Raw genomic sequence first — 57,671 nt, forward strand, 5'->3', positions numbered from 1 at the left:
AATAAATCTAATAAAATAATCGCTAAATCATTCTCTAAAGAAGGCCCGCTACCGCACAAATCCTTTCGTGTGGAATTCGTAAGTAGATTCTTAACGAAGAGATTCTTATAAAGTACACATGCAAATACCCGCCTGAACATCTATAGCTATGATTAATAAATAAGAAAAACCACATTGCTATAAATTTTCAAAGCAGTTTTTAAAAACTATAGCATTCATCAAGAATTTTCTTTTACGCAATATGGAACTAAAAGGAATATTTTAGCGTGTCAAAATGATGTTGAATATGATTTTTAATTATTTTGCAACAAAGGTGGCTGCTATTATTATGAGTTATTTTTACAATGCACGCATTGACTTCATCAATGGTCATGAAGCTTTTATGAATAGCTATGGCAAAAATATCCAAAGTGGTTATATAGGAAATAGCATGTGTTGCGCAATACGGTATAATGTCTTTGGTATTGCTACTGGCAATGATATGGCTGTTATATTTGCAATAGAGTAAAGTAGCGCATTCTCCACTACCTCCAATTTTTTTTTTTAATTGTATAAATTCCACCAGCAAATTTTTATTACTTGAAGTAGGGAAAACAATTTCCTCAATTCCTGAAAAAATAAAAATACTGTCAAGACTTTTATTGATATGGGTGTTGCTGCGCAATTCATTAAGCACAATATCCAACATTACCAATCGCTTCGGAAATAATTCTTGAAGTAACGAAATTTTATCTGCCTTAAAAAGGTGAATCAGTACGTCGGCATCTAATAAAATTTTAACCTTATTCATCTTCTGCTCCATCATCAGTTAGAAAATCGATATTAACAGCACTTACCAATTCATAGTAGTAAGATTCTGAAATCTTTTGTGATTCATATAACGCTTTAGCCAAACGACCATAATCCCCAATTACTTTGCCTGTATTGCCACTTTCATATAACTTAATATCATACCCTAAAATCCTGGCATATCTTTTTTTAGATAATTGTTTACAGGTATAAAATAAAGACTTATCTGCCCATCCAAGATTCCACAAACGAAATGTCACAGCATCAACTGAAACACTAAAATACTGCTGGATCTTAAACACCGTTTCAAGAGATATTCCATTCTTCGTTTTTAGTTCGATTTCCGGTATAAGCTCATAAACACCTAACTCCGGGAGCAAAAGATTGGCAGCAAAGAAATCCGCTTTCCATTCTTCTATATCCTTTTGCCCTTCAAAAAGACCCGTCACGCATCTTTGAGAGGAGAAATTTTCCTGTATAAATAAATGATAAAGCTCATGAGCGATAGTAAAATGTTGCTTTCCAATGCTGTGATTATGATTCACCATAATAAACATATTATCATCACTGGCCTTGATAGCCATACCTGCCAAATTACCAGAAAGCGATTTGTATAACGTAAGGATATTATTCTTTAAAAGAAAACTATCCAATCGAATAGGATCGGTCTCGCCGTAACCAAAGTCTTTTCGGAATTGCGTTGCCTTATTCTTAATGACATTTTGAAAATCACTATACTTAGCCATTTGCTATATCTTTCATTCTTAAATAATTTTTTACCACTTTTTGAAATGCAGCTATGCTAACCATATCATCCTGATCTATCCCATCACTTCGGAAGGCAAAAGCCAAACCCGCAGATTGATGTGTAGGATTCTCCTCGAGTAAATCTTCCAGCTCAATTCCAAATAAATTAGCCAATTTTTCCATGTTTATCATCGAGATTTCCCGCTCATTACTCTCATATTTACTTATTGTACTCCTATCAGTTCCAATAAAATTAGCAATATGATCCTGCGTATATCCCGATTTTTTACGGTAAGCACCTATATTTCTACCTATTACTTCTCCGATTTCCATAATGCTATAGTTTAATTTGTTGTCACAAATGTAACTATATAATTCAAATAAATTAAATACGTGACATTTTTTAACATTTAAAAACAAATTTTATTTTTAAAATTTTAATTACTAATCGCTTAAATTTAACACCGATCGCTCGGATATGTTAGTTAACGTTCGGTTCGTTAGCACCCGATCGCTCGGATATGTTAGTTACCCCGACCGCTCGGATATGTTAGTAATCGCTCGGTTCGTTATCGCATAATTGCATTCTGTGCCCACAAAGATTGTCTCGTCACAAAATGAATTAAAAAAAAGAATTGCAAAATCAATCTCTAAAGAAGCCCCGCTACCGCACAAATCCTTTCGAATGGAATTCGTACGAAGAGGTTCTTATAAAGTATGGATGTTAGTCGCCTTTTTAGACTCAAACTATAGTATTCAATTCGCGAATCACACACTATACTATTTGTATCTAACTCCATAAAAATATAGGTTTGACACTTAATCAAATTTATAGTAACTATGGAATAGTATGAAATAATAGGACTCGTTATTATATCGATTGGGGGGGGCTTTATTTGAGAAGGAGATTTTATTAGCACATGAGAAACAGGTATCTTAATGAAAGTTGGAGGAGTAAGTATATGAAATAAATCCAATGGTCTAGATTCATAATCTATCTGTTTTGAATGTAAAAGAACCTTCTAAATGTATTTGCGATATAATTTTTTGCACGACAAATCAACTACATTTGCTCCAAATTAAGTTCTACAGAACTTTTTAGACGCGCTGACGTTAGACATGCAATTGAAAAACCAAATTAATGGACAAATCGGTACTAAACAATTATTTCCATTCTTTATTTCCAATCCAAAAAGAAATCGTGGAAAAAATTACGGAAACATTCTGTGATTTTGCATTAGATAAAAATACTACGCTGCTGGATAAAGACACTATCAGCAGAAAAACATATTTTCTGGAGAAAGGATATATGCGCTCCTATATTCTAGATGAAGATAATAATGAAGTTACAACCAACATTTATTCAGCGCCTTGTTTTGTAAATGACTTTTTATCCTTCTTTAAAAAACAACCTACAAAAGAAATCTATCAAACCCTGACTGACTGTATATTATGGGAAACTGCCTTAGAGAATGTACAAACAAACTTTCATAACATTGCCCAATTCAGGGAGTTTAGCCGGCTTTTATTTGTTATCAATTATTATAAACTAAACGACAGAGTAATTGAAATGGCAAGTCAAAAAGCAGAAACAAGGTATTTAAACCTTTTAAAACAACAGCCACTTATTTTTCAACATGTTCCTCTTAAAATTATAGCTTCTTATTTAGGAATTACAGACAGTACATTAAGTAGAATTAGAAAAGAAATAAGTAAAATTTAATTTCTTGACATTTATCAAGTGCTTATTTATTCATGAATTTTCATCTTTGTAAAAAAATAAAAAAATGAATAAAAAACACATTGTTATTATAGGTCTTGGAGGTGTTGGTGGTTATTTTGGCTTCAAGATAAATCAATCTAACGAAAAAAATAAGCAAAATAAAATATCTTTCATAGCAAGAGATAAGACCTACGAAACTGTAAAAGAAAATGGACTAACCTTACTTTCTACTGAACATCCAATAAGTAAAACAAAACCTGATGCGATTCATAAAACAGTTTTTGACATTTCTAAACCTGATTTGGTATTTATTTGTGTAAAAGAATATGATTTAAAGAATGTTTGTATTCAACTATCCAAAGTAATTACAAAAAATACCATTCTAATACCAATGATGAATGGTGCTGATATTTATGATCGAATTCGTGAAATCATACCCAATAATACTATTTTACCTTCTTGTCTTTATGTTGCTTCCCACATAAGAGAAAAGGGCATTATTGAACATAAAGGAAAAGCAGGAAAATTAATTTTAGGCAAAGACCCAGAACATGCTTTTGAAGATATAGATTGGATTATCAATTTAATAGAAAGCAGTAAAATAGATTTTGAGTTTAAAGACAATTCTTTAGTTGATATTTGGACGAAATTTATTTTCATAGCAAGTTTTGGTTTAATAACTGCAAAATACAATTCATCAATAGGAGCCGTTTGCAGCATTCAATTACAAAAAGAAGCAGCAACGAAAATAATGGACGAAATAAAATCAATTGCAGATCGAAAGGGAATTTATCTACTAGACAGCATTATTCAAAAGACATTTGAAAAAGCAGCTACGTTTCCTCCAAAAACACCTACTTCTTTACAACTTGATTTAAATTCCGGAAAAGATAATAATGAATTAGAATTGTTCGCCGCTACTATTATCAACTACGGTAAAGAATTAAATATAAACACGCCTTTTACTGAAAATATCTATCATGAAATAAAAGCCATTCACAACAGCTAAGATGCTTGGTTGAGCTTTTAAAGCCCGCTCCTCGAAGTCTTAAAAAAATTAATGTTGAAAGACCTACTCCTACATACGAAGTATTCTGCCTTCATATCGTCTAGTGCTCGTTTGCAACAAGAGTCTCCTTCCTTTTTAAACGATTTAAAGCGTTTGTAAAGCTTCTTATTTACGTCAATATCTATATAGCAGCAGATTGAGTATTGCAATCAAAGACTACTATACTTTTCATTAGGCTGTTGCTTGCTTATTAGGTCGTTGTTGTCCAATATTTCACTCGAATTTTTACTATGTAATTCGGGAATTTCAATATTCAATTCGGGAATCAAACCCAGGCTGGCGCAAGCGTCACGCTTGTGTCCCAGAGATTCATAAACCACAATGGGATTTTATTATATCATGACCAAAAAAAACATAAAACATGCCTCAGCGGATGTAGGACTTATTTTTACAGCTTTCAACCTGCTCTGGATTTTTAACCTGATTGTCCAAAACTACTAAAAGAATATCTAAAAATACTGGCTTTATATTTTAGTGTTCTAAGAGCACTTTTTAATACTTTTTACTACCTCCAGCTCTGAGAAGTCATCCTAAGTGGTATAATAAAAACTAATCCTCTTTTTTAAACAATACAAACAGATTTGAATAGCTTTTTTAGGGCTACCTTATACAAAATTCAAACTCTTTCAACATTGAACTTTCAACAACGGCTTATCAAACCAATCATCCTTTATCCTAGATGGCATTGGAGGTTGTTTATCACCGTCAATGACAAGAGGTTTTACTGAAGAATTAATGCATGGACAGCAACTTTTAATTAGAATTTTACCCGAGTTTGAAACCAAAAAAGGAACTGATCATACTTTTCAGCTAGTCGAAGAATATTTTATATCAGATCCTGCATACACTCATTTGTTAGACGATTTTATTGAAATGCTTGTTTTTGACAGTATCATTGGAAATCGAGACCGCCACCAACAAAATTGGGCATTGATTAGAGAAATTAATTTTAAAAAACAAAAGCAAAAATATCTTTCTTTTGGAAAAAAAGATTCTTTATCAATAGAGGTTACTGGTCGTTTTTCGCCGCTATTCGACAATGGTAATTGTTTAGCTTATAATGTAATCGAAGATAAAATAGATGATTTCTTAGAAACTGATAAAATACTCGAAAAGTATTTATTTGGAGAGAAAGCAACATCTCATGTTAAATGGTTTGGTGAATCTATGACACATATTAAATTACTTAAACAAATAAATCAAAACTACCCAAAACCAATTGAGAGAGCTATTTTAAGAATAAGAGCAAAATATAATGAAAACATAATTATAGACATTGTTAATAACATTGATAATGGTGTTATATTTGCAAATGAAAAATATGAATTAACCCCAAAGAGAAAAGAGTTAATCATTAGATTAATAAAATTAAGAATAGAGAAGCTTTTAAATGACTTCTGAAATATGATATGATACTAAAAAAAAATTATTTAAGCTGGCGACAAGGAAAAGGTAAGCGCCGTTATTTAATTGGAGTTTTAACACGTGAAACTCCAACTAGTGATATTATTGTTTTCAAATACCAACCCGAAGAAGTAAAAAAGGCAACAAAAGAAGGCTTTTTGAACTACCCCGAATTCCCTGATTTAGATAAAGAATACAGTATAAATTTAAAAACAGCACTTACTCTAAGATTAATGCCTAAAAGCAGAGCTGATAGACATGATTATCTATCATTTTGGAACGCCAATGTAGAAGGACTAGACTGGTTTGATGAATTAGAATTTACACAAGGTGAACTGGCTACAGATACTTTTGAATTTCTTGGAGAATTTCCAAAAAAATATAATGGTATAGGAATCAATTTTGTTTCAAATATTGCTGCTCTTAGTCATCTGAATTTAGCGAATGATTGTGTAGAAATAGGTGATAAATTAAGATTTGAACTTGATAAAGAAAATAAATTCGACAAATTTGCTGTTAAAATTTTTAAAGGAAATAACGAAATTGGTTTTGTGAAAAGAGGACATAATCTTTTTTTTCATAAAGTACAGAATGAAGAAGTTGACATCAGAGTTACAAACCTTGATAAAAATGGTAAAATGAATCAAATATATTTTTCAGTCAAGGTTTATAACTAAATTAATTATAATGAAAAGATACCAATTAGGGTATCTTTTTTTTTACACTTAAATTCATAGTATTCAATTCGCAAATCACACACTATACTATTTGTATCTAACTCCATAAAAATATAGGTTTGACACTTAATCAAATTTATAGTAACGATGGAATGGTATGAAATAATTAGGGCTAATTGTAATATGGATTGTAGGCCTTTTCCTGAGAGTGAAAGTTTATGAGCGTATGAGAAACAGGCATTTTAATGATAGCTGAAGGAATAAGAAATAAGGCAAAAAAAACCTCAAATTGTACTTCATACTTCAATTCCTAACATTTACGCTATTCAAAACTGTAAATAGGATGGTAGCGTCAGAAATAGCATCTGCTATTTATTACTAATAATTCAGTATATTTGTATACCAAAAATAGTACTTCAATTGAATAGATTATGAAAGCAAAAATCATTTTTAGAAAAGATACTCCACAAACAAAAGCATTAGTTAAAGCTAGTAGAGTGGCGTCTAAAACAGCTAATAGAGCATCTAGAGCATTAGGTCTATCTGTTACTTATATTAAAGATGGTATTATTTATGAAGAGAGCTCAGATGGCAAAGTCTCTGTTAAACATTCCATCGAAGAAAAAGTAACAGCTCCATTTGAAATTAAAAAAGGTCTAGTGCTACATGCCAAGTAAAAAGAAAATAAGAATTTTTGCAGGCCCTAATGGTTCAGGTAAGAGCACCTTATTTAGTGAGTTTTCCAAAAATTACAATACAGGGTTTTTTATTAATGCCGATGATCTGGAACAAAAGTTATCACAGTCAGGGCTAATTGATTTAGCAGCGCTTGGCCTTGTTGCTACTCAAAAAGATTTAGATAATTTTAAAGTATTAGCATCTTCTCAATCTCTTTTCAAAAAAGCAATTGAAGAAGGGCACCTAATTGACATTGAGATTAAAGAAAATTTCATTGTTGATGCTTCAAAAGAAACTCACAGCTATGAAGGAGCCTTTATAGCTGCATTCATAAGACATTTGTTTATTGCACAAAACAAATCTTTTAGTTTTGAAACGGTAATGAGCCATAGCTCTAAAATTGATGAAATTTCCACAGTTGTAGATTTAGGATACACTGCTTATTTATATTTTGTTTGTATAGATAGTCCTGAGGTAAATGTCTCTAGGGTAAACAATCGTGTTGAAAAAGGAGGCCATAAAGTGCCCGAAGATAAAATTGTAAACCGCTATTACAGAACATTAGAAAATTTACATTTAGCATTACCTCATTGTTATCGTGCTTATTTATTTGATAATTCAGATAAAGAACAAGTTTTGATAGCTGAAGTTTACAAAGGAAATATGGAACTTAAAACAAGTAAATTGCCAAATTGGTTTATCAAGTTTGTTTTACCTTACTATACGAATTAAATTACATCAAAAGACCCGACCGCTCGGATTTACGCACAATCGTTAGCCCAATGAATGAAGTGCTGTTAAAAGATTTAAAGAATAATAATCGAGAAACGTATTGCATAAAAGAAAGGGCTGAAAAGCCCTTTTTAAAATTCTAAAGTCATAAGAAATTCAGAGAATTTAATATTGTTGGAGTTGCTAATTATTTCTGTTTCTTTTTCTAATTTATCTGGTGTAATAAAATCAAAATCGTCTTTGTAATTTTGAAAACTAAGATCAAACAATTCGTGTTGCAAGGTACCTTGGCTGGGTTCTTCAAATGCAATTTTAATTTTTTTGACTGTAGTTTTGGCTTTTATAGCAAAGACATTCAAAGCCTGTTGCAAAATTTTTGTTTCATACAAATGATGAACTACCGTTTGTTCTCCTAAACTAAAATCAACGATTTGAATGGCACTAATTGCTCCATTCTTGGTAATCAGCGGTATGTGTGTTTCTTTTAGGATACCATTGAAAGTAAAAGGGTCAAAAGTAAATTTTAAATCCGCTTTTTCGTCGAGACCTTCTTTTTCAAAAGCAGGTTTTATCTTTTTGGCAAAAGTCACCATTTCTTTTTTAGTTTCGATAGCTACCATTTCACCTACAAAGTTGTAATAGTACTGCATGAATTTCTCGGCAGTAAAATCAAAAGATAAAGAAGCAGGTTCCGAAAAAAACAAAATTCCATTATTGTATTTATTCAAATAGGAAATATAATCTTTAGAGAAAATCGATTTTTCAAACACTAATTGCTGTTGGTCCTGGGTCAGTGCTTTGTTAGCCTCAGTAACTTTTTGCTTTATTTGCTGCAAGGCATTTTTAGCCATGCTTCCAATCCCTATTTTGGTAGGAGCCAATTTATCTAGTAATCCCAATTTGTTTTTAGAATAATCAAAATAAATCTCATTTTCGGTAATAGCCAATACGCCCATAACCACTTTTTCCGAGGAAATAGGATTGGTTTGAATACTGACTATGCTAAAAAATGTTTTCATTTTAATAAATAGATTTACTGTTCAATATAACCGCTTTTACTTTTTCAATTCGTTCTTCACAAAACAAATATTCTTGTATTCGGTTCGCTAAATTAGGCGTTAATTTCCATAAATCAGCTAATTGATAAATAACAGCATCAATAACCTCTTTATGGGAAATTTTCAACAAAGGTATGAAATTATCAACAATTTTAATTATTTCTTCTTCGTCCATATAGCTAATAAAGCTCTTATAAAAATCCGATTGATGAAATTTATCTTGATTTTCGATAGGCATTTTTGAATTAAAAACGCCTATTTGTGCTACGCCACCAAAAACAAAAGCATGATCAAATGCCATTATTTTACGTTTATTACCAAATCTAACAGCCAAAAGATTATAATTAAATCCTGGATTGATAAACCGTCCTCTATCTACATTATTAATCCATAAATCAAAAAGGGCTATTTTAACGACGTCTTCTGGATTTACAATTCGACTGTAATCTCTTTTATTACTACAAGTTTCAAATTCGTTAATTTCTTCTGAAGGATCTATTCCTTTAGAACCAAAGCAAATATGGTTTACACGAAGTCGCCTGTTTTTTACGATTTTACTTTTATCCAGAGTTCCTTCGGAAATCTGAACCAAAGCAATATCTGGAGTAGGGATGTTTAAAACTTTCAATAGATAATGGGAAACTATTTCGTAAGCAAGGCAGTTGATTTCATTTGGATCAAAATCGACTAAGTATTTGCAGTAATAGAGATTACCATCGTTGCAAATAAACTTCAAAGGTGCATGACCATTTGTTTTTGTCTCTTCTAATAAAAGTTCTGTTTTAACTTTGGTAATGTCAACCATGCTATTTATTAAAAATTTGTAGTAAATATAGCGGTATTTCTTTAAAACAATCTGTTTTAATTGCGATTAATTAAAACAACATGATTATAGAAATAGTATTAGAACAAGCTACCATATCACAGGGTGCTAATTTGGGTGATACACACCCCGAACTTCCTTGATATATAACTAAAATCTCGGTTGGGATAGCACAGAATTGCATTCTGTGCCCACTAACAAAGGTGACTTTTGTGCAATTACAAAAAATTTAAAGTTCTAAATAAATCGTAAAACAACCCCGTTTAAGTTATTTTTAAATGAAGTTTTATTTTGTTACAAAATAGCTATCATTAAAAATCAGTAGTCATAAAATTGTTCTTTTTAGGTTATAAAAAGAGGTTTAAGGAGGATTGCATTATTCTAACTTCTTGAGATACAATTTCTGGTTTTGATTTTGGTTTTTTGGCAATTAACTTCAGGTATATCTTTAAGCTATAAGTCAGTAGTTCCAATAAAATGTGTTTGTTGGCTTTACTATTGAAAACCTTTATATCAAAACACAAAAACCTTTCAAATTAATGATAGGTTTTTGCAAGTGAAATTAAAACCAATCTCAGTCTTTGGGCTGATGTTTATGAGGTTTTAATGTAGGATGCTTTGGTTGTGTTTCAGGGTTAGCCCGCCTTCTTTTATCATCTGACCCACTTTCAGTCTTTGGTTTAGGACCAGGTTTAATAGCTTGAATTTTTTCCATAGTAATTGATTTTAAATTTATAAATAAGATATTGATTTTTTGGATTCTAGATAGGGGAACACCTATTTATGAATTCTCTTTATGCTTTAGCGTCCCTATGATATATTTTTCTGCTGTTCCAGTCCATTTAAGTCCTGCCCCTTCTGAGCAAAGTATTCCCCATTTCAAAAGAAGCTTTGCAAACCCCAATTGCCACAGATAAAAACCTTTGTTTCTTCGACCTGAAAAGAAGTCAGTAAAACCCACAATAGTAAAACAGTGATTCTCATATATTTGATTTTTTAATATAGTGCTGCTTAATTTACTTCCAGTTCATACTCATTTTCTTTTTCATCCGTGGCTTTCAATTTGTCCTAATCCAGATCGATACCGTCAGGTACTACCATTTATTAGGGATTTAACACAAAGCCCTTTATTACCTTTTCCATATTCGAAGGCAAATCTGCATTCTTAATCTCGAAACGCTTCACTTTCATTTGAGTAAACCAATTACTCCAATATTCCTTGATAACTTTTCCTTCATAAGGATTTTTTTTATCCGGATTTACACCTAAAACTAAAATCTCTAGGTTTGATAAATTATCATTTGCTTTAATGAACCCGTATTTTTTATCACTCATTTTCTTTTCCCAGTCTTTCGTATTTAAACCATTATTTTTAATTAATCCTGGCGTAATATAAGAAGTTAAATTATCCTCTTTTAGTTTTGTGTCTTCATGAAATAGGTACCCGTCCGTTACTATAATTAGTATATTTCTGGACATTTTGTCGATGCACTGGTCTTTTACCTTATTCTCAAAAAAACGCCATATATCCGAACCGATGTAGTTTTTGTCTTTCAGCGCTAAATCGTATATTTTTGCAGTTTGAGCAGCATAGTTACTGTTTATAGAATTTAAAAATTCTTTTTTTGCATTATTTTTATCAATTGAAATCCGCAAATTTTTAGATATTGAATTGATTCCCGAGTTTAAAGGTTCTGGATTAAAAAATAATTGCATTTTATCATTAATCTGATGTACTCTTTTTGTTCTGACATGTTGCGTAAAAGCTTCGGAAATAGATTTAATATACGCCAAATCCCTTATATAATATTCCATCGTGGGATTCGGATTTTTTTGAATACTTATTCGATCAGACAAGTCCAGCAATATGCTGATATTGTAATTCTCGACAAGCGGTTTCTTAGTTTTTTTTACGACCTTTTCATGTGCATCATCTTTACAGGAAACAGCCAAATTAACTACAGTAGCCAATACAATGATTTTAAATATATTTTTCATAGTAATCAGTTTTTAGAATAAACAAGATGTTGGAAATCTGGATCAACGAGGTTTAGCTTGTTTAAATGGTCATCCGAAAGAACGTCGCACATTTCCAACAATTCTAATTTTTCTTTATGCGGTAGAGCAATTTCTGTACCTATAGCTTGGAACCATCCTTCCTTATACTGATGATGGTAATGAAGGTATTCTTTAACCGGAAATACAAATCCATCAATTTTAGACTGTAGTTCCGCTATTTTTCCGTTAATAGTTACTACTTGTTGCTTGAAATCATCGATTTTAATCTTGGTTTCTTCTTTCAATTTATCCAGGTCGATAAGCTTCTCTTTTTTCCCTCTAATAAAAGCCCTGATTTTATCAATGTTTTCGAATTCCTTCATGACAAAATCAAATACTAAACCCCAGATAATGTATACCACAAATCCGGCGAATATTATCATCCAAAATTCCGCTTCCCTTACACCAATACTTAAATTATAGGGCAATGAATCAGGCGTCTTATTGAAATCGTATATTTTTTTTTCGATAATGAAGGCCAACAGTCCGTCAAACAGAAAAGTAATAGCAAACAGCGCTATCATTCTAAAAATAGTATTTGTTCCTTTTGTTTTTTGTACCATGTGAATCACATAGCCCAATCCCATAAATACAAAAGGAATTGTAATAACTAAAATACCTTCGAGCCAACTGTCGGTAAAAGAATTGGTCAATGCATCGGCATCAAAGATTGCAGCTGTTATACTGTCATCGGAGAATTCTTTAAAAAAAGCGCTATAAGATGCCGAAATATAAAAAACCAGCAAATAGAGCGTTATGGGCAATAATAAAATTAATCCAATATAAAATTGAGCTTTTAATCCTTTACCATCTTCAATTCCATATTTATCGGGATTACGCTTGACTTCAACTATTTCATGTTTAATATCATCAATAGAATCAATAACGTCTTGTTCCTTTTTTTCATAAATACCAATAGCAGCATCACATTTTTTGAGCTCACTCCTATTCTTTTCCTGCTCCTCTCTATAAGGTTGCTTTAATTGATCCTGCTCCAGTTTTTGTTTCCTACACTGATCTTCAAAACTCATATAAAGATTTTGAAGGCATGCTTTTAAGACAATAGGTCTTCCTGTTGCTTTTACTGAGGCGGCAAAACCACTTTGATAGTAAGTTATTCTAATCTGCTCCCTGTCTTCTTCTTTTTCTTCAAAAGCATTTACGGGGACTTCTTCTATCTTTTTTAAGCTAAACAATTGTGTAAGTGATTTCATAACTTAGGAATTTAACTGACTAATAATTTCTTCTTTTTGGATATTCTTTTTTACGCAATCAATGAGATAATCCGCGAGTTCATCAATATTTTCATCTAAAAAATTGAATTTCTTGCAGTACTTTTTTAGCATATTAAGTTCGTCAATAGTAATTTTACCGTCAGCCCAAATCATTCTCGTAAAATCATACAAATACTCAATTCTAGTATTCAATTCTTCGGGAATACTCAATTCACTGTTAATTGGATTGAGGAAAAGTTTATCTAGTTCTTCTCTGGGAATTCCACGTTCATCGGCGAAATGATATAACATCTGAAGTTCCAGTACATCAAATTGATCATCCGACAATGCCATTTGGTACAATCGTAAAAAATGGCTTTTCAATTGAATAGTCATAGTAGTATGTAAATCCATATCTTTTAAAAAATTAAATTAGTCATATGTTATTGTTATTTAGTGTTTTCTCACTTTAGTACTATTCTTAGCACTTTTAGTTTTTGTGGAAACAGTCTTCTTTTTACTTGCTGGTGCGCATACACCACATGAACCACCTTCCTTTGCACAATGTTTGCAGCCAGAACAGTTTTTACAGGCAGTACAATATTCCGTACCAGAGCAACCCCTACCTTCAATTGTTGCTGCTACTAATTTTTTGGATTGAGCTGATGTGATGCTTATTGTGAAAAATAAAAGGAATAGTGGAAATATTTTTTTCATAATTTTAATTTATGATTTGATATAGTGTAAAACCTATTGTAAGGTATAGTAGTAGTGCCACAACACATCCTTTTGAATTTATTGCCTTTCTATAACTAACTCCTTGCAAGCCTGTTTTAACAGAAACTCCTTTACTACTTACAGTTCCTATTTTAGTTCTTAAGCTTGGAGAAATCCCTGACTTACTTACATTTAAACCAAGTCCTCCTCCAAGGTTAATTCTTTTTTGAAATCGAAAATCCATTCGCTAAATTTTAGGTAGTATGACAATCATTAGAACATGTTTTACATCCATTGGATTTAGAATACGTTTTCTTTGCTTCTATAACTGGTCCTTTACAGTTTGAATGCTCTCCTAAATATTTTCTATTATCAGAGTTTGGAAGATAATTACAATCTTCAGTATGCACTTCATGGTCTCCGTTTGACTGTGCATTTTTGTTTACATAATACTTTTTCATGGTTCTTACTTTTTAGTTGTTTTTATTTTTTTTACTTTCTTTTCTTGTAGTGATTATTTGTTTTTACGTTTTTGTAGGTCCCTCCTTTGTGAGAACTTCCTTTGCCACTTTTATAATGCCCACTTTGAGCATCAACACTACTTCCAAAAAGGAAGAAAAAAAGAATAAATAAAACAGCTGCTTTTTTCATATTTTTATATTTAATAATTTATTCAAATATAAAACCATTAAAATTCAACCCCTTACGGTAAACCGTAATAGGAATAGTTATTTTATTTATCGCATAAAAAAAGCTCCAAAAAGAAGCTTCATAAATCATTATATAATATAAAAGTGTCATTAAATTATGCCTAAATCCTTGGCTATGGCTACTAGATGTACTGTATTATTTGCTTTAAAATAAATTTTGAGTTTATTGATGTGCTTTTCAATCGAACTTTTACTATTAGGTGTAATACCATCTTGTTTGAATACTGTTTCCATATTTTCCTGCGTTATGCCGATGGAAAGATTTTTAATCAAAATAATGTCATATTTATCTATTTCACTTGTAGTTCTCTCTTGCAACAGATACAGTAATTCAGGAGATATATTTTCTGGTTCATTCTTGTAGGCTTTTTGAATGGCTATTTTTAGGTCATATATCGTGTTTCTTCCTTTTACGACATAACCATCTATATCCAAATCATCAAATAGAAATTTAATGCGATGTGCTCTGTCTTCAATCGAAAAAACAATTATTTTAATGCTAGGATACAACTCTTTAACTGCCGCTACTAATTCTTCACCTGAATTGAGTTTGTTCACGCGGTGATCTTCTTTAAAGGATAAATCAGAAATAAGCAATTGAAAAGGGCTATTGTCTAAATCCGCTTTTTTAATTTTCAACAACGCTTCATCACAATATTTTGCATATTGAATTTCGGGAACATCCAGTTCCTTGAGTATTTGAGCCGCACCCACATCATTAAAATCAATATCATCTGCAATTAAAACTTTTGTAAACATATTTTGCTGTATTATTTAGGAAGTAAAATTTTAGCTTTGAAACCTTTATTGGTTTGAGAATCAAAAGTAAGTATTCCGTTTACAGCCTGAATACGGTTTTCCGCATTTTGGAGTCCATTTTTTAAAATTAGTTTTTCCGAGAAACCTATTCCGTTATCTGAATAGTTAATGATGATATCATTTTGTTCATTGTCAAAACCAATGACCACAAAACTAGCTTGGCTGTATTTTTTCATATTAACCATCAGCTCTTGCAAGACTCTTTGCAACGCTATCTTTTTTTCGTTTTGAACTTTTGACCAATCTATTATATTTCCATTTTTTATAATAACTTCAACACTGTCACTTTTATAACTACTGAGCATTTGTTTGAGATTGTGTTCAAAACTTTCTCCTGTCTCTATCGTACTATTCTCCTTAGAGAAATCTCGTGTTCTAATGTATATTTTATCAAGGTTGTCTAACAGCGTTTCCTTTTTTATAGGGTTTTGTAAATCTTGGGTTTCTGCAAAAGTCATCGTATAAAAAACATCATTAGCGAGTTCATCATGAAGTTTTTTAGAAATTCGAGTTTCGGTATTGTAACTTGCTACTAATAGCTCTCGTTTACTTTTATTTCTAAAATAGTGGATAAGGAAACCGATTCCTCCAAGTAAAAAAAGGAATCCAAATACTAAGAGATACTTCTGGCTTTTTTGTGTTTCCAGTTGGAGTAAGGTTTCCGCTCTTTGCCCCTTGTACTTTAAATTTTCCAAAGTCGCTTCTCTGGAATCATACTTAATTTTAGCAAACTGATTTTTAGCATTGTTTCGTACTGTTTTAATACTATCATTAAGATTTACAAACAATGCGGCATAACTATTAACCCCTTTTTCTAGATTGTAAGACATTAAGAGTTCCAATGCCTCCAATCGTTCATCTATACTTTTATACTTTGTGGCTACTTTATAAGCCTGCAATGCATTCTCCTTCGATTTTTGATGATCTCTATTTTGATAAAAATCCGCTAAATGCAAATAGCTTTCAATACTTCCATAGGAATCATTAATACTAGTTCTAATTGTTAAAGCCTGTTCCATTAATGTTAGTCCCTTCTGAATTTGATTGTCTTTGTAATATGCAAATCCCAGATTGTCAATAATTCTAGCTTTCTTATTCTGTAATGTATCTAAAACATCCGATTGTAAAATGGGCTCTAAAAGAGCAATAGCCTTTCCATACTTTTTTTTCTCCATATAAACAGTAGCGATGTTATTGAACGCTGTCAATCTGGATACGGAATCGTTTGCTGCCTTTAAAACTTTAGTAAAGTAAATAACGGCGTCATCGTAATTCATCAGTTCTTCTGCTGCAATCCCAAATAAATTATTTGCGGCCATTCGATATTGCAAATCATTATTTATATAGGGTAAAGCTTCGGTCATGGTTTCTTCACTGCTATAATAATCTCCAGAAGTCTGTTGGATTTGAGCCATTCCAATATAATTATAGGCAATGTAAGTACTATTGCCTTCCTCTTTAAATAATACTGTAGATTTTAAATAATAATAGAAAGCACTATCTAATTTATTAGCCCTAAACAAGGAATCAGCAAGTGTCGAGAATTTTTGGGCTTGTATTTTTTTTGGACTAACTCGTTTTGTAGAAGTAATAGAAACTGTATTTGCACTCTTTTGACAAGATGCAATTGAAAAAAAAAGCAATAAAATAAAAATCGGGGAACGCACCATATAAAGTAACTTTCCCCGAAAATAGTATTTAATTGTAAATTAAAGCTTATAATTATGGATTTTTTGGAGGTGTTACGATAATTACTTCATTACCCGGCCCACCCTCACTAGCATTGGCTGTACTGGAACTAACGAAAGGAATTGTATTATTTTCTTTTGATTGTGGCGTTGAACCCTCAATTACTTCAGCGTCACATGACACCATTGTTAAACTCGATACTACAAAAGCAGCTATAAAAAATATTTTTTTCATGATTGTAATTGTTAAAAATTGGACATAGGTTTGGCCGTTCGATATCTTTAATCGAATAGTTAATATTGGCTAAACCATTAAAATGAGAACAGTTTGTTTTGGTTTCGGGAAGTAAAGTGAGCTAGTACAGAACCGTTTAATTATACTTCCCGGAATAAAAATTCTGTTCTGTATAGCGTCACTTTTATAGAAGTAGTTTTGTACATTTGTCCGTATCGCGAAATAGAACAAGAACTAATCCTGAGGCAAAGTAATGATGCTTCTGAAGTAAAATTGATACGGAATTCCTATGATTCCCAGTATGACGAAGGATTCCTGAAAATTCCTAAAAATTCTTTTAAGCTTATGGTGAAAAATACTTTAGAAGATTATAAAGCAGCTATTAAATTGAAGTATGAAATGGAGAAAAGTGGAAGTCATTCCGGTTTTTTACTAAATCCTTCCCGTGCTAAATTGAGAAAATTGTGTGGCGAGTTATTTAAAAATAATGCTAGCACTGATGATCTTAAAAGCTTTTCCGCTTTTTTTCAATTTGATTTTCTTCCAAATTGTTCCAATAAATTAAAAGAGCAAACAGATAAATTCAGGCCTATTGAAACATTTTTTAAAGGAGAGACCGATTTAACTGATATTGAAGCAGTGAATATTGCAGCAATATTGGTCGATTTTAATCCGCGGCCGTATCTTAAATTTTCAAAATGGGAAACTTTTAAAAAAGAGGATATCCCCATTACTAGCGTTGAAAGTACAGATACCTACGATGTTTCCGGAGCGTATGAGATTGTTAAAAAAAATAGCCTTAATGCTAATCAATCAATTGAGCCCTCACACTTTAAAAAGCAAAAGAGTGTCATTTTTCAAAAACGACATATTATTCCTGCAGTGTTATTAACTATAATACTAAGTGGTTTTGGATACCGCCTTTTACCCAAAAAGGAGTGTATGCAATGGCAAAAAGACCATTACGAGGTGGTTGTTTGTGAAAGTAAAGGAGTCGCTATTGTAAACTTGTATTCAAAGCTACCTTTAAATGAAAACATGCTGAATTTCAAAAAAATTGAAGTTTGCGACACAACAACCTTTTTTAGGCATAATAAACCTGTATTATGGTATTGTAAAAATGGTAATCATCTTGATTTTTTTAATGCACCCGGGTTCCACCCAGAAAATGAAAAAGCTTTAAGACCCATTACCCAGTATATGATTGATAAATATGTGAAGTAAGAGTAGGATCTACAAAATAATAAAGCGGTACTTCATAACTACAATTGTAAATCATTCAAATTCCTTCCTCGGTATTTCAAATCATATAAAAGCTTTTAACTACAGTAGTTTAGCGCCTTTTATGATTCTAATCTTGTCGCATATTTAGTAAATACTTGCGACTTTTTTTAATTAAGCTTTAGCAAATAAAATTCCTATTTACCAAAACTATAATTCCCCAAAATAACTTGTGAATACAATTCCCTTGGCACAAAATAGAGTATGCAATTCAGGAATTTCAATATTCAATTCGGGAATCAAACACTAGATAATTTGCACCGAATATAATCACCATATAGATTTGTTTCTGATTAAATCAAGATCACAAAATCTAAAAGTCCTGCAATGAAATTATTTTCTCAATCCCTCCAGTCGGAATTAGACCGACAATTAGAATTGATGCATGTAGAAAGTACAAATACAGTTCATTATTACGAACAGGCCATAAAAATCCTGATTGCGGGTTTAGAAAAATTAAAAATCTTCTTTATAAAATACAAATTCCAAGATAAAAATGAGGAGATTGAATTTTTCAGAGACATCAAACCTATGTTTGCGGGAAGACTCATTTATTACAATGAAATTTACAATATTGAAACCAATAAACCATACGGTTCAAAAAAAACACTTCGTAAATACTACAATACTGAATTATTAAAATTAAAAACATTCTTCGACGAAAATCAGGAATTTTACCGCTACTACCGCACAAATAATCGATGCCTTGACAAAAAATATTTTATAAGAGGAAAATACGATATAAAACTGACACTCGATAGCTTTTACTTTCAGGCAGATCAACGTTTTTCAACTTCACATGACTATAAATTGGCAAAAATTCTGGCCAATGATTTAATTAAAAACTACTTAGAATCAGAAATTGCAAAAATAGAGCATAACAGCGACCAGCTACAGCCAACTATTCTACCTTCCAAAAAACAGAAATGGACAGGCTCAAAAGTTGAATTAATTGAAATAATATACGCATTACATACAGAAGGTGTTTTTAATAATGGAAAATCCAGTCTAAAAGAAGTAGTAAGTTATTTTGAATCCGCTTTTGATATAGACTTGGGGCAATTCCACCGTGTTTTTATCGAAATCCGCAACAGAAAAACGGAAAAAACCAAATTCATAAATACCCTCAAAAACAAACTCATCAACCGCATGGACGAAGCAGATGAAAATTAAAATCAAAAAACACTTCTAAGTTTTTCCACCCGCCCTACTATTTTTATCACTAAAATCACCAGTTTAGATTCGCCCTTAAATTAAAAACGTAAAAAAAACAATGAAAAAACGGAGTGGCAGCAGTCCGCGAGTTGAGCCTCAAAGGCGAACGGCTCGGGCTGCGGAACAGAGTTTTGAAGTAGTTTTTGAGTTATTAATTTTCAGGCTTGATTTTTTGTTGTGCCATCGGGTTGCACATCGTATTAACAAACCTTCCGGTACAATGCCGTTGTAATATGAAAACAGTATTCCGAATTCCTTCGGAATACTGAATTGAATACACAAACGGTATTTCTTTTGCACCAAGTCAAAAGAAAAGAACATCTTCATGAAAATTACTCTCATTAAATATCCACTATTCGCAAACTCGCCCGTAAATTAAAAACGTTAAAAACAATGAAAAAACGAAGTGGCAGCAGTCCGCAAGTTGAGCCTAAAAGGCGAACGGCTCGGGCTGCGGAACAGAGTTTTGAAGTAGTTTTTGAGTTTTTAATTTTCAGGCTTGATCTTTTGTTTCTTTTGCATCAAGGCAAAAGAAAAGAATAACTTCAAGAAAACCACTAGCCATTCAGTACCCTTAAACCCGCGCTTAAATTAATAACGTCAAAAACAACATTTGAAATTAAAAGGAGGACAGCCAGTGGCTGTCAGGTAAACTACAAAAGACAGTTTTTTAAGTTTTGAATTTTCAGGCAGTGAAATCGAAGATTCATGAATACAAAAAAACAATATTAATGCACGAATATTTTTTTGTTATCAACACCCTGAGCGGAGCCGAAGGCCTCATCAAGACAAATCGAAGATTCAGACACTCGAGTGAAGCGAACACCAATAAAAGTCAAGTGAGCTAAAAAAGTAAAATCTAGAATCAGAGACTATTCGTTATTGAAGATACAAATCAAATATTCAGCGAATACCACTTAAAATAAAAATCTGATAAACTAAAAAAAAGGCTGCCTAATTTTAGAGCAGCCTTATAACTTTGATTGCAATAAATGCCAATCTTAAAAACGGAAGTTAACTACTTATTAATAACAGCATTCCCTATAAAATGGGTGATAAGTTTTTTCCAGTCTGGATCAACGGCCTCATCTGTCTCTGTTGTACTTGCATAAGTCAATAAGTTTTCCGTGAGCGGCACTGCATCCCCTATTCTGGGAGTATAATATTGAATTTCGTTCTTCGCATCTTCCTTACCTATCGTATCGCCTGATACAAGAGGACTATCGATAGTACAAGAAGCAAGTGTGAATAGAACGGATAAACAAATTAATGTACTTAAACCTAAATAGAATTTTTTCATCTTTAATAATGTTTTAAATGTTACTGATTACTTTTTAATCAGTTCATTTCTCCCGGGATAATCTGAACAATTTTGATGGTGGTTTTGCTCATAACAAAACCGTTTGAATTCAGGGCAAAACTAATGGGCTATTTCCCCTCATGCAAGCCAACAACTGTTCAATTCGGGAATTTACAATATGAAATTCCTGAATTGAACACAGTACATTTATCTATAAAAGACAACTATGCAGCAAGTTAAACTCAAGAAAACGAAAGAATCCTTAATAAGGGTAATTCTTGTAATCAATTACATTATTTTAGCTACATTTATTTTACAAAACATAATCCCAAAGACATTAATCTTAAGTTTTCTAATCAGTAAGCCCCCCAATCTTTTAGAAATATGCCGAAAAAACACTTACTTATAATATGGTTATGTCTGTATTATAATGCTTATGCACAACAAAACAATTTTGTTATTCCAGACAGCCTCTCAACCAAAGACTATGAATATTTTAGCAGCAACATCCTGTATGAGGAAAAAGATAGTATCAAAGAAATGCTGTATGCACAGTCATGGTTAGCCAAAGCAAAACGGGAGAAAAACTACGGCCAAAAAGCGCAGTCCTATAAAGCCTTAATTTATACTAGCGATAAAAAGCTACAACTTATCTATGCCGATAGTATGTTGATAGCGGCAAAAAAAACAGCTGATTTTGCATTAATCGGTTCGGGTTATATGACGAAAGGGGTTATCCAATACGATCGTAAAGAGCACATGAAAGCACTGGACAGCTACCTAATAGCGGACGAATACATTTCGAAGACACACAACCAATATCAAATTCACAAAGTAAAATATGGCATTGCTCAGATCAAATATTACCTTGGATTTTACGATGAAGCAATAGCACTATTTAAAGAATGTTTAGGTTATTTCAAGGATGAAAATAAACGTGCCTATCTGAATACACTTCATTCTTTAGGGCTTTCTTACAACCGCATAGGTAAATATAAGTTATGCAGCCAGATGAATCAGCTGGGACTGATCGAGGGCAAGCATTTAAAAAACCTAGAAATGCATTCGTACTTCATCCATTCCGAAGGCGTAAATCAGTATTTTAAACACAATTATCCTGACGCAATAAAGAAGTTGACAAAGGTACTGCCTGCTTTGAAAGAAACTAAAGATCTTACAAACGAAACGACGGCCTATTTTTACATCGGTAAAAGCTACTGGGCTCTAAAATTGCAGGAAAAGGCATTACCATACTTAAAAAAAATAGATGAAGCATTCCAAAAACAAAAGTACATACGCCCTGATTTACGGGAAGCTTATGAACTATTAATTCATTATTATCAGGAACAAAACGACAAAGAATTAGAGTTATATTATGTCAAAGCCCTTTCAGAAGTAGACCAAGTGCTGATTAAGGATTTCAAATACCTTTCAGGGAAAATACACAAAGAATACGACACAAAAAAATTACTGCAAACTCAAAGAAACATTGAACAATATTGGACAATTGTAGTCTGCACTATAATTTCCATAATGACAGTAATTATAGCAGTATTGGCGCACAGACACTATAAAAATAAAAGATTATTTGAAGAGTTGATGAATCGCCAACCGGAAAAATCCAAATTATTTGTAGCAAACGGAAGTAAAGAACTCGATGTAAATCCTGAAGTAGTTGCTGCAATTCTAAAAAAATTAGAAAAATTCGAATTCAGTAAAAAATATCTCGAAAAAGAGATGAATTTATTGAAATTGGCTTCTTTATTGAATACAAATACCAAATATGCTTCAAAAATAATTGCAAAATACCGTAACAAAGGAATCATAGAATATATCACTGATCTTAAAATTGATCATATCATAGAATTGCTTAAAAGCGACAATAAATACCGTATTTACAAAAACAAATCTCTTGCAGACGAAGCTGGCTTTGGTTCTACTCAAAACTTCACAAGAGCATTTAAAACCCGTACAGGCATATCCCCTAGCTATTTCTGTACGGAATTAAACAAATCATTAGCAGTAAACACTTTACAGTAATTATAAATGAATTCAGATACTTCTTTTGCCTCATCAACATTTATTATCTCTAAAAATACCGTCTTAGATTCGCCCTACTATTTTTATACCTGAAAATCACGGAGCGGATTTTTTGCGTTGGCCGGCGCGAGTGGGCCCGGAGACGAGGAGGAACGACGAGCAGCTGGGGTCACGATATAGAAAATTTGTCCGATGATTTTTGGGATAAAAATCGTGAGGCAGTGAAATCGCAGATTCATGAATACCAAAAAGACAATAAATAACCATGAATAATTTTTTGTTACTTTTTTCATCAAGGAAAAAAGTAAACCCTTCAATAATTCCACTTTTTTCTATCACAACTTGTGAACCACTTGTGATATAAAAATATCCAAAACCTACACTTTTGTACCATAACAACTTAAAACACAAGTTATGGCAATCGAAATCCTTACAAAAGAAGACCTAAATCAATTTCACAAATCTCTTTTAGAAGATATTAAAGAAATACTTAAAGGCAAAAATGCCCAGTCTAAAAAATGGTTAAAATCCACTGAAGTTAGAAAGCTTCTTAACATCTCCCCTGGTACGCTCCAAAACCTTCGAATAAACGGAACACTTACCTATACAAAAGTGGGTGGTATACTATATTATTCTGATTTAGATATAGAAAAATTACTCGAGATCAACACAGTACAAGCTGCACCTGATCTATTTAAACAGCAATAATTAATCTCATCTGACATTGATTTTAATCGCATCAAAAAAGGGATCTCATCATCATTATTATTGTAATCCCGTAAAAAAGATGTCCTCCTAGGAAAGGATCTCATAACCATTAACAAAAACCGTATAAAAGTCCCTCTCCTTTGGAGAGGGGTTTAGGGAGAGGATAAACCACTAACTTCGAATGAACTACATAAAACACTTAACCGGATTTTTTGATAAAGTATCAAAAGACATAATTCTCAATCCAACACACGTTAGTTTATACATTGTATTAGTCCAATTCTGGAATTGCAATCGATTCAAAAAAAACCCAATCAGTATTTCTCGTGATGAGGTGATGCGAATCAGCAAAATTAGTTCCAAAGCAACCTATCACAAATGCTTAAAAAACTTGCATTCTTTGGGGTACATCAATTACGAGCCATCGTATAATCCGTTCAAAGAAAGTCAAGTATACCTATTTAAGTAAGCTGACGAACTAAAACCAATGCCCAAAAGTGAAAGAAACACCAGTTCAAATATATTGAACCAGTTTTTAAACTAGTTGATGAACAACTAGTGAACAAGTCTTATACTTGTAGTGGTACAGGCACTAAACAAGCGCTAGTACCTCATATAAATAATACAAACAATCAAAACATTATAAAGATTGTAAACGGGAATAAGCAAGCGCAAAATTTTCAAGATGACGGTTCATTTTTTAAAAAAGTAGATACTGAAATGCCTTTGGCATTCGCTGACACCAATAAAAATCAAACTGAAAGCAGTCAGCAAAACAAAGAAAAAAAGTTGCGCGAAAAAAAGAAATCCTTTTCGGATTCAACGACACAGAAAATAAGCAAAAAAAATAGTCGATAAAGAACCACCACCTTTCGAAGAAGTCAAAACATATTTCCTAGAACAAATCTTCCCAGAAATCGAAGCACAAAAATTCTTCAATTACTTCTCCAGCAATGGATGACTGGTAGGTGGCAAAATCCCAATGGTCGAGTGGAAAGCCGCAGCACAAAACTGGATTATAAACGCAAACAAATTCAACACCAATGAACAAAATCGACCTACCAGAGCAAAACACCTCACCACTATCACCAACAAAGACTATTCCGAGCCTTTGTAAGCGTTTCGTCAGTTCGAGTGTTTTTTGTGTAATGCAACGAAACAAAAAAGATATCGAGAATATCTCCAAAACCTAAAAAAAATCAAATGGATCTAGAAATAAAATCCCAGTACAACTACGATCAAGTAATCCTTTGACTCGAAAAAAAGGTGTAGAATTATACGGAAATTATTTCAAAATCTTAGAAACTGACCATCCAAAAATTTTCAAACTCATTGCCTATTTCCTAAAAGTTGAACAAACTTGTTTTCACTTCAATATAAATCTTAATAAAGGCATTATGCTTTTGGGTCCAGTGGGTTGTGGTAAAACATCCCTGATGAATATCATGAAACACCTCACTCCTATCGAACATAAATTATATGTAAAGCCCTGCCGTGACATTAGTTTCGAATTCATCCAGGACGATTAGTAAATTATCCATAAATACAGCAAGTCCCGACAATATCAATCCGAAGCCAAAACAATTTGATTTGACGATTTAGGTATAGAGAACAATCTAAAATACTTTGGAAACGAATGCAACGTAATGGCAGAAATACTATTATCCCGCTACGATTTATTTACATCTAAAAAACTATAAACTCACATCACCATCAACCTGTCTGCATCAGAAATCGAAACCTATTACGGAAATCGGGTCCGCAGTAGATTAAGGGAAATGGTGAATTTAATCGCTTGCGACAAAACCGCTAAAGATAAACACTAAAAAATAGCTATTGCTGAGTAAAGTCGAAGCACAAGCCTAGGAACGCATCTTAATTCTTGATACTCAATTCTTAATACTTCTAAAAATGAAATCCATCAACACCTTCTGGAACTGGTTCCAAGACAACCACTACACGATAAAAAATATCGGTAATGAAACACCTAAAAACCAAAAACAAATAACTTTTTGGATAAACAAAAACCTGAACTATTATTGCAAGGATATTAACTTTATGATTGTATTTCCAAAAAACTTAACATCTAAATCCGAATTCATTATCACGGCTAATGGCAACCACAACTATTTCAATCAGGTAATTACTTTAGTGGATAACGCTGCTCAATTAAAAACATGGAAATTCACCGCCTTTATTCATCCTACAGCTGAAATTGATAAAACTATTGATGGTCTGGACGAGCCCTATATTTTTGAATACCTTACGCTAAAAATCAGTGAACTCAAATTTTTGATATTGAATTATGATGAAAACACGGCTAAAACAGACATAATATTTTTTTTAAAAACTATTATATTTATTGCGATAGTAAAGCACTTCCCCAAGCTATTTTCATAATAATGCAAAATCTTGTGGGAGAAAAATCATTGTTTCAAAACATTAATTTTGTTCAACTGGCACAAATGCCTGAAAATGATGAAAATTTAGTTTATATGTATGATTTACAATATTTTATTGACGAAAATATCAATTGAAAAGGTAGCACTATCGTAGGAAGTATTCAAAAATTATAGGCTACCAACTCCTAATTATTGTTAAATAGAAATGATGGGTAACGCCATTAGCATTTAAAAAAGAGAACACTTTACTTTAGAACGAACAATGTGCTTCACAATATTGAAAAAGAGCGATTGGTCTTCATTTTCATTCCATTTTAATTTCCAAAAAGATACATTTTTTAAATAAAATTTCAACGCCATACTTACATTTCAACACACTTATTCCTAAAAACGGGATAGTTATTACTTTTAACGTTCTCTTACGAAAAGAGTAAGAGAATTTTGTGTTATTTAGGATAATTATTTAAATTGCATAGTATTTTATTCGTTAAGAAAAAAATACTACTCTTGATATAAATAAACAGCTTTATCTATATTTGAAGTTTTAATTGATAGCAAAATTTTAGCTTTAATTTCGTCAAAATTGTTAAGAATTTTAAACTCAATTACATCACTGATAAACTTACATTATGGTAACTAAAATAGCAATTTTAAAAAGTGATTCAATTGAAATTAGTTTGATTAATAAGGAATTAGATCGTACTGGTTTCAGCTACACTTCTGAAATTATAGAAATGACCGCTGATTTCGAGAGTGAATTGAAAAATTGCTCCCACGATATAATAATCGTTAATTATGCTTTATGCGATATTAACTGGAAAAAAGCTTTGAAAATTAGAAATAGACACTACCCATCGATCCCGTTAATTTTTCTTTCGGATAACATAGAGCCAGAAAATGGTATCGAAATGATCAAAAAAGGCGTGTCGGATATTGTATTTAAACAAAATATCTCTGCTTTAGGTCCTAAAATAACTAGAGCCTTAAAAAATAGTCCAGAATTAAAAAAAAAGGAGATAGGAAATAAAACAAGAAAAAAGGACTCTATTAAAACTAAATTATCACTTAAGCGAGTAACACTCCAAGGTGTATTTAATAATTCAATGGAAGCTATTATGCTAACTGAGTTGGATGGTCTTGTCCTTTCAGCAAATCCTGCTGCCTGCACAATGTTCCAAATGACAGTAGAGGAACTGATTCAAAAGAGTAGATTTGGTCTAGTAGATTTGACAGATGAAAATTTAGAAAAACTAACTAAAGAACGGCAGGAAACAGGAAAATGTGAAGGAGAATTAAGATTCTTACGCAAAGACGGCACTGTATTTCCTGCAATGATGAGTTCGGGGGTTTTTAAAGACAAGTACGGTAATCAAATAACTTCAGTTACAATTCGTGATCTGTCTGATTATAAAGAGAGGCAACAGCAACTGGCAAAAACAACAGTAGAGTTACAAGAAGCAGTAAATGACCTCAACAAAATATTAGAATCATCTTTAGATATAATATGTTCTATTGATGAGCACTATAGATTTATGACTATAAACGCGGCCTGCACAAACGTTTGGGGATACGAACCAAATCAATTAATTGGCGTTGACTATCGTAAACTTGTCTATCCGGAAGATCTGGAAAATACGCTTATCACTGAAGCCGCAATTAAGGAAGGCAATCCGGTGACGACATTTGAAAACCGAGTTATCCATAAAAACGGAAAAATTGTGTCAATGTTGTGGAGTGCTAAATGGGATGACGATGAAAAATTATTTTATTGTATAGCCAAGGATATCTCAGAAAAAAAGAAATTAGAAAAAGCCTACCAAATAGAGAGACAGCGCTTTACAGACATTTATGATCAAGCACCTTCTTGTATGGGGATTTTAAAAGGTCCTGATTATATATATGAATTGGCCAATCCGCTCTATTTAAAATTAATAGAAAAGGAAAACGTGATTGGTAAAACGGTAATGGAAGTACTGCCTGAACTAAAGAGTCAGGGGGTTTTTGACCTTTTGGATGCAGTTTATACTACAGGAGAACCATTCATTGCGAACGAAATGCAGATGAAATTCGATTTTCATGGTAATGGAATACTCGTTGATACCTATCTCAGTTTTAGCTATCAGGCGCACAGAGACCCTGACGGTATAATTGATGGTATATTATTTTTTGGCATCGACGTAACTGAACAGGTGTTGTCACGAAAGAAGATTGAAGAAAGTGAAAAATTATATAAGGAATTGATTAGAGAATTGCCAGTAGCCACTTATTCTTGCGATGCTAACGGAAAAATAACAATTTTCAATAAGGCAGCTAGTGCAATGTGGGGCAGAGAACCCGAAATTGGAAAAGACTTGTGGTGCGGTTCGTGGAATATGCTAAACAATGATGGTACACAAATTCCATTAGATTTGTGTCCTATGGCAATCGCTTTAAAAGAAGGAAAAACCGTTTCTGGTATGGAAATAATATTTGAACATGAGACGGGTGAAAAACGCCATGTGCTTCCACATGCCGTTCCTTATATCGATCCAACTGGTAAAATCACGGGAGCTGTAAATATGCTAACGGATATTACCGAAAGCAAAGCAGCACAAAAGGCATTAGAACTTCGTAACAATGAACTGGCCAATTATCGATATGCACTGGACGAATCAAGTATTGTTAGTATTACCGATCAAAAAGGGAAAATTGTATATGCAAATGACAACTTCTGTAAAATATCTAAATTTAGTATAGATGAATTAATAGGAAAAGATCATAAATTAATCAGCTCCGGCTATCACTCTGTAGAATTTATACAAAATATTTGGAATACTATTGCTAAAGGTAACACCTGGAAAGGGGAATTAAAAAATAAAGCAAAAGATGGAACCTTTTACTGGGTCGACACTACGATTACCCCTTTTATCGATGAACAGGGGAAACCGTATCAATATGTAGCCACCAGATTTGATATCACAGAACGCAAAAAAGCAGAACTGAATCTCGAAACCTAAAACAAGGAACTTCTAAAAATTAACAAAGAATTAGATCGATTTGTATATAGCGTTTCTCACGATTTGCGTTCTCCCTTAACGTCAATTCAGGGATTAGTTTCAATTATTGAGGACGAAAGCGAAGAACCGGAAACTCTGGAACATGCCCAGATGATAAAGAGTAGTGTAAATCGTCTCGATGAATTTATCAGAAAAATTTTAAGTTATTCACAAAATAACCGTACTGGATTAGAGCTAGAAATAATCTCTCTCAATAGCAATATTTTGAATATTGTTAAATCCCTTAAAAACATGGCCCAAGCAAAAGGCATTGAATTTGAAGTTGAAATTGAGGAGCAATATCCATTCTGCACGGATAAACTCCGTTTCAATAATATAGTGGAAAATCTTATTTCAAATGCAATTAAATACCATAAACCTATTGACACCGAAAGATTTATTAAAGTGATAGGAAAGGTAGATGAAGAAATTCTTCAACTACAAATATCTGATAACGGAATTGGTACTGCAGCAAAATACCAAGATAAAATATTTGATATGTTTTTTCGAATATCTAGTAAATCAGAAGGATCTGGCATTGGTTTATATATTGTAAAAGACACTGTCGAAAAATTAGAAGGATCAATTCAGGTCCATTCTCAAATTAATGGTGGTACCACTTTTGACATCATTTTAAAAAATTTTATTTTATGATAGATATTAAATCAAAATTTCAAAGAGTGATGCTTATTGATGACAATACTATTGATCTCTATGTTGCTTGTAGGGTAATGAAAAAGAATAATTTTGCAGAGAAAATTGATCAATATACCTCTGCTATTAAAGCACTGGTTTTTTTACAAGAAAATCAGGGTAATTATACTGACTTACCTCAAGTACTATTTGTCGACATCTATATGCCTAAAATGTCTGGGTTTGAGTTTATGGAAGAATATGATAAACTATCTTCCGATTTTAAAAATCAATGCAAGGTTTATATTATTTCGTCTTCTATAGATGAAAATGATATTAAGCGCGCAAATGAAGATAAAAATGTTATTGCTTTCCAAGTAAAAACAATGACTAAAGAATTCCTCAACAGTATTTCATTAATCTAAATAAGAAAAAACATCCTAATATATTTAGTCCCGGAATCGCCGTTGTTTCGTTGCAATATATTCAAAATAACAAAGTAGAACCAAGCATCATTAGGATACTCTTGAGATAAAATAAAACCAAAACATGATTCAAATCAATGCCATAATTATTAACGAAATTAAAGATACCTTAACACTTTTAGAAAAATTTGTTGAAGAAAACTTTATGATCATGAAAATAATTGGGGATGCGTCTTCGGCAAATGAGGGAATAAACTTGATTAAATTGAAAAAACCAGAAGTTGTATTCCTAGACCTATCCTTCAACGATGATTCTTTTTTTGAAATGCTAAATCAGTTAGAATTCAATAGTCCCAAATTAGTATTTATATCTGAACAGGAACACCTTGCAGTAAAAGCATTCAAATACAATGCTATAGATTTTATATTAAAACCAATAGAATTCAATAACGTTATATTGGCGATTTATAAAGTGATTAAAATAATTCAAATGGAGCGTAGTTTTCAGGATCAAAAAATCAACAATATCAATATTCTAAATGAGCAAAACCAGAGTAATGAATATATAGCCGTTTCATCATTAGATAAAATTGAATTGATTCGAATGTCCGAAATCATTTTTTGCAAAGCAGATGGAAAATATACTTGTTTTCATCTAATAGATGGAAAAACAATAATGTCAAGTAGAAATTTAGGAGAATACAGCGTTATTTTGGACAATAACTATTTTTTTAGAATTCATCATTCGTACATTATTAATCTTCGTCAGATTGCGAAAATCTCCAAAAAAGATGGGTACTCTTGTGAATTTTCAAACGGAATTATTTTGCCAGTGGCCAAAAGACGACAGGAAGAATTTAACAAATTTATAAAGCTGAAAGATTAGAAAATAAAATAATAAAAAGTTTAAAAATTACAAGGTCTAATTAAGTTTCTTTCTAAAAAAAGGAATTTTATTTACCATTATTAGTAAAAAAAATAAAAATTATGACAGCTGAATTACAATCAAAATTTGAAAATGTGATGATTATTGATGACAACCTCACAGATCTCTATATTTCATCACGCATCATTATTAAAAATAATTTTGGAAAAAAAGTCTTAGAATATTCCTCCGGAAAAGAAGCATTAAAATACCTGCAGGAAAATCAGGAAAAGGTTCAATTACTACCAAAAGTGATTTTTATAGATATATACATGCCAGCAATGTCAGGATTTGAATTTTTGGAAGAATACGATAAACTTTCCCCCACTTTAAAAAAATACTGCAAGACTTTCATCATATCTTCAACGATCGATGATTATGATATCATACGCGCACGGACCGATCAAAACGTAGTTTTCTTTCAGGTAAAACCAATTACTAAAGAATTCCTTAATCGTATTAATGCCGATTAGAACTCAGTTCGTACATTATTTTTAAAAATAGGATTTTAAAACACACGGTTTTAGACTTAATTTCCTATACCTATTGGTAAAGTCATTTTTCCTAAAAAAGTGAATAATTTACTCATTGCAATAGTATACACATTTGACCGTGTATAATTGACTTTCCGTTTCCCTTAAAACCGCAATTACGAGCCGCCTATTCCCATAAAGCTTCAGTTATTACTTCTCGTTTTGCAATTCAAAAAACATCCTCGTAATTTGTTTTTAGTTACTATTAGTTTAGCAACCCCACACATAATTTACTTGCTCACTAAGAACTTAAAAACAATTCTTAATATTGATTTCGGCAATAAACTTAATAAAATAACAGATGCTAATTTGCGATCCAACTTTAACCTATGGTATGAATAAATTAAATAGTTCTAGAATTCACAACCGAGTAACATTACTCATAACTGGTCTTTTTTCTTCTACAAAAACTTTCACAGCTCCATTACTTTTTGCCTCCCCACCGCCTCCTGGTTTTGCAGATACTTCAGATGTACCTACTGATTCTAATCTGTTTCCAATGATAGCTTTAGGGGTTCTATTTGCCGTGTGTATATTTAAAAAAAATCCTGATAAATAAATTTTAGATTTTATCAAATAAATGATTCTGTTTATTAAAAATTTAAAGTAGATAAGCGAGTTAGTTTAATAAATTAAACTAGTAAAAGAAGAGAAGAATTATAAAAAATAGCTAACTAACTTTTAAAAGGAACTTTTCCGTACTAAAATATATAATTTATGAAAATATATAAAATTGACCCAGATTCTAATAATATGCTGATCCCAAAAAACCGTACAATTTTTTGTTGAAATTTAAGATAGGATTAAAAACCCCACGGTCGCGAGCAGAAATAAGTTCAAAGGCTAGCACGACGCCTCTGGCTCGTACCCACAATCATAAGTAGGCAAAACAAAAAACCAAACTACCCCCGCACGAATCCTTTCGTGTAGTTCGTGATTAAAGAACAAAATTTGAGTGTAAAAAAATATAATTACGAATAGAAATTATAAGTTTACTTCGTCTGTTCGACTATCGTCTCGGGTCATAATCCAAAGGGGGTGTATTTTATCAGTTTTGCTGTAGTAGGATGGTTAGATGTTTTTACGCGAAATGAGTACAAAGATTTACTTATTGAAAATATTGAATTTTGTCAAAAAAAATAAAGGTTTAGAAGTTCATGCTTGATGCATAATGAGTAATCATGTTCATTTGGTTTTTAGGAGTGTCAATGGTCAAAAACCAGAGTTATTGATTGCAGATTAAAAAAGATTTACCAGTCAATCTATAGTAAAAAGTATACAAGAAAATCCTAGAGAGAGCAGAAAGGAATTTTTGTTAGATTTTTTTTAAAAAGAAGCAGAAAAGAATTCAAATGTAAAGCATTATCAGTTTTGGCGACATGACAACAAACCAATTGAACTATGGAGCAACGAAGTTATTCAACAAAAGATTGATTATGTCCATAATAATCCTGTAGAAGAAAGTTTAATTTTTAATCCGAAGATTAAGTATATAGTAGTGCTATTGATTATGCAGGGCAAAAAGGATTAATTGATGATATAGTAGTTTTTAGAATGTTTGGTATGTAGTGATAACGAACCACACGAAAGGATTCGTGCGGTAGCGGCGTGCTTCAAGTCCGATTACAAATTGTATTTTGAATTACTTTTTTACTTTTTAGCTAATTAATCTTTTATTTTTAGCGGTATTCGCTGAATCTTCGATTTATCTTAATGAACCCTTCGTCTTCGCTTCAGGTGATGGTATTTCAGTCCCTATTAAAAATGAAAAAGACTGTGAAACCAACGCACAGTCTTTTTCGAATTAAAAAACCTAAACCTAACTATTTTGTCGCGAATATTCTTGGACTAAATGAAACCATAACCCAAACCCAATTGTTTGTATTGCTTGCATTTCCGCCTTTTAGTCGCTCTAATATTGTTGAACCAAACATTTGAGAATATCCTGCCGAAGCTGTAATGTCTTTTTGTAATGCGTAACTTGTTGTAAAGTCAACTTCTGTGCCTAAATAGCTGTCCATTTTTGCATTAGAAGCATCCAAAACCGTATTTGGAGCCGAGAATACATGAGGAATTAAATTAAACTGCCATTTGTTTTGGGTGTAATTTAGTTTTAAATAAGTATCTTGTAATCCGACACTATTTATGTGGTTACCTACGTAGAAATAATCCATCAAACCATTGAAACCGTGATTAGTTCCAAAAAGAGGTGTGAATGATTTAAAATCAGTGCTGCTGTCATTTTGGTCCTTTCCAGAAAGAAACTCATACCCCAATCCGGCTTTAAACTTAGCTGTAACAGCATATCCTAAATAAGCACCCGCATTAAAAGCGGTTACCTCTTGACCACTGCTTTTCCCTGTTTGCGCATATAAACCTAAGTTTGTGTCCCATTTATTTTCTTTGTAAGAAAGATAAGTCCCAAAGGTTTGTTTGTAATCTACTTTTAAATCTGTTAGCGTTTTTGCATATTCGTAACCGGTATTCAACAACAACAAACTCATGTCTAATTTGCTAAACGCAGTATGATACCAAGCGTATTGCATGGATTTGTAATTGGTTGTGTACGGCGTGGTTGGCGCTACTAGATTTTCTTTATCGGCATTTAATGCAAACCCTAAGTCTAACTGATTATTTTTTGGATGGAAAGAGATTACTGCGGCATCATGACTTTGTCCTTGTTGCGCCCAATCAATTTCTCCTAAAATACGCTGGTTGTCGTACGAAATTACCTGACGCCCTAAACGTGCGCTCCAGTTGGTGTCAAAATCGTATTGTGCCCAAGCTTCGAAAACCGCAATTGCATTTTTATCAGCGGTGGTAGTCGTAGCAACATCACCCCAAGTACGTATGTTTTGCAGGCTTAATTTAGTTTTTAATTTGTCTTGTTTGAAATTCAAAATTAAACGAGAACGTTGAGACACAAATGAGGTCGCGTCTTCTGAATCTTTAATTAAGCTCTTAAATCCGTTTCGATATTCAAAACGAGGTCTAAGTTGTAGACTTGCATCAAATTCTTGAGCGAAAGAACCTATGCTTATCAATCCAAAGAATAATAAACCAATTATTTTTAATGATTTCATGAGTTGTTTAATTTAGCTTATTCGCTTCTTCAGTAATTTTTTTAATAGTTTCATCAGAGTTAACCCCAATGCCTTCTTGCTGAAAGGCTAGTTCTCCTTCGGCATTAAAAACACTAATAATGTTTGAATGTGAAAAATCCATCGGTGATATTTTTTTGTAATTAACCGCTAATACTGCTGCAAATTCACGAGTGTTTTCTTCCGTTGAGCGCAAGAATAACCATTGATCTCCTTCCATTTTATTTTCAATAGAGAACGCTTTCAGTTTTTTAGGAGTGTCAACCTCTGGGTCGATACTTACTAAGACAAGCTTGACATTTTTCTTAATATTATCTGATAAATGAGCTTCTATATTTCGCATATCAGCCACTAATCTTGGGCAAGCCGACTTACAAGAAGTGTAAATCATTACCATTACAAGAACTTTTCCTTTTAAATCTACCATCTCGATATTCTTGTTATCTTGAGTAGTCCATTTTGACGGTAAATTATAGATTGATAAATCCGACATAGGTTTAGCAGCTGGTTTTTCAGTTGCATGCTCTCCCGATTTATTTTCTTCCTTTCTCTTGTTGCACGATTGAAGTGACAACAGCATTATAGCTAATCCTAAAACGAGCTTTAAACTACTAGTTAATGTATTATTTGATTTCATTTCTTTAAATTTTGAATTGTTCTCGGAACGGCTATTTATCCTTAGCGCAACGGAAACCTAGATTTTTAGTGGTGTAACTTGCTTTTAAACTTCCTCGAAAAGCATACCGCATAAAAGCAGCATAATTCATTAAATCAGTGGCATTGATAGAGGCGCTTCCGCAAAATAGATTCTTGTCTGTATCCTTATCTTTTCTAGATTCACCAGAAAGAAAAATACTATTGAAGTCGCCAGTCCATTCCCAAACTAATCCATGCATATCATAAACACCCCAATAATTTTTGAATGTTTCCCCTACAGGATTAGCATAAGTATTTGGCTTTTCATACCAAGACATAATGTATTTATTGAAGCTTTCTTTAGTACGCGCATCGATTCTTTTTTCATCGGCCATAGCCACATATTCCCACTCGTCCATAGTAGGCAATCTTTCTCCTTGACATTCGCAATATTTCTTTGCAGTAAACCAAGAAATATTTGTTACTGGTGCGTTGCTTAAATTTGCTTTTCCGTAATTATAATCACTTGCCCAATGCGATAGATAGCTTTTATCAGCAAATAGTCCTTTTATTCTAGAACGTGTATTTTCTGGATATTTTTTTAAAAATGCTAAGTATTGCGCATTTGTAACAGGATGAACATCAAGATAAAACGCTTTTACTTCTAACGGTTTTTTATTTGCGGCACCATAAAGGGGAACAAATGTTCCCCTTTCTATAGCAACCATTTTAGTTTGTTGAGCCCATAGCGATGTTGCTATCAGTAATAGAAATAATGACAAAACTATTTTTCGTTTTAACATGGCTATTGTTTTTTTATGCTTTTATAACTATTATTTTCTTTGGGCTTTTACCATTGCTGTTGTAACCACTGTTTTATTATTACCCCAGTTTGCATAAACATAAGTAAATACATCTGCTATTTGTTGGTCGCTTAATGCTTGAGCAGGCATGGCACTGTTAAACTTTTTACCATTTACAGTAATTGCACCCGTAAGTCCTTTTACTACACCTTTTATCGCTCGATTTGTATCTTTATTCAAGTAATCTGATTTAGCCAATGGAGGGAATGCACCAGGGATTCCTAACGCGGTCACTTGATGGCAAGCCACGCAAACCTTATCATAAACTACTTTTCCTTTAGCTGAATTTTGGCTGAATCCTTGTAAAGCCAATGTCAACATTGCGATTGTAAAAACATACTTTTTCATCTTGTTATTAATTTATTGTTGTAACTATTTTGTTTATTCTTAATGGCTTTCTTTCGCTTTTGGAGCTGGTGTTGCTCTAATTGCTTTTACTCTTCCTGGAGTTATCACCGTTTTATTATTTCCCCAACTGCTGTACACATAGGTTAAAACATCGGCAACTTCTTCATCAGTCAAGTTTTGACTCGTCATTACATTATTGAATTTTTTTCCGTTTACCGTAACTTCTCCACTCAAGCCGCGTAATACAGCACCAATTGCTCTATCCGGATTGGCATTCAAGAAATCTGATTTAGCTAACGGTGGGAAAGCATTTGGAACTCCTTGTCCTTCTTGTTGGTGACAAGCAAAACAAGTTCTTCCATACAATTCTCTACCAGAGCTAACTTGTTGCGCAACCGTTTTAGCAACCGTAGGTTTTTCTTTACCAGCTACTTTTGGCATATTTTGTACCGTTCCACCTTCAGGTAAATAAATTCCTTCTTGTATTGTTCCAGAATATACTTTTTTATTGTCTTCGCCTTCTACTTTCAACATACCTAAAGCTCCTTTATTAAAGGCTCTAAAAATAGAGTGGTCTACTAAAATGAATGTTCCAGGAACCTCTACTTTAAGTTCAACTATAACGGCACCACCGGCAGGAATTAAAGTGGTTTGTACGTTTTTATTAATTAGTTCACCCCCTTCAATATGCACTTTGTCAAAGATTTCACCAATGGCGTGAAAAGAAGACACTAAGTTAGGCCCACCATTACCCATAAAAATACGTACTGTTTCTCCTTTTTTGGCTGTTAATGCTTTTTCGCCAGTCAAGGCTCCTACTTTACCATTAAACACTACATAATCTGGAGTTTCTTTAATCGCTTTATCCATATCAAAAGCTTGATGCCCTTGTTCTCCATAAGCTCCTTTAGTATAAAAATCCCCTTGCATGATGTAGTACTCTTTGTCTACCGGAGGTAAACCACCTTCTGGTTCCACCAAAATCAAACCATACATTCCGTTTGCGATGTGCATTCCTACAGGCGCTGTTGCACAATGATACACATACAAACCAGGAAGTAATGTTTTGAAATTAAATACTTTTTCGTGTCCTGGTGCTACAAGTGACGAAGTTGCTCCTCCACCTGGACCTGTTACCGCATGTAAATCGATATTGTGCGGCATTTTGTTGTCTGGATGATTTTTCAAATGAAATTCTACCTCATCTCCTACTCTAGTTCTAATAAAACTACCCGGAACTGATCCTCCAAATGTCCAATACGTATATTTCACCCCATCAACCATTTCTCCTTCTTGTTCCTTAATTTCCATGTTCACGATCAGCTTTTTTGCCGCTCGATCTCCTACTGGTTTTGGAACAAATGGTGGCGCAGTAAGCTCAGCAACTTCCTGCCCTTCTACTTTTATACTTTCATAATATTTAGCATCTTTCTCTTCTGTTTTACCACAAGAAAAAAGACCTAAAGCAAGAGCTACTACTACAATAGCATTCTTTGTTTGTTGTTTAATGTTACTCATAACATGAATTTTTTTCGTTTATTTTCGCTTTGTATTATTATTCAAAATTAAAAGATAAAAAGGTCTTTTATTATGATAAAAGTCATGTTTTTAACTTTATTTTAAGGATTTTAAAAAACTAATAATACCAACGAAATTAGCAGTGTTAAAACTATAATTAAAGTGTATTTCCAAGCCGAATTTGCCTTTCTTAATTCCATAAATTGAAAAGCAACCAACAAGAATTTAATACCTGAAAGTCCCATTATCAAAGCGACTGCTACATTCGAAAATGAAGTTGAATTTGAAATTAAAGCAGTAGTTATCGTCAATACAATCAACAATCCATAAGTAACTAATAGTGATTTTTTCATTTCTTAAAAGATTAAATAAAGAGTTGGAAAAAGTAGCAGCCAAATCAAGTCGCACATATGCCAGAAAGCGGCACAGGCCTCAACGTCCTCAACAGCTGTATCCGAATTTTTCCTGGTCATTCCGTAGTTTGTCCAAATCAAAATTACCAATCCCATAATAACATGAATCAAGTGAAAAGCGGTAAGCAACCAATAAAAACTAAAGAAAACATTTGTTTCTAATGTAATTTCAGACTCAATTTTATGATAATATTCTACACTTTTTAAGATCAAAAATAACAAACCACCAAGCATAGTTAGCTTGAAATAAAAAGATGATTTTGCTATATTTTTTCCCTTGAATTGGTGTACGGCGGTAGCCATAAAAAAACCACTAGTCAATAAGAAAATAGTATTAATAGCACCAAAAGTAGTGTTGAGTTGCAAACGGGATTGATGAAATACTTCTGGTTCTTGGTGACCATAATAAACAAAGGCAATCAATGCCATTCCGAAAGTTATTAATTCCAGATAAATGATGATCCACATCAAAATCCCTCCCGGAGGATAAAAGATGTTTTTGTAATCGATTTTTAATGTGTTCATAATTTTCAATAGTATAGATTTTTGATTATATAAGTTAAAAAACTTAACAGGAAAGGATACTAATTTGATAAGGCTTGAAAAAATATTGCAACAATTCAGTGTGTTGATTTTTCAAAAGTTGAATTGCCTCCAACTTTAGCTTGAGGTTTAAAATCAGGATTATCTCATATGGCTTTAGTCTAAAAGCGTATAATTTTGGCTAAAGCCCTATCTAAATAATTTCAAATACCCCAGCTAAAGCTGCTGCCAATTGAAACTATTTTTGAACTAAATCGCTACAAAATCTTAAATCCTTATTCTTAAATCAATATTATTCCCAGTCTAGTAGTCGTTTTTCACCCTCAATTTTCTTGATATCGGTGATATCCTGCGACATTTCTATGACTCCTTTGTAATTTTTATCGGCGTCCCTAACTGCAAAATAACGTATGTAGATTAAGCGATCTTTGAAGTTAATCCAAAACGAGGATTCGCTTTTGGTGCCTTTTCTAAATTCTTCCAAAATTTTGAGAACGGTTCCTACGCTTTTGGGCGGATGACAAAATTTTACTTCTCGACCGATAATTCCAGCACTTCGAGGAAAAACACGTTCTTCACCTCTATTATAGAAAATAACTTTATCATTTTCATCTACATAAGTAAGATCTAGAGGCAGGGTTCTAAAAAGCAAGTTCACCTGTTCTACCGTCATGTGTCCTTCGTCATAATGAGAAGTATTTTCTAAAGAGAATGGCATTTCCCTTACCGTAAAATCTTCACTTGGGTGAACATAAGCAACCGCTGGATATAGAGAAGGTGGTTGTGAAAGCATCCATCCAATTTCTTCTTCGCCTTCACGCATGGTAATCCAATCTTTTTCGGTCAATATGTCTAAGGCATTTGGAAACAAAACAGTTTCTTCGACATCCAATAATCGGTAAATTCCATTAATTAAATACGGTGCATTCTCCTTTATTTTTTCGAAATCCCTTGCGTCGATATGCTTACGCAAAATTTTAAATTGTTCTCTCAAATTATCATGAAACGACCACATTCCTTGAGACGGCCCTACCCAACCTTTTAGCTCCAAAAACGGAAAAAGTTGATTTTCTTTGCGTGCAAATCGTTTCTCAATTGTGTGTAATTGATTGAAAATATTAGTGTATTTCTGTAATTCGTCCTCTGGATTTACTGCAGCTAATTCTGTTAACAATGTATTTATAATTTTCTTTTCCTGAAAGTAAACCGAAACTGGGTGTCCTTCTGGAAGTGCTGTGGTATTTGATACTTCATTCATATCATTACTTATTTTTGATGTTTAATTTTCTCGTACAATTTCACTAAGGATTGCAACAGCTCAACGGGAGTCGTCAAAATCTGGTAGTGATTTTGTCCGAACATTTGTGGTAGATAATATTTGGCCTGAGCTTCAATGGCTAACGCATAGGAATTAATATTCCTACGGTTGAGCTCTCGAAGTGCTTGCTTAACATCATTAATACCGTATTTACCTTCGTATTTATCGTAATCATTGGGTTTCCCGTCAGAAATTAGAATAACCCATTTGTTTTTGGTGCTTCTGCTGTCTAATCGTGCGCCTGCATGTCGCAAAGCAGCACCAATTCGAGTATAACCGTTAGGTTCTATGGCTCCAATTTTATGCTTGGCTACGTCCCATTTTTCGTCAAAATCCTTAACCGTTAAGTAGGTCGAATAGTTGCGCGTTTTAGAATAAAAACTATCAATCGAAAAATCAATATTGAATTCATTCAACATTTCTCCAAAGAGAATAGAAACTTCTTTTTCGACATCAATCACCCGGTTTCCTGCCGCATAGCTGTCGCTGGAAAGACTGATATCCAAAAGCAGAAGAATCGATAAATCTTTGTCTTTTTTTCTGTTCGAAATATAAACATTCTCAGACGGCGTGCGTTTTGAATGAACATCTACATATAAATCTGTTAAGGCATCGAGGTCAAACTCTTCGCCTTGATTTTGACGTTTTTGTTGTTGCATTTTATTGTTAACGCTCGTCAACATTTTGCGTAAACCCATTAAGGTTGCCGCGTTCTTTGTAATTGTATTTTTATAATAATTGGCATCTGTTTTAAGCTGTGATTTGGGATAGACTTTACAGAAATTGTCTTTGTAATTGCGTTTGTCAAAATCCCATTCGTCATACTTAATATGAAAACCTTTGGCATCCACTTCGGCACTTTCGGAGATCGTAGCATTTTCTACAAAGTCTGCCTGATAAACCGAATGTGCAGTATCATCTACTCGTACGGTATATTTCATGCTCAACTCTTCTAATGCGTCTTGATGTTCCTCTAATTGATCTGAACCATCAAAATCACGCCAAACACCGTTGAATTCTTCGGCCGTTTCGACTTTTTCAAAATTATGGAGCATCACATAATCTTCTTGTTGTTTTTTATCTAATTCAACCGTAATTACTTCTTCTACAGCCGTTGCTTTCAAAGTAGTTGTAGGTTGCTGCTCCTTGGCTTTTTTTATTTTATCTGAAAAATTATCCAGTTTTTTATTGCTGTTTAACTCGATTTCATTTTGCATCCATTTTCCATACAACCAAGAATAATCGGCGGTGATCTTATCGGTTGCTTTTTGAGTGAAATGCTTTTTTATTTTCGAATGGAAATCGGCATCGATAGAAAATTCGGCAAATAAAATTGATAGAATTTCTTCGGATGTCTCCAATGCTTTTTGCTGTGAGAGTTCTAATGATTGCTTTCTTTCAGAAGGTGGTTTCCAGTTGAATTCCAAACGTTTTTGAATACTAAGATATACCACCCGAAAGAGATAGAAAGTAAGATTCTCATTCGTATTCTCTAAGTCCGAAAAAGATATTGGAAGGAAAAAATTATTGTTTTTATAACCGCCTTCTCTTTCCGCAGGATAAATATCGATAGGATCACCCGTCAATGCGCGCGCCAAAATCGTTAAACGTGGTTTGACATCATTCAACAGTACTGTTCTAGCTACAATTTCGGGATCAATTTTTCTGCTTTTTTTCAATTGCTTGAAAAATTTCCCTACTAAATATTCGTCTAATTCGAAACCCATAGTTTTAGTATTCAGTGTTCATTTTTTTAGTGATCAGTTCGTCTCTATGAATTCAATAAAGAGTTAAACAGTATTCAACTGGATACTAAAAACTGACTACTGAACACTTTTTTTATATCATCAAATCACACAAATCTTTTAATGCAACTAATGTTTGTAAATCGTCTGTTAACGGTTCCACAACTGCGACATGTACCGACGCTCTTTTTGGGTGCCCGCTATGAATAATCTTGGCGGCATTCACTAGTAAACGAGTGGAAACGGTTTCAGTTAAACCTAGTTCGGTTAGGTTTCTGATTTTGTTTCCAATGGCTACTAGCTTTTTAGCTGTATCGTGATCTATTTTTGTTTCCTTGACCAAAATTTCAATTTCAATTTGTGACTCTGGATATTCGAACGATACGGCTATAAATCGCTGGCGCGTAGAAGGTTTTAGTTCTTTAAATCCGCGTTGATAACCTGGATTAAAAGAAGCTACTAACATGAAATCGTCATGCGCTTTTACAGTTTCACCTAATTTGTCTATGAATAGTTCCCGTCTATGGTCTGTGAGTGAGTGAATTGCTACGATGACGTCTGGTCTTGCTTCGGCAACCTCATCAAGATAAATGATAGCTCCGTCCTTTACAGCAGTAGTTAACGGACCATCAAGCCAAACTGTTTCCGCTCCTTTTATGATAAATCGACCAATCAAATCGGTCGAAGAGGTTTCTTCGTGGCAACTTATGGTGATTAGTTTTTTGTCTAACTGATGTGCCATGAATTCTACAAAACGAGATTTTCCTGTTCCTGTAGGCCCTTTTAATAAAAAGGGAATTTTGTTTTTATAAGCGTGGTTAAAGACGTCAATTTCTTTTCCAACGGCATGATAATAGGGTGCGTTTTCTAACATCTTGTTTTAATTTTTATATAAAAAACCAGAATACCATAACAATTGCTTGTGGGACATCGCAATTCTAGAGATAGACAGTTAAAGTATTCTGGATATTTCAATTACAATATTGAGTTATTCGAAATAGGTTTGTAGTTTTAAATTACTTTTTTTCCTTTTTTCTGAGTAACGGTTGCTAGATTTTCAATTGTATGACCATCGATTTTGTAACCATCTACTCGCGGACTATCGTGCTCAGCTATTAAAGCTTCATCTGTAGGTGTACCATATTTTATGAAATCATAAATAAATAGTGCAATTCCAGTAGTAAACATCGTAGCACAGATCAGTAAAACAACAAAGTGAATTGCAATTTCGTCTTGTACGACCATGAAATCCATTTTCATTTTACGTTCCATATACACTTGTGCAACACCTGCTACACCAAAAGCGACGGTCATTCCTAAAATTCCAATATTTGATAACCAGAATGCCATCATTCCATGTGTGCTTTGATATCGTTTACGACCTGTTAAATTAGGAAGTGCATAACTAATAATTGCCAAAACAATCATCGCATAAGCACCCCAGAACGCATAATGCGCATGCATTGCTGTAACTAATGTACCGTGAGTGTAAAGATTGGTTTGCGGCAATGTATGTGCAAAACCAAGTAATCCAGCACCAACGAAGGAAACGATTGAGGCTCCAATTGTCCAAAATAAAGCAATTTTATTAGGATGGCTTTTTTCTCCTTTTCTATACATATTCACAGCGAATAACGCCATGGCTAAGAAAGCTAAAGGCTCTAAGGCTGAGAAAATTCCACCTACTACTAACCAAATTTTATTTACTCCGATGTAGTAATAATGGTGACCTGTTCCTAAAACTCCTGAAAGGAAAGTAAGACCTACGATTACGTATAACCATTTTTCGATTACTTCTCTGTCAACTCCCGTTAATTTGATTAATAAGAAAGATAAAATACCTCCCATGATTAATTCCCAAACCCCTTCAACCCATAGGTGTACTACCCACCAACGGAAAAATGAATCCATTACTTGGCTATCAAACCAAATCATCCCAGGGATATAAAGTAAGGCTGCGAATAGCAAACCCATTACAAGTACAATAGCTGTTGTTGTTTTCTGTTTTCCTTTGTATAAAGTTCCTATAATTAAGAACAAGAAAAGCAACACATTTACAACTACTAAATAGTCTAATTCTCTAGGGATTTCTAAAAATTTTCGTCCTTCCCAGTGATTAAAGTGAAAACCAACAATAGCGACAACACCAACAATGGCTAAGGATATCAGCTGGACATAAGCCCATTTGACGCTTATTAATTCATGCTGTGCTTCTTCAGGAATAATGTAATAGGCCGCCCCCATAAAACCTGTTAACAACCAGACTACCAGTAAATTAGTATGTACGGCGCGAGCTACGTTAAAAGGAATTATTTCGTGTAATCCTTGTATTCCTATTCGGTCAAATCCCATGATAAAACCGTAGACGATTTGAAGGGAAAAGAGTAGCATGCATAGGGCAAAAAACCAATAGGCTACTTTTTGTGATTTATATTTCATATTTGTATATTTTATTTGTTATCGGTCAACAATGGTATCGTCTTCTATTTAATGGCGTTTGTTTAAAACAAACATCTTGTTAATGGCGAGTTCATACCCTTTATTATTTAATTATTCTTGCTTCGCTAAAGGTGAAATTACATGCTCAAACCCATTCAAATCAAGTTTTCCAATCCATTTAAAATAAGCTACCATTGCATTTGCATCGGCTTCACTCATTTTATATGCCACCATTTTTCGTCCTCTTGGTGCCCATGGAACTGGAGACATTAATACGGCCTTAATGTAACCTTCGCCGCGGCGCTCTAGGACTTTTGTCAATTCAGGGGCGTAATAGCCACCTTCTCCCATAATACTATGGCATCCCATACAATTATTGGCTTCCCAAATTTCTTTTCCCCTCACTACCTCTTTGGTAATCTCGCTGTAATGCGTTTGATCATTTCTGGGCATAAACGAATAAATAGTCAATCCTATAAAGATTAAAAAGGTGACTAATGTTCCTCCCAGAAAAAATGCTCGTGCTTGTGATTTTGAAAGCATAATAATCTGTTTTTAGTTATTAAATAAAGTAATTTTAAATAAAGGATGATTTTGTCTTTTATTATATTGCAAAGATATAAAAGATAAATATATCTTTTTATTATTTTTTTGATTTTTTTTAGCATTCTTTTATAAATAGAATTTTATTCGAACGATATAATCGTTATGAGACTACTACTATTGCTACTTCAATTAAAAACAATTACAAAAACACATATACTTACTAAATAGATAATTATAAAAATTACTATAATTACGGATAAAATTGTCTTTTATTAAAATAATTACTAAATTTGCTTTATCAAATAAATATAAAAAACAACAATATGGAAACTTTAGAAAAAATAACAATTGGAGAATATGTAGCAAAAGATTTTAGAACAGCCGCTTTATTCTCAAAATATGGCATTGATTTTTGCTGCAAAGGAAATAGAACAGTAGATGAAGTTTGTGAAAAAAAAGCAGTAAAACCAGAAGATTTACAAATCGAAATTGCTGCTATTTTGAATACTAAAAATGATTCTAGAATCGATTTTAATGCGTGGCCATTAGATCTTTTAGCTGATTATATCGAAAAAACACACCATCGTTATGTTGAAGAAAAAACACCTACCCTACTTCAATTTTTGGATAAATTATGTAAAGTTCACGGCGAGAGTCATCCTGAATTGTTTGAAATCAACGAACTCTTTAAAGGTTGCGCAGGAGAACTAGCACAACACATGAAAAAAGAAGAATTGATGTTATTCCCTTTTATCAAAAAAATGGTTACCGCATCAATTTCTGATGAAATAATTGCACAACCACATTTTGGAACCGTTAAAAATCCGATTGCGATGATGATGGCAGAGCACGAAGCAGAAGGAGATCGATTTGCTAAAATTGTGGAACTAACCAACAATTACACGCCACCAGCAGATGCTTGTAATACGTATAAAGTAACTTTTGCAATGCTTAATGAATTTGAACAAGATTTACACAAACACATCCATTTAGAAAACAACATTTTGTTTCCAAAAGCAGTGGCTTTAGAAAAAGAATTTGCTGCACAATCTTAAAAAAACACTAAACGAAACAACTATGGAGAATTACGTTATCAAAAGAAATGGAAAATACAAACCCTTTGAATCTTTTAAAATCAAAGATGCTATTGAAAAGAGTTTCAAAAGTGTCTCTGTAGTTGTTGACGAAAGTGTTTTTGGGAGTCTAAGTGAAATACTTGAAACCAAAGAAGTTTGGGCTGTTGAGGAAATCCAGGATTTAATCGAAAAAGCTTTCTTTGAGAATAATTATTTTGAAGTTATGCGTTCATTTATGTTGTTTCGCCATACTCGAAAACTACAAAGAGAACATGTAAATGGTTTGAACGACGACACTACTTATGTAGATAGTACACAAACCATTGAAGAATATATCGAACAAACCGATTGGCGCATCAATGCCAATGCTAACACCTCCTATTCCAACGCAGGGTTGATCAATAATGTTGCTGGGAAAGTGATAGCTAATTATTGGTTAGACAAGGTATATACCAAAGAAGAAGGGTACGCACACCGAAATGGAGACATTCATATTCACGATTTGGATTGCCTAACGGGTTATTGCGCTGGGTGGAGTTTGCGTGTTTTGCTGAACGACGGTTTCAACGGAGTTCGGGGACGTGTGGAGAGCAAAGCTCCTTCTCATTTTAGAGAAGCTTTGGGACAGATGGCTAATTTTCTTGGGATTTTGCAAAGCGAATGGGCAGGAGCGCAAGCCTTTAGTTCGTTTGATACCTATTTAGCTCCTTACGTTTTTGCAGATGATTTGTCCTTTGGTGATGTACTGAAAGCGGTTCGTAGTTTTGTGTATAATTTGAATGTTCCTGCTCGTTGGGGACAATCACCTTTTACTAATATTACTCTGGACTGGGTCGTTCCCGAAGATTTGAAAACCCAGATTCCGACCAAAAATGATTTGCATTTTTTCGAAAATAATAATCACGAAACTGTTTTGGCTAGAGCCAAAAAAAGAGGAGTTAACAAACTAACAGACTTGCGATACGAACATTTCCAAAAAGAAATGAATCTTATCAATAAAGCCTACTATATCGTAATGACCGAAGGTGATGCCAACGGACAACCCTTTACCTTCCCTATTCCGACAGTGAATATTACCGAAGAATTTGATTGGGAAGGTGAAAACACCGAATTGCTTTTTGAAAATACTGCCAAAATTGGTTCGTCTTATTTTCAAAATTTTATCGGAAGTCAATATGTTTTGGATGAAAATGGGAACCAAATTGAAAACGAAAACGCCTATAAACCCAATGCGGTTCGTAGTATGTGTTGCCGTTTGCAATTGGATTTACGGGAACTATTGAAACGTGGAAACGGATTGTTTGGTAGTGCCGAAATGACCGGAAGTATTGGTGTTGTGACTGTTAACATGGCGCGTTTGGGTTATTTATACAAAGGTGACAAAGCAGCATTATACCAACAACTAGATCGCCTTTTATATATTGCTAAAGCGACTTTGGAAAAAAAAAGAGTGTTCGTTCAAGAAATGTATGACCGTGGATTGTATCCGTACACCAAGCGGTATTTGCAACATTTCAGAAATCACTTTTCTACGATTGGTGTAAACGGAATGAACGAAATGATTCAGAACTTTACTAACAATGAGGATACTATTGCTTCTAACACTGGGATAGAATTTGCTGCTGGAATTTTGGACCACATTCGCAACCGAATGAAAGAGTTCCAAGAAGAAACAGGAAATCTCTATAATCTAGAAGCAACTCCTGCCGAAGGGACAACCTACCGTTTTGCCAAGGAAGACAAAAAGCGCTATGCCGACATTATTCAGGCGGGTCAGGAGGAGAATATTTATTACACCAACAGCTCTCAAATTCCAGTAGATTTCACACAAGATCCTTTTGAAGCTTTGCTGTTGCAAGATCAACTGCAATGCAAATACACTGGTGGAACCGTGCTTCATCTATATATGAGTGAGAAAATCAGTTCTCCTGAAGCGTGTAAGCAGTTTGTCAAAAAAGTAATCTCTAATTTCAAATTGCCTTATATCACGGTAACTCCTGTATTTAGCGTGTGTCCTGTACATGGATATTTGAATGGCGAACATGAATATTGCCCAAAATGTGATGAAATATTGATTGAAGAAAAGAAGCAAGGTCATAAGGTTAACTAACTAATTTAAAAGTTAAACCATTAAGAAATTAATGGTTCATTAAGACTTAGCTTTTCTTCATTTCTTAATGATAAAAAAAACAAAAAACATGAAAACAAAAGCAAATCAGATTTTAGAAGAGAATCAAAAATTGAGAACAAAATGCCTGGTATATACTCGCGTAATGGGGTATCACAGACCTGTAGAAAGTTTTAACATAGGAAAAAAAGGTGAACACAAACAACGAACTCATTTTACAGAAGGAAAATGTTGCTAAACCAATTTATAGCATCACTCCATTTACCTTATTAGATTACCCACATAAATCAGCTTGCATACTTTGGTTTGCAGGCTGTAATATGCGGTGTTTGTATTGTTACAATCCCGAAATTGTTTTTGGTAAAGGCAGTATTTCTTTCGAAAAAACATTAGCATTCTTAAACAGCAGGAAACAATTACTAGATGCTGTAGTCTTTAGCGGAGGCGAATGTTTACTTCACAAAAAGAGTATTGTGTTTATTGAAAAAGTCAAAAAAATGGGCTTTCTGGTCAAAATAGACACCAATGGTTCGCAACCCCAAGTACTTGAGGAATTAATCGAAAAAGAGCTGATTGACTATGTTGCTCTTGATTTTAAGGCGATGCCCGATAATTTTGAAAAAATAACACAATCAAATCTTTTTGTCCCTTTCGAAAAGTCACTACATTTATTGCTTGAAAGTCGATTGCCGTTTGAAGTTCGTACTACGGTGCATTCCGATTTATTAAAGAAAGAAGATATTCATCAAACGATTCTTTATTTGGAAAAAGCAGGATATAATGGAAATTATTACATTCAGCATTTTGTAAACGGAACGACTACTATTGAAAAATTAGGTTATTCGTTCAAGGAATTAGAAAAAGAAAAACTTTCGACAGAAAAAATAAAAGTACATTTTAGAGGGTGATTATTCCATTGTCTTTAAAAACCATTAATTTAAAAATAGCTCATGAGCGATACTAAACCATTAAAAAGAGCCCCTGAATTACAACCTTTAAGCCACGATCATCATCACGGATTATTGCTATGCTGGAAAATACGCACTGGAATAAAAAAGGAAGTGTCACTAGAACGCATTAAAGAATACACCGATTGGTTTTTTGAAAAGCATTTAAAACCCCATTTTGAATTAGAAGAAAAATATATTTTTACGATTTTAGGTGATGATAATCCATTGATTGAACAAGCGTTGTCAGAACATAGTCGTCTCAAAGATTTATTCAACGCCACTACAGATTTAAAAGAAAATCTTAGTCTAATAGACATAGAATTGGAAGCACACATTCGTTATGAAGAGCGCGTATTGTTTGCTGAAATTCAAAAAGTAGCCACCGCGGATCAATTAGCAAAAATTAAAGAAATTCATACCGAAGAAGCTTTTGTTGAAAAAGATGATAATGCATTTTGGCTTTAAAAATTATATTTTGAACCATCAATAAATTAAGAAAAGTTAAGGCTTTATATCCTTAATTTCTTAATGGTTATATTTCTAAAATTCAGCAGAAAGTTACGTTTCGTATTAGAGACTGATTATGAAAAAACATTGGATAGTAATTTGTTTTGCAAATTTTTTTATTGCCTCGTTAATGGGACTGCTACTTCGTTGGATGTATGTTGCGCCTATCGAAGGCGTGAATTTTCAGTTTTTAATGCATGGTCATTCTCACGTAGCCATGTTGGGCTGGGTTTATATGATGCTGTATTGTTTAATCATTTATAATTTTGTTCCAAAAGAAGCACAACAAAAACGAATTTACAATCGCTTATTTTGGATTACTGAAGTCGCCGTCATTGGCATGATGCTGGATTTCCCTGCTCAAGGTTATGCTTTTGTCTCTATCCTTTTTTCTACTCTTCATATTTTTTGCAGTTATTATTTCGCTCGACTCATTTGGAAAGAGGCAAAACCCCCTACTTTCCCCGAAAAAAGAATGTTGCGTACCGCTTTACTTTTTATGGTTTTCTCTACTTTCGGAGTTTGGTGTCTGGGACCAGCGGTTGGATTACTGGGAAAATCAAGTGCTTTTTACCAAATATGCATTCAGTATTTTCTACATTTTCAATTTAATGGTTGGTTTTTATTCGCTGTATTAGCTTTGTTTTTTAAACAAATAAAATTAAAAATTGACGAGAAAAAATTCCGTTTGTTCTACACCTTATTCGTTATTGCAACAATCATGACTTTGGCTTTGCCGGTAAGTTGGTTTCTTACCAATCCTGTTTTTTATTGGATAAATGTTGTTGGTGTGGTGCTACAATTAGTTACTGCTGTACTTTTTATTCAAAATACCAGATCACAATTACGCGGTTTTATCGGTACTTTATCGTCTTTAGAAAAAACAGTTTATGGCTTTGCTCTATTTTCGTTGGTATTAAAAATCGGAATTCAATTGGTTGTTTTAGTACCTGAACTGGCTCAGATGTCACACCAAATTAGGAATTTTGTTATTGGATATATTCATCTGACCATGCTTGGCATTATAACTGGATTTCTGTTCGGTTTTGCATTGCAACATCAATTTTTAAATACTAAAAACGCATTTCATAAAGGGGGTATCCAAGTTTTTTTGATAGGTTTCGTAACTACCGAGATCTTGTTGTTTCTGCAAGGATTGTATTTATATTTTGATACAGGAGCGCTTCCTTACTATTATCTTAGTTTATTCATTGGTAGTGTACCATTGGCCGTTGGACTATTAATCATAACTGTGAATTTACTAATTCAATTAAAAAGAAAGCAAGTTGTTACCCAAAACTATCCTATTTAATACCTAGAACAAAACTTATTTCGTAATTTTGAAAAAAACAAATTATGTTTTCAAAAACCTGTGAATACGGCATTCGTGCTACTATTTTTATTGCTTCTGAATCTTATCAAGACAACCGAGTGGGACTGAAAGATATTGCGCGAAAAATAGATTCTCCTGAGGCTTTTACAGCCAAAATTTTACAGATACTTTCCAAAAATAATATTATCCATTCTATAAAAGGAGTTGGTGGCGGTTTTGAAATTCCTAAAAAAAGTATGAGCCAAATAAAGCTAATACAAATCGTATCAGCAATTGATGGTGATCGTGTTTTTACAGGTTGTGGATTAGGCCTAATTCACTGTTCTGAGGAACATCCTTGCCCGGTTCATGAAAAATTTAAAACCATTAGAAATGAATTGACTTTCATGCTTGAAAATACCAATCTAGAGGAACTTGCACTGGGAATTAAATCGGGTGATACCTTCTTGAGGTATTAATCTTTCTTGTAAGACTCAATCCATTGCTACTTTCATAAAATTTTATTTGTTTTGTTTATAGTTAAAACCTAATATTTATCATGTTTTCTGTTTTTTTTAAGAAGTATTTTTGATTAAAATTATCATCATGCATTTCTGGAAAAAAAGGACACAAATTGAAAGACAGTTAAGAATTCAACAAGCATTAAGTGAAAATGTTAATTTTTCACATGACACTTCTTTAGGTTACCCCGCATCTAAATTAGATGGAAAAGTGTTTAATGAAGATGCTTCTTTTTTAAAAAATGCTCCTATTTTACAAACATATGTTGCAAATCCCAACCATATTGGCTGTCACACTTTTGGTCATTCAGAAAAAGCATTTAAAGGAACACAGGAAATTGAGCGAGAAGTATTAAACGTACTTGCTGTTGATGTTTTTAAAGCTGAACTTAACTCTTTTGACGGATATATTGCTACAGGTGGTACCGAAGCAAATATTCAGGCAATCTGGATGTACCGTAATTATTTTATAAATAAGCTCGCTGCAAATCCAACTGAAATAATCATTATTGCATCAGAAGATACTCATTATTCGATTCCTAAAGCAGCTAATTTATTGATGTTAGATTGGTTAAAAATCCCTGTTGATTTTAAGACTCGTCTTATTGACTCCAATATTTTAGAAAACAAGATAATTAAAGGGAAAATTGAAGGGAAAAAATATTTTATTGTGGTCTCAAATCTGGGCACCACCATGTTTGGCGCAGTTGATGATCCCAATGATTATATTCAAATTCTTGATAAACATCATTTAAATTATAAAATCCATATAGACGCTGCTTATGGTGGTTTTGATTATCCATTTAGTAATAAAGCAAGTAGCATTAACTTCGAAAATCCAAAAATTAGCTCCATAACTATCGACGCTCATAAAATGCTTCAAGCTCCTTATGGAACTGGAGTTTTTATTTGTAGAAAAGGATTAATAGAAAATGTCCTTACTAAGGAAGCTGAATATGTTAAAGGCATGGACTTAACCTTGTGCGGGAGTCGTTCTGGTGCTAATGCAGTAGCTGTTTGGATGATATTATTTACTTACGGCACTTATGGTTGGTGTGAAAAAATTCGTGTTTTACAAATGAGAACAGAATGGCTATGCGAACAATTACAAATTTTAAATGTAAATTATTTTAGAGAAAGCTATATGAATATTGTCACTATTGACGCTAGCTCTATTAGTCCCGAACTAGTTGAAAAATATGATTTAGTTCCCCAAAAACATGATAAAAATAATCAATGGTATAAAATTGTAATAATGGACCATGTTGAAATCGATCATTTATTCGCTTTTATAAGCGATTTAAAAATAACAATTCATAAAAACATCGAAATAGCTCTTTTGTAAAACTAATCAAGATCGCCAAAAAAAATCACAACAGCTATTACAATAACAAAGATTTTTTGCCAATTTTGACGAATTTAAAATATGTAAAACTACTAAAAATGAACAGTTTAAAAGAAAAAATATTAGCATTAAAAAAAGAAAAAAACGCAGTAATTCTAGCCCATTATTATCAAGAAGCTGCTATTCAGGATGTAGCGGATTATGTGGGCGATAGTTTAGGATTATCGCAGGAAGCAATGAAAGTGGATGCTGACATTATACTTTTTGCAGGAGTTCATTTTATGGCTGAAACCGCCAAAATATTAAACCCGACTAAGAAAGTAATTTTACCAGATATAAAAGCAGGTTGTTCGTTAGCAGAATCCTGTCCACCAGATTTGTTCCAACAATTCATAGACCAGCATCCAGACCATATTGTCATCAGCTATGTGAACTGCTCTGCCGAAATTAAAGCATTAAGCGACATTGTTTGTACCTCATCAAATGCGGTAAAAATAGTAGAATCAATACCAAAAGATAGACCGATTATTTTTGCGCCAGACAAGAACTTAGGGAAATATATTATTGAAAAAACAGGGCGTAACATGCTGGTATGGCGTGGCTCTTGTGTTGTACACGAAGCCTTTTCACTAGACAAATTAATCGAAGTCTACAAGTTACATCCAGATGCTACAATCATTGCCCATCCTGAGTCAGAAACACATATTTTAAAAACCGCGAGTTATATAGGTTCAACAGCAGGAATGATTGAATATGTAAAAACAAGTTCTAACAACAAATTCATTGTCGCTACCGAAGCAGGAATTCTTCATAAAATGCAACAAGAAGTACCGGAAAAAATATTGATACCGGCGCCAGCTAAAGACGATAACACTTGCGCTTGTAGTGAATGCGCCTATATGAAAATGAATACTTTAAAAAAAGTATACAATTGTTTGCTAAATGAAACTCCAGAGATTAATGTTCCCGAAAATATTCGTAAAAAAGCATTACTTCCTATTGAGCGTATGCTAGAATTATCCAAATAATGATACATACAAATTACTTAATCATTGGTTCTGGAATAGCGGGATTGACCTTTGCTATAAAAATTGCAGATCTATTCCCTGATAAAAAAGTTACGATAATTACAAAAGCATCGGCAGACGAATCGAATACAAAATATGCACAAGGAGGAATTGCCATTGTGACCAATGAAACTGAAGATTCCTATCAAAAACACATCGAAGATACCTTGATTTGTGGTGATGGACTCTGTAATATAGATGCAGTAAAAATGGTAGTTACCGAAGGCCCTGAACGTTTGAAAGAACTGATAGCTTGGGGAGCTAAATTTGATACCAATTCCAAAGGAACTTTTGACCTAGGTAAAGAAGGAGGCCATTCTCAAAACAGAGTCGTACATCATAAAGATCAAACTGGTTTCGAAATTGAACGCGCTATACTTGAACAAGTATATCAAAAAGAAAATATTACAGTTCTAGATCATCATTTTACCCTTGATTTAATTACTGAAAACAATCGTTGCCTGGGTGCCTATGCTTTAAATCAAAAAATAAACAAAATCGTTACATTTCAATCTGAATATACTTTACTAGCCACTGGTGGTATTGGACATCTTTATGGACATACCACGAATCCAGTGATTGCAACAGGAGATGGTATTGCTATGGCTAGTCGTATCAATGCAGTCATCAAGGATATGGAATTTATACAATTTCACCCCACTGCATTATATGAGGCTACTGCTGGTTCTGCATTTTTGATTTCGGAAGCAGTTCGCGGATTTGGTGCTTATTTACGAACTAAAAACGGATACCGATTCATGCTTGATTACGACCAAAGAGAAGAATTGGCTTCCCGAGATGTCGTTTCGCAAAGTATTGATATGGAACTAAAAAAATCAGGTGACAAATGTGTTTATTTAGATTGCACCCATTTAGACATAGAAGCTTTTACAAAACATTTCCCTATGATTTATGAACGTTGTAAAAGCATCGGCATAGACATTGCCAAAGATTGGATTCCAGTAGTTCCTGCCCAGCATTATCTTTGTGGCGGTATTGTGGTGGATAAACACGGAAAAACATCTATCGAAAATTTATTCGCCTGCGGCGAATGTTCCCAAACGGGATTGCACGGCGCCAACCGACTGGCCTCCAACTCCCTACTGGAAGCCTTAGTATATTCAGATAAAATCTATAATTATTTGTCGAAAGCCTCCTTAAAAAACCAAGATGCAATCAATTTAATTTCGAATTGGATTGTATTAGACAAACCTGAAGTAAATTTAAATTTTATTAATACTAAGAAAGCAGCATTACAGCTTTTAATGCGACAAAACGCAGGAATCGTTCGCAATAACATCGATTTACTTAATGCAAAAGAACAATTGCTACAGTGGCAAAACGAACTAGACCATTTGTCTAAAACCCATCAAATCAATATTGCTTTATGGGAGCTACAAAATATGATTATCGTAGGTTATTTAATCGCACAAGATTCTATTAGGAGAAATGATAATCGAGGTGGTTTTATGAAAGTGTAACGAATTTTGTGTGAAATTCAAAAAAAACTCCATTTTAACTATTTAAAAACAGGAAGGGTTTATCCTCAATATATACTAATCAATCACAATTTCTTTTCCATAATATAATCTTCCATAAGGTAACCCTCGCCAAAAGTGATGTCGACCTCTTCGGTTATTTCAAAACTAATTTTTTTGTAGAAGTTAAGCGCCGTATTGTATCTGTCTACATTCAAAGAAATTATTTCAGATTCTTCTTTTAAAGCAGATTGCTCCACAGCATCGAGTAACGTTTTACCAATACCTTTTCCTTGGGTTTCTGGTAGAATATAAATTTTATGAATGTGGGTTTTATTTTTATTTTGATAATTATGCGGATGCTACGACGCTAAACAGTCCTATAAAAGTACAGCTCGTACTGAATGATTTGAGCATCTTAAATCGTCAAGTGCGACTGAAAGCCTATTTTAAAGGCAACGGCATCCAGTTTAACACCAATGATTATGTGGTGGGAGAAAAAGCTTTGTATCTGGAGGGAGGAGTTCCATTACAATTGACAAATGTGGAGTTAGCCCCTTATTTTAAGTTCCAAAACCTACAGGGCTTGAACCCCAACGTCTATGCAAATGCATTACCCGAAGGTATTTATGAGTTTTGCCTTGAAGTATATGATGTACTGACTAATAAAAAATTATCTCGCAAATCCTGCGTGACCACCGTTATTTTCCAGAATGACCCACCGTTTTTAAACCTGCCCACTAACAAGCAGGAAATCATGCAGCAAAACATACAAAACATTGTTTTTAGCTGGACTCCGAGAAATATAAATGTGAGTAATGTAGTCTATGAGTTTTCTTTGGTAGAGATTTGGGACAACAACACCCCAGTAGAAAATGCCTTTTTATACTCGCCACCATTATACACCACTATGGTACGCAACACTATTTTACAATACAGTATCAATGAACCCCAACTGATACCTGGCAAACGCTATGCTTGGCGCGTGAAAGCGATGGCGATGGCCAATGCCGAAGAAATAGGCGTGTTTAAGAATAACGGTTATAGTGCCATTTTCTCTTTTGACTATCTGATACAATGCCAAGCACCACTGGGGATTGCGGCAGCCGAAGTGAGCCAGGATCAAGCTAAGATCACTTGGAGTGGCGCATTAGACAATTATGATTATGAGGTAAAATACCGCCCAAAAAGTGCCAAATCAGACTGGTACAATCTCATTACACCAAGGGAGTATGCTACCCTAAGCAACCTAAAACCTAATACGACTTATGAGTTTAGCGTAGGCGCTTCCTGCCAGAAAGGGAAATACACGCACAGTACACTCCAGCAGTTTACTACGCTTGCAACAGAGGAAACTGCTTTTGCAGGCTGTAATCTTACACCGGATCCTGTGGATCTTTCTAATCAAAACCTATTGCCTAATTTGTTTGCCAATGATGTGGTCAAAGCGGGTGATTTCCCTATTGTGGTGCTTAAAGCCACGGGTGCCAACGGTCGCTTTTCTGGAGAGGGTTATGTGACTTTTGCTTTTCTGGAAAAATTCAGGACGTTAATTGATGCTGCTGATGCTCTAGGAGGAGATAAAATAGACATTAGCAAATTCAGCCGAATCAAAGTTACATTTGACAACATAGGAGTGAACACTGATTTCAAATTGATTTCAGGGGTTATCAATGCTAGCTATGACAAAGAATGGGGCAGTATTGTCGATGGGGATAAGATAGTGAATGATGTCTTTGGTGACAATGGAAAAGTGGTAGTGGCAACACTAGATTTTGAAGTTGCGTCAATAACCAAAAATGCTGATGGATCGACAACCATAACGGGAACAAATGGTACACAGATGAATGTACCAGTAAGTGTAAACGATAAAGAATTTAAGGACTCAAAAGGTCAAATAATAAAAGTTCCTGCCAATGGCAAAGGGGAATCGACAATTGAACAAGCCGCAGCCGGCGGAGCAGCAACAGCCGCCAATACCAATGGCATGAGCTCTGGTGGCGCTGTTACCCAAATATCCTCGGCAGATGTAGTTATTACTTTTGAGAATGACAAAGACAGCAAATACGCCTTTGATCAACAGGCGGATACTGACACGGGCACGCTAAAAGGTACGTATGAAACCATCCCAATGAAATCAGGGGCGGTTTATAATGTAGGCTACAAGGCCGTTTCTGAC

61 protein-coding genes and 2 pseudogenes (1 of these 63 running past the window's edge) are annotated in these 57,671 nt (G+C 33.5%); 32 read left to right on the forward strand and 31 right to left on the reverse strand.

Annotation, left to right across the window (positions count from 1 at the left end):
• Positions 1–247: 247 nt before the first annotated feature.
• The 3 genes from AC4PRO_RS15250 to AC4PRO_RS15260 are packed head-to-tail and all read right to left on the reverse strand — an operon-like array spanning position 248 to position 1,869.
• Positions 248–790, reverse strand: a complete 543-nt coding sequence (locus AC4PRO_RS15250) for a hypothetical protein (protein ID WP_492117963.1) — start codon at positions 788–790, stop codon at positions 248–250.
• Complete coding sequence (locus tag AC4PRO_RS15255) at positions 783–1,535, reverse strand: ImmA/IrrE family metallo-endopeptidase (protein ID WP_492117964.1); 753 nt, start codon at positions 1,533–1,535, stop codon at positions 783–785. Before AC4PRO_RS15255 ends, AC4PRO_RS15250 begins: the two co-directional genes overlap by 8 nt.
• Positions 1,528–1,869 carry a helix-turn-helix domain-containing protein gene (locus AC4PRO_RS15260; RefSeq protein WP_492117965.1) on the reverse strand — a complete coding sequence of 114 codons (342 nt, stop codon included), beginning with the start codon at positions 1,867–1,869 and terminating at the stop codon, positions 1,528–1,530. The genes AC4PRO_RS15255 and AC4PRO_RS15260 overlap by 8 nt, the downstream gene beginning before the upstream one ends.
• A gap of 808 nt (positions 1,870–2,677) precedes the next feature.
• Here AC4PRO_RS15260 and AC4PRO_RS15265 point away from each other — a divergent pair.
• From AC4PRO_RS15265 to AC4PRO_RS15290, 6 genes are all read left to right on the forward strand, one after another.
• Positions 2,678–3,259, forward strand: a complete 582-nt coding sequence (locus AC4PRO_RS15265) for a Crp/Fnr family transcriptional regulator (protein ID WP_492117966.1) — start codon at positions 2,678–2,680, stop codon at positions 3,257–3,259.
• A 64-nt stretch (positions 3,260–3,323) separates the two neighbouring features.
• Positions 3,324–4,268, forward strand: a complete 945-nt coding sequence (locus AC4PRO_RS15270; RefSeq protein ID WP_492117967.1) for a ketopantoate reductase family protein — start codon at positions 3,324–3,326, stop codon at positions 4,266–4,268.
• A 768-nt stretch (positions 4,269–5,036) separates the two neighbouring features.
• On the forward strand, positions 5,037–5,729 hold the full coding sequence (locus AC4PRO_RS15275; RefSeq protein WP_492117968.1) for a HipA domain-containing protein: 693 nt from the start codon (positions 5,037–5,039) through the stop codon (positions 5,727–5,729).
• Between the two features lie 8 nt (positions 5,730–5,737).
• On the forward strand, positions 5,738–6,409 hold the full coding sequence (locus AC4PRO_RS15280) for a hypothetical protein (RefSeq protein WP_492117969.1): 672 nt from the start codon (positions 5,738–5,740) through the stop codon (positions 6,407–6,409).
• 431 nt (positions 6,410–6,840) lie between these two features.
• Entirely contained in the window at positions 6,841–7,086 is a 246-nt protein-coding gene (locus tag AC4PRO_RS15285) for a hypothetical protein (RefSeq protein ID WP_492117970.1), read from the forward strand.
• Positions 7,076–7,819 (forward strand): ATPase, encoded by a 744-nt coding sequence (locus AC4PRO_RS15290; protein ID WP_492117971.1) that lies wholly within the window; start codon positions 7,076–7,078, stop codon positions 7,817–7,819. Before AC4PRO_RS15285 ends, AC4PRO_RS15290 begins: the two co-directional genes overlap by 11 nt.
• A gap of 131 nt (positions 7,820–7,950) precedes the next feature.
• Here AC4PRO_RS15290 and AC4PRO_RS15295 read toward each other — a convergent pair whose 3' ends face one another.
• The 13 genes from AC4PRO_RS15295 to AC4PRO_RS15355 form a co-directional block, all read right to left on the reverse strand.
• Positions 7,951–8,838, reverse strand: coding sequence for a hypothetical protein (locus AC4PRO_RS15295; protein ID WP_492117972.1), 888 nt, complete (start codon positions 8,836–8,838; stop codon positions 7,951–7,953).
• 1 nt (position 8,839) lies between these two features.
• Entirely contained in the window at positions 8,840–9,682 is an 843-nt protein-coding gene (locus tag AC4PRO_RS15300; RefSeq protein WP_492117973.1) for a HipA family kinase, read from the reverse strand.
• 592 nt (positions 9,683–10,274) lie between these two features.
• Positions 10,275–10,415 carry a hypothetical protein gene (locus AC4PRO_RS15305; RefSeq protein WP_492117974.1) on the reverse strand — a complete coding sequence of 47 codons (141 nt, stop codon included), beginning with the start codon at positions 10,413–10,415 and terminating at the stop codon, positions 10,275–10,277.
• 389 nt (positions 10,416–10,804) lie between these two features.
• A complete protein-coding gene (locus AC4PRO_RS15310; RefSeq protein ID WP_492117975.1) occupies positions 10,805–11,698 on the reverse strand; it encodes a hypothetical protein in 894 nt (297 codons plus the stop codon).
• Between the two features lie 5 nt (positions 11,699–11,703).
• Positions 11,704–12,972: an ABC transporter permease gene (locus tag AC4PRO_RS15315; protein ID WP_492117976.1), complete on the reverse strand. Its 1,269-nt coding sequence runs from the start codon at positions 12,970–12,972 to the stop codon at positions 11,704–11,706.
• 3 nt (positions 12,973–12,975) lie between these two features.
• The gene (locus tag AC4PRO_RS15320; RefSeq protein ID WP_492117977.1) at positions 12,976–13,386 is read right to left on the reverse strand and encodes a hypothetical protein; all 411 of its coding nucleotides are present in this window, start codon (positions 13,384–13,386) and stop codon (positions 12,976–12,978) included.
• A 39-nt stretch (positions 13,387–13,425) separates the two neighbouring features.
• The gene (locus tag AC4PRO_RS15325; protein ID WP_492117978.1) at positions 13,426–13,689 is read right to left on the reverse strand and encodes a hypothetical protein; all 264 of its coding nucleotides are present in this window, start codon (positions 13,687–13,689) and stop codon (positions 13,426–13,428) included.
• A 4-nt stretch (positions 13,690–13,693) separates the two neighbouring features.
• Positions 13,694–13,933, reverse strand: a complete 240-nt coding sequence (locus tag AC4PRO_RS15330) for a DUF4236 domain-containing protein (protein ID WP_492117979.1) — start codon at positions 13,931–13,933, stop codon at positions 13,694–13,696.
• A 10-nt stretch (positions 13,934–13,943) separates the two neighbouring features.
• Complete coding sequence (locus tag AC4PRO_RS15335) at positions 13,944–14,150, reverse strand: hypothetical protein (RefSeq protein ID WP_492117980.1); 207 nt, start codon at positions 14,148–14,150, stop codon at positions 13,944–13,946.
• Between the two features lie 31 nt (positions 14,151–14,181).
• Positions 14,182–14,340, reverse strand: a complete 159-nt coding sequence (locus AC4PRO_RS15340; protein WP_492117981.1) for a hypothetical protein — start codon at positions 14,338–14,340, stop codon at positions 14,182–14,184.
• Between the two features lie 149 nt (positions 14,341–14,489).
• Positions 14,490–15,158, reverse strand: coding sequence for a response regulator transcription factor (locus tag AC4PRO_RS15345; protein WP_492117982.1), 669 nt, complete (start codon positions 15,156–15,158; stop codon positions 14,490–14,492).
• Positions 15,159–15,169: 11 nt separating this feature from the next.
• Positions 15,170–16,861, reverse strand: a complete 1,692-nt coding sequence (locus tag AC4PRO_RS15350) for a tetratricopeptide repeat-containing sensor histidine kinase (RefSeq protein WP_492117983.1) — start codon at positions 16,859–16,861, stop codon at positions 15,170–15,172.
• Between the two features lie 79 nt (positions 16,862–16,940).
• Positions 16,941–17,141 (reverse strand): hypothetical protein, encoded by a 201-nt coding sequence (locus AC4PRO_RS15355; protein WP_492117984.1) that lies wholly within the window; start codon positions 17,139–17,141, stop codon positions 16,941–16,943.
• A 345-nt stretch (positions 17,142–17,486) separates the two neighbouring features.
• On the opposite strand from AC4PRO_RS15355, the gene AC4PRO_RS15360 reads away from it, so the two are divergent.
• From AC4PRO_RS15360 to AC4PRO_RS15370, 3 genes are all read left to right on the forward strand, one after another.
• A complete protein-coding gene (locus tag AC4PRO_RS15360) occupies positions 17,487–18,365 on the forward strand; it encodes a hypothetical protein (RefSeq protein ID WP_492117985.1) in 879 nt (292 codons plus the stop codon).
• Between the two features lie 384 nt (positions 18,366–18,749).
• The gene (locus AC4PRO_RS15365; protein WP_492117986.1) at positions 18,750–19,595 is read left to right on the forward strand and encodes an RteC domain-containing protein; all 846 of its coding nucleotides are present in this window, start codon (positions 18,750–18,752) and stop codon (positions 19,593–19,595) included.
• Between the two features lie 435 nt (positions 19,596–20,030).
• Positions 20,031–20,180, forward strand: coding sequence for a hypothetical protein (locus AC4PRO_RS15370; RefSeq protein WP_492117987.1), 150 nt, complete (start codon positions 20,031–20,033; stop codon positions 20,178–20,180).
• A 475-nt stretch (positions 20,181–20,655) separates the two neighbouring features.
• Here AC4PRO_RS15370 and AC4PRO_RS15375 read toward each other — a convergent pair whose 3' ends face one another.
• A complete protein-coding gene (locus AC4PRO_RS15375; protein ID WP_492117988.1) occupies positions 20,656–20,937 on the reverse strand; it encodes a hypothetical protein in 282 nt (93 codons plus the stop codon).
• Between the two features lie 384 nt (positions 20,938–21,321).
• Between AC4PRO_RS15375 and AC4PRO_RS15380 the strand changes: the two genes are divergently transcribed.
• The 12 genes from AC4PRO_RS15380 to AC4PRO_RS15435 all read left to right on the forward strand — a co-directional run bounded on the left by AC4PRO_RS15380 (position 21,322) and on the right by AC4PRO_RS15435 (position 31,578).
• Positions 21,322–22,977, forward strand: a complete 1,656-nt coding sequence (locus AC4PRO_RS15380; RefSeq protein WP_492117989.1) for a helix-turn-helix domain-containing protein — start codon at positions 21,322–21,324, stop codon at positions 22,975–22,977.
• Between the two features lie 414 nt (positions 22,978–23,391).
• Positions 23,392–23,685: a helix-turn-helix domain-containing protein gene (locus AC4PRO_RS15385; protein WP_492117990.1), complete on the forward strand. Its 294-nt coding sequence runs from the start codon at positions 23,392–23,394 to the stop codon at positions 23,683–23,685.
• A 181-nt stretch (positions 23,686–23,866) separates the two neighbouring features.
• Positions 23,867–24,154, forward strand: a complete 288-nt coding sequence (locus AC4PRO_RS15390; protein ID WP_492117991.1) for a hypothetical protein — start codon at positions 23,867–23,869, stop codon at positions 24,152–24,154.
• Between the two features lie 89 nt (positions 24,155–24,243).
• Positions 24,244–24,543 (forward strand): hypothetical protein, encoded by a 300-nt coding sequence (locus tag AC4PRO_RS15395; protein ID WP_492117992.1) that lies wholly within the window; start codon positions 24,244–24,246, stop codon positions 24,541–24,543.
• A 124-nt stretch (positions 24,544–24,667) separates the two neighbouring features.
• Entirely contained in the window at positions 24,668–24,802 is a 135-nt protein-coding gene (locus AC4PRO_RS15400; protein ID WP_492117993.1) for a hypothetical protein, read from the forward strand.
• A 794-nt stretch (positions 24,803–25,596) separates the two neighbouring features.
• Positions 25,597–26,085 (forward strand): hypothetical protein, encoded by a 489-nt coding sequence (locus AC4PRO_RS15405; RefSeq protein ID WP_492117994.1) that lies wholly within the window; start codon positions 25,597–25,599, stop codon positions 26,083–26,085.
• Positions 26,086–26,087: 2 nt separating this feature from the next.
• On the forward strand, positions 26,088–26,222 hold the full coding sequence (locus AC4PRO_RS15410; RefSeq protein ID WP_492117995.1) for a hypothetical protein: 135 nt from the start codon (positions 26,088–26,090) through the stop codon (positions 26,220–26,222).
• A gap of 494 nt (positions 26,223–26,716) precedes the next feature.
• The gene (locus AC4PRO_RS15415) at positions 26,717–29,083 is read left to right on the forward strand and encodes a PAS domain S-box protein (RefSeq protein WP_492117996.1); all 2,367 of its coding nucleotides are present in this window, start codon (positions 26,717–26,719) and stop codon (positions 29,081–29,083) included.
• An 18-nt stretch (positions 29,084–29,101) separates the two neighbouring features.
• Complete coding sequence (locus AC4PRO_RS15420; RefSeq protein ID WP_492118019.1) at positions 29,102–29,776, forward strand: sensor histidine kinase; 675 nt, start codon at positions 29,102–29,104, stop codon at positions 29,774–29,776.
• Complete coding sequence (locus AC4PRO_RS15425) at positions 29,773–30,180, forward strand: response regulator (protein WP_492117997.1); 408 nt, start codon at positions 29,773–29,775, stop codon at positions 30,178–30,180. Before AC4PRO_RS15420 ends, AC4PRO_RS15425 begins: the two co-directional genes overlap by 4 nt.
• 124 nt (positions 30,181–30,304) lie before the next feature.
• Positions 30,305–31,066, forward strand: coding sequence for a LytR/AlgR family response regulator transcription factor (locus AC4PRO_RS15430; RefSeq protein WP_492117998.1), 762 nt, complete (start codon positions 30,305–30,307; stop codon positions 31,064–31,066).
• Between the two features lie 101 nt (positions 31,067–31,167).
• The gene (locus AC4PRO_RS15435) at positions 31,168–31,578 is read left to right on the forward strand and encodes a response regulator (protein ID WP_492117999.1); all 411 of its coding nucleotides are present in this window, start codon (positions 31,168–31,170) and stop codon (positions 31,576–31,578) included.
• A gap of 420 nt (positions 31,579–31,998) precedes the next feature.
• Here AC4PRO_RS15435 and AC4PRO_RS15440 read toward each other — a convergent pair whose 3' ends face one another.
• From AC4PRO_RS15440 to AC4PRO_RS15500, 13 genes and pseudogenes are all read right to left on the reverse strand, one after another.
• Positions 31,999–32,214: a hypothetical protein gene (locus AC4PRO_RS15440; RefSeq protein ID WP_492118000.1), complete on the reverse strand. Its 216-nt coding sequence runs from the start codon at positions 32,212–32,214 to the stop codon at positions 31,999–32,001.
• A gap of 1,247 nt (positions 32,215–33,461) precedes the next feature.
• Complete coding sequence (locus tag AC4PRO_RS15445) at positions 33,462–34,721, reverse strand: alginate export family protein (RefSeq protein ID WP_492118001.1); 1,260 nt, start codon at positions 34,719–34,721, stop codon at positions 33,462–33,464.
• A gap of 7 nt (positions 34,722–34,728) precedes the next feature.
• Complete coding sequence (locus AC4PRO_RS15450; RefSeq protein ID WP_492118002.1) at positions 34,729–35,376, reverse strand: SCO family protein; 648 nt, start codon at positions 35,374–35,376, stop codon at positions 34,729–34,731.
• 31 nt (positions 35,377–35,407) lie between these two features.
• The gene (locus tag AC4PRO_RS15455; RefSeq protein WP_492118003.1) at positions 35,408–36,178 is read right to left on the reverse strand and encodes a formylglycine-generating enzyme family protein; all 771 of its coding nucleotides are present in this window, start codon (positions 36,176–36,178) and stop codon (positions 35,408–35,410) included.
• Between the two features lie 30 nt (positions 36,179–36,208).
• A pseudogene (locus AC4PRO_RS15460) lies at positions 36,209–36,532 on the reverse strand (c-type cytochrome); the annotation flags it as partial.
• Between the two features lie 93 nt (positions 36,533–36,625).
• Positions 36,626–38,104 (reverse strand): copper-containing nitrite reductase, encoded by a 1,479-nt coding sequence (nirK, locus tag AC4PRO_RS15465; protein ID WP_083380476.1) that lies wholly within the window; start codon positions 38,102–38,104, stop codon positions 36,626–36,628.
• A 110-nt stretch (positions 38,105–38,214) separates the two neighbouring features.
• Entirely contained in the window at positions 38,215–38,457 is a 243-nt protein-coding gene (locus tag AC4PRO_RS15470; protein WP_074723764.1) for a cytochrome C oxidase subunit IV family protein, read from the reverse strand.
• A gap of 3 nt (positions 38,458–38,460) precedes the next feature.
• Positions 38,461–39,042: a cytochrome c oxidase subunit 3 gene (locus AC4PRO_RS15475; RefSeq protein ID WP_492118004.1), complete on the reverse strand. Its 582-nt coding sequence runs from the start codon at positions 39,040–39,042 to the stop codon at positions 38,461–38,463.
• 310 nt (positions 39,043–39,352) lie between these two features.
• Positions 39,353–40,318 carry a DUF438 domain-containing protein gene (locus tag AC4PRO_RS15480; protein ID WP_492118005.1) on the reverse strand — a complete coding sequence of 322 codons (966 nt, stop codon included), beginning with the start codon at positions 40,316–40,318 and terminating at the stop codon, positions 39,353–39,355.
• Positions 40,319–40,326: 8 nt separating this feature from the next.
• Complete coding sequence (locus AC4PRO_RS15485) at positions 40,327–42,105, reverse strand: nitric oxide reductase activation protein NorD (protein ID WP_492118006.1); 1,779 nt, start codon at positions 42,103–42,105, stop codon at positions 40,327–40,329.
• Positions 42,106–42,217: 112 nt separating this feature from the next.
• Positions 42,218–42,997 carry a CbbQ/NirQ/NorQ/GpvN family protein gene (locus AC4PRO_RS15490; RefSeq protein WP_492118007.1) on the reverse strand — a complete coding sequence of 260 codons (780 nt, stop codon included), beginning with the start codon at positions 42,995–42,997 and terminating at the stop codon, positions 42,218–42,220.
• 137 nt (positions 42,998–43,134) lie between these two features.
• Entirely contained in the window at positions 43,135–44,562 is a 1,428-nt protein-coding gene (locus AC4PRO_RS15495) for a cbb3-type cytochrome c oxidase subunit I (protein WP_083380474.1), read from the reverse strand.
• 111 nt (positions 44,563–44,673) lie between these two features.
• Positions 44,674–45,105 (reverse strand): c-type cytochrome, encoded by a 432-nt coding sequence (locus AC4PRO_RS15500; protein WP_074723759.1) that lies wholly within the window; start codon positions 45,103–45,105, stop codon positions 44,674–44,676.
• A 326-nt stretch (positions 45,106–45,431) separates the two neighbouring features.
• Between AC4PRO_RS15500 and ric the strand changes: the two genes are divergently transcribed.
• The 10 genes from ric to nadB all read left to right on the forward strand — a co-directional run bounded on the left by ric (position 45,432) and on the right by nadB (position 55,495).
• Positions 45,432–46,163 carry an iron-sulfur cluster repair di-iron protein gene (gene ric, locus AC4PRO_RS15505; protein ID WP_492118008.1) on the forward strand — a complete coding sequence of 244 codons (732 nt, stop codon included), beginning with the start codon at positions 45,432–45,434 and terminating at the stop codon, positions 46,161–46,163.
• Positions 46,164–46,185: 22 nt separating this feature from the next.
• The gene (locus AC4PRO_RS15510) at positions 46,186–48,294 is read left to right on the forward strand and encodes a ribonucleoside triphosphate reductase (RefSeq protein WP_492118009.1); all 2,109 of its coding nucleotides are present in this window, start codon (positions 46,186–46,188) and stop codon (positions 48,292–48,294) included.
• 88 nt (positions 48,295–48,382) lie between these two features.
• Positions 48,383–48,550, forward strand: a complete 168-nt coding sequence (gene nrdD / locus AC4PRO_RS15515) for an anaerobic ribonucleoside-triphosphate reductase (RefSeq protein ID WP_492118010.1) — start codon at positions 48,383–48,385, stop codon at positions 48,548–48,550.
• Positions 48,504–49,220 carry an anaerobic ribonucleoside-triphosphate reductase activating protein gene (locus tag AC4PRO_RS15520; RefSeq protein WP_492118011.1) on the forward strand — a complete coding sequence of 239 codons (717 nt, stop codon included), beginning with the start codon at positions 48,504–48,506 and terminating at the stop codon, positions 49,218–49,220. Before nrdD ends, AC4PRO_RS15520 begins: the two co-directional genes overlap by 47 nt.
• Positions 49,221–49,262: 42 nt before the next feature.
• On the forward strand, positions 49,263–49,727 hold the full coding sequence (locus AC4PRO_RS15525; RefSeq protein WP_492118012.1) for a hemerythrin domain-containing protein: 465 nt from the start codon (positions 49,263–49,265) through the stop codon (positions 49,725–49,727).
• Between the two features lie 118 nt (positions 49,728–49,845).
• Positions 49,846–51,081: a hypothetical protein gene (locus AC4PRO_RS15530; protein ID WP_492118013.1), complete on the forward strand. Its 1,236-nt coding sequence runs from the start codon at positions 49,846–49,848 to the stop codon at positions 51,079–51,081.
• Between the two features lie 44 nt (positions 51,082–51,125).
• The gene (locus AC4PRO_RS15535) at positions 51,126–51,560 is read left to right on the forward strand and encodes an RrF2 family transcriptional regulator (protein WP_492118014.1); all 435 of its coding nucleotides are present in this window, start codon (positions 51,126–51,128) and stop codon (positions 51,558–51,560) included.
• Positions 51,561–51,687: 127 nt separating this feature from the next.
• Entirely contained in the window at positions 51,688–52,947 is a 1,260-nt protein-coding gene (locus tag AC4PRO_RS15540) for a pyridoxal-dependent decarboxylase (RefSeq protein ID WP_492118015.1), read from the forward strand.
• A 98-nt stretch (positions 52,948–53,045) separates the two neighbouring features.
• Positions 53,046–53,975 (forward strand): quinolinate synthase NadA, encoded by a 930-nt coding sequence (gene nadA / locus AC4PRO_RS15545; RefSeq protein ID WP_074723750.1) that lies wholly within the window; start codon positions 53,046–53,048, stop codon positions 53,973–53,975.
• Complete coding sequence (nadB, locus tag AC4PRO_RS15550; protein ID WP_492118016.1) at positions 53,975–55,495, forward strand: L-aspartate oxidase; 1,521 nt, start codon at positions 53,975–53,977, stop codon at positions 55,493–55,495. The genes nadA and nadB overlap by 1 nt, the downstream gene beginning before the upstream one ends.
• Positions 55,496–55,578: 83 nt before the next feature.
• Here nadB and AC4PRO_RS15555 read toward each other — a convergent pair.
• Positions 55,579–55,824, reverse strand: a pseudogene (locus AC4PRO_RS15555) (GNAT family N-acetyltransferase); the annotation flags it as partial.
• Between the two features lie 77 nt (positions 55,825–55,901).
• Between AC4PRO_RS15555 and AC4PRO_RS15560 the strand changes: the two are divergent.
• Positions 55,902–57,671, forward strand: partial view of a fibronectin type III domain-containing protein gene (locus AC4PRO_RS15560; RefSeq protein WP_492118017.1) — the beginning only. It continues 3,192 nt past the right edge of the window; the window shows 1,770 of its 4,962 coding nt (coding positions 1–1,770); it begins with the start codon at positions 55,902–55,904; its stop codon lies beyond the right edge, outside the window.

This window comes from Flavobacterium sp. DW-iso2, from assembly GCF_058725285.1.

What these genes read in the sequence shown, in the direction of transcription:
- AC4PRO_RS15250 (WP_492117963.1), bottom strand. Translation starts at nt 790, where the DNA reads ATGAATAAGGTTAAAATTTTATTAGATGCCGACGTACTGATTCACCTT.
- AC4PRO_RS15255 (WP_492117964.1), bottom strand. Translation starts at nt 1,535, where the DNA reads ATGGCTAAGTATAGTGATTTTCAAAATGTCATTAAGAATAAGGCAACG.
- AC4PRO_RS15260 (WP_492117965.1), bottom strand. Translation starts at nt 1,869, where the DNA reads ATGGAAATCGGAGAAGTAATAGGTAGAAATATAGGTGCTTACCGTAAA.
- AC4PRO_RS15265 (WP_492117966.1), top strand. Translation starts at nt 2,678, where the DNA reads ATGGACAAATCGGTACTAAACAATTATTTCCATTCTTTATTTCCAATC.
- AC4PRO_RS15270 (WP_492117967.1), top strand. Translation starts at nt 3,324, where the DNA reads ATGAATAAAAAACACATTGTTATTATAGGTCTTGGAGGTGTTGGTGGT.
- AC4PRO_RS15275 (WP_492117968.1), top strand. Translation starts at nt 5,037, where the DNA reads ATGACAAGAGGTTTTACTGAAGAATTAATGCATGGACAGCAACTTTTA.
- AC4PRO_RS15280 (WP_492117969.1), top strand. Translation starts at nt 5,738, where the DNA reads ATGATACTAAAAAAAAATTATTTAAGCTGGCGACAAGGAAAAGGTAAG.
- AC4PRO_RS15285 (WP_492117970.1), top strand. Translation starts at nt 6,841, where the DNA reads ATGAAAGCAAAAATCATTTTTAGAAAAGATACTCCACAAACAAAAGCA.
- AC4PRO_RS15290 (WP_492117971.1), top strand. Translation starts at nt 7,076, where the DNA reads ATGCCAAGTAAAAAGAAAATAAGAATTTTTGCAGGCCCTAATGGTTCA.
- AC4PRO_RS15295 (WP_492117972.1), bottom strand. Translation starts at nt 8,838, where the DNA reads ATGAAAACATTTTTTAGCATAGTCAGTATTCAAACCAATCCTATTTCC.
- AC4PRO_RS15300 (WP_492117973.1), bottom strand. Translation starts at nt 9,682, where the DNA reads ATGGTTGACATTACCAAAGTTAAAACAGAACTTTTATTAGAAGAGACA.
- AC4PRO_RS15305 (WP_492117974.1), bottom strand. Translation starts at nt 10,415, where the DNA reads ATGGAAAAAATTCAAGCTATTAAACCTGGTCCTAAACCAAAGACTGAA.
- AC4PRO_RS15310 (WP_492117975.1), bottom strand. Translation starts at nt 11,698, where the DNA reads ATGAAAAATATATTTAAAATCATTGTATTGGCTACTGTAGTTAATTTG.
- AC4PRO_RS15315 (WP_492117976.1), bottom strand. Translation starts at nt 12,972, where the DNA reads ATGAAATCACTTACACAATTGTTTAGCTTAAAAAAGATAGAAGAAGTC.
- AC4PRO_RS15320 (WP_492117977.1), bottom strand. Translation starts at nt 13,386, where the DNA reads ATGGATTTACATACTACTATGACTATTCAATTGAAAAGCCATTTTTTA.
- AC4PRO_RS15325 (WP_492117978.1), bottom strand. Translation starts at nt 13,689, where the DNA reads ATGAAAAAAATATTTCCACTATTCCTTTTATTTTTCACAATAAGCATC.
- AC4PRO_RS15330 (WP_492117979.1), bottom strand. Translation starts at nt 13,933, where the DNA reads ATGGATTTTCGATTTCAAAAAAGAATTAACCTTGGAGGAGGACTTGGT.
- AC4PRO_RS15335 (WP_492117980.1), bottom strand. Translation starts at nt 14,150, where the DNA reads ATGAAAAAGTATTATGTAAACAAAAATGCACAGTCAAACGGAGACCAT.
- AC4PRO_RS15340 (WP_492117981.1), bottom strand. Translation starts at nt 14,340, where the DNA reads ATGAAAAAAGCAGCTGTTTTATTTATTCTTTTTTTCTTCCTTTTTGGA.
- AC4PRO_RS15345 (WP_492117982.1), bottom strand. Translation starts at nt 15,158, where the DNA reads ATGTTTACAAAAGTTTTAATTGCAGATGATATTGATTTTAATGATGTG.
- AC4PRO_RS15355 (WP_492117984.1), bottom strand. Translation starts at nt 17,141, where the DNA reads ATGAAAAAAATATTTTTTATAGCTGCTTTTGTAGTATCGAGTTTAACA.
- AC4PRO_RS15360 (WP_492117985.1), top strand. Translation starts at nt 17,487, where the DNA reads ATGGTGAAAAATACTTTAGAAGATTATAAAGCAGCTATTAAATTGAAG.
- AC4PRO_RS15365 (WP_492117986.1), top strand. Translation starts at nt 18,750, where the DNA reads ATGAAATTATTTTCTCAATCCCTCCAGTCGGAATTAGACCGACAATTA.
- AC4PRO_RS15370 (WP_492117987.1), top strand. Translation starts at nt 20,031, where the DNA reads ATGAAAAAACGAAGTGGCAGCAGTCCGCAAGTTGAGCCTAAAAGGCGA.
- AC4PRO_RS15375 (WP_492117988.1), bottom strand. Translation starts at nt 20,937, where the DNA reads ATGAAAAAATTCTATTTAGGTTTAAGTACATTAATTTGTTTATCCGTT.
- AC4PRO_RS15380 (WP_492117989.1), top strand. Translation starts at nt 21,322, where the DNA reads ATGCCGAAAAAACACTTACTTATAATATGGTTATGTCTGTATTATAAT.
- AC4PRO_RS15385 (WP_492117990.1), top strand. Translation starts at nt 23,392, where the DNA reads ATGGCAATCGAAATCCTTACAAAAGAAGACCTAAATCAATTTCACAAA.
- AC4PRO_RS15390 (WP_492117991.1), top strand. Translation starts at nt 23,867, where the DNA reads ATGAACTACATAAAACACTTAACCGGATTTTTTGATAAAGTATCAAAA.
- AC4PRO_RS15400 (WP_492117993.1), top strand. Translation starts at nt 24,668, where the DNA reads ATGGTCGAGTGGAAAGCCGCAGCACAAAACTGGATTATAAACGCAAAC.
- AC4PRO_RS15405 (WP_492117994.1), top strand. Translation starts at nt 25,597, where the DNA reads ATGAAATCCATCAACACCTTCTGGAACTGGTTCCAAGACAACCACTAC.
- AC4PRO_RS15410 (WP_492117995.1), top strand. Translation starts at nt 26,088, where the DNA reads ATGCAAAATCTTGTGGGAGAAAAATCATTGTTTCAAAACATTAATTTT.
- AC4PRO_RS15415 (WP_492117996.1), top strand. Translation starts at nt 26,717, where the DNA reads ATGGTAACTAAAATAGCAATTTTAAAAAGTGATTCAATTGAAATTAGT.
- AC4PRO_RS15425 (WP_492117997.1), top strand. Translation starts at nt 29,773, where the DNA reads ATGATAGATATTAAATCAAAATTTCAAAGAGTGATGCTTATTGATGAC.
- AC4PRO_RS15430 (WP_492117998.1), top strand. Translation starts at nt 30,305, where the DNA reads ATGATTCAAATCAATGCCATAATTATTAACGAAATTAAAGATACCTTA.
- AC4PRO_RS15435 (WP_492117999.1), top strand. Translation starts at nt 31,168, where the DNA reads ATGACAGCTGAATTACAATCAAAATTTGAAAATGTGATGATTATTGAT.
- AC4PRO_RS15445 (WP_492118001.1), bottom strand. Translation starts at nt 34,721, where the DNA reads ATGAAATCATTAAAAATAATTGGTTTATTATTCTTTGGATTGATAAGC.
- AC4PRO_RS15450 (WP_492118002.1), bottom strand. Translation starts at nt 35,376, where the DNA reads ATGAAATCAAATAATACATTAACTAGTAGTTTAAAGCTCGTTTTAGGA.
- AC4PRO_RS15455 (WP_492118003.1), bottom strand. Translation starts at nt 36,178, where the DNA reads ATGTTAAAACGAAAAATAGTTTTGTCATTATTTCTATTACTGATAGCA.
- nirK (WP_083380476.1), bottom strand. Translation starts at nt 38,104, where the DNA reads ATGAGTAACATTAAACAACAAACAAAGAATGCTATTGTAGTAGTAGCT.
- AC4PRO_RS15470 (WP_074723764.1), bottom strand. Translation starts at nt 38,457, where the DNA reads ATGAAAAAATCACTATTAGTTACTTATGGATTGTTGATTGTATTGACG.
- AC4PRO_RS15475 (WP_492118004.1), bottom strand. Translation starts at nt 39,042, where the DNA reads ATGAACACATTAAAAATCGATTACAAAAACATCTTTTATCCTCCGGGA.
- AC4PRO_RS15480 (WP_492118005.1), bottom strand. Translation starts at nt 40,318, where the DNA reads ATGAATGAAGTATCAAATACCACAGCACTTCCAGAAGGACACCCAGTT.
- AC4PRO_RS15485 (WP_492118006.1), bottom strand. Translation starts at nt 42,105, where the DNA reads ATGGGTTTCGAATTAGACGAATATTTAGTAGGGAAATTTTTCAAGCAA.
- AC4PRO_RS15490 (WP_492118007.1), bottom strand. Translation starts at nt 42,997, where the DNA reads ATGTTAGAAAACGCACCCTATTATCATGCCGTTGGAAAAGAAATTGAC.
- AC4PRO_RS15495 (WP_083380474.1), bottom strand. Translation starts at nt 44,562, where the DNA reads ATGAAATATAAATCACAAAAAGTAGCCTATTGGTTTTTTGCCCTATGC.
- AC4PRO_RS15500 (WP_074723759.1), bottom strand. Translation starts at nt 45,105, where the DNA reads ATGCTTTCAAAATCACAAGCACGAGCATTTTTTCTGGGAGGAACATTA.
- ric (WP_492118008.1), top strand. Translation starts at nt 45,432, where the DNA reads ATGGAAACTTTAGAAAAAATAACAATTGGAGAATATGTAGCAAAAGAT.
- AC4PRO_RS15510 (WP_492118009.1), top strand. Translation starts at nt 46,186, where the DNA reads ATGGAGAATTACGTTATCAAAAGAAATGGAAAATACAAACCCTTTGAA.
- nrdD (WP_492118010.1), top strand. Translation starts at nt 48,383, where the DNA reads ATGAAAACAAAAGCAAATCAGATTTTAGAAGAGAATCAAAAATTGAGA.
- AC4PRO_RS15525 (WP_492118012.1), top strand. Translation starts at nt 49,263, where the DNA reads ATGAGCGATACTAAACCATTAAAAAGAGCCCCTGAATTACAACCTTTA.
- AC4PRO_RS15530 (WP_492118013.1), top strand. Translation starts at nt 49,846, where the DNA reads ATGAAAAAACATTGGATAGTAATTTGTTTTGCAAATTTTTTTATTGCC.
- AC4PRO_RS15535 (WP_492118014.1), top strand. Translation starts at nt 51,126, where the DNA reads ATGTTTTCAAAAACCTGTGAATACGGCATTCGTGCTACTATTTTTATT.
- AC4PRO_RS15540 (WP_492118015.1), top strand. Translation starts at nt 51,688, where the DNA reads ATGCATTTCTGGAAAAAAAGGACACAAATTGAAAGACAGTTAAGAATT.
- nadA (WP_074723750.1), top strand. Translation starts at nt 53,046, where the DNA reads ATGAACAGTTTAAAAGAAAAAATATTAGCATTAAAAAAAGAAAAAAAC.
- nadB (WP_492118016.1), top strand. Translation starts at nt 53,975, where the DNA reads ATGATACATACAAATTACTTAATCATTGGTTCTGGAATAGCGGGATTG.